The 55,487-nt window shown below is 65.6% G+C and carries 54 protein-coding genes, 1 tRNA gene and 1 pseudogene (1 of these 56 running past the window's edge); 20 read left to right on the forward strand and 36 right to left on the reverse strand.

Going from position 1 to position 55,487, the window contains the following annotated elements:
- Window positions 1-181: 181 nt before the first annotated feature.
- The 9 genes from rplT to BQ7355_RS00045 form a co-directional block, all read right to left on the reverse strand.
- Window positions 182-541: a 50S ribosomal protein L20 gene (rplT, locus tag BQ7355_RS00005; RefSeq protein ID WP_072414329.1), complete on the reverse strand. Its 360-nt coding sequence runs from the start codon at window positions 539-541 to the stop codon at window positions 182-184.
- Window positions 542-588: 47 nt separating this feature from the next.
- Window positions 589-786 carry a 50S ribosomal protein L35 gene (gene rpmI / locus BQ7355_RS00010; RefSeq protein WP_072414330.1) on the reverse strand — a complete coding sequence of 66 codons (198 nt, stop codon included), beginning with the start codon at window positions 784-786 and terminating at the stop codon, window positions 589-591.
- A 28-nt stretch (window positions 787-814) separates the two neighbouring features.
- Window positions 815-1,402 (reverse strand): translation initiation factor IF-3, encoded by a 588-nt coding sequence (gene infC, locus BQ7355_RS00015; protein ID WP_205407532.1) that lies wholly within the window; start codon window positions 1,400-1,402, stop codon window positions 815-817.
- Between the two features lie 281 nt (window positions 1,403-1,683).
- The gene (locus BQ7355_RS00020) at window positions 1,684-1,878 is read right to left on the reverse strand and encodes a type II toxin-antitoxin system antitoxin (RefSeq protein WP_072414331.1); all 195 of its coding nucleotides are present in this window, start codon (window positions 1,876-1,878) and stop codon (window positions 1,684-1,686) included.
- Window positions 1,879-2,035: 157 nt separating this feature from the next.
- Window positions 2,036-3,055, reverse strand: a complete 1,020-nt coding sequence (locus BQ7355_RS00025; RefSeq protein ID WP_072414332.1) for an SPFH domain-containing protein — start codon at window positions 3,053-3,055, stop codon at window positions 2,036-2,038.
- Between the two features lie 444 nt (window positions 3,056-3,499).
- Window positions 3,500-3,586: transfer RNA gene (locus BQ7355_RS00030), tRNA-Leu, on the reverse strand.
- Between the two features lie 44 nt (window positions 3,587-3,630).
- Entirely contained in the window at window positions 3,631-5,055 is a 1,425-nt protein-coding gene (locus BQ7355_RS00035) for a transglutaminase-like domain-containing protein (RefSeq protein WP_072414333.1), read from the reverse strand.
- 332 nt (window positions 5,056-5,387) lie between these two features.
- On the reverse strand, window positions 5,388-6,254 hold the full coding sequence (gene fba / locus BQ7355_RS00040) for a class II fructose-1,6-bisphosphate aldolase (protein WP_072414334.1): 867 nt from the start codon (window positions 6,252-6,254) through the stop codon (window positions 5,388-5,390).
- Between the two features lie 140 nt (window positions 6,255-6,394).
- Entirely contained in the window at window positions 6,395-7,102 is a 708-nt protein-coding gene (locus BQ7355_RS00045) for an MBL fold metallo-hydrolase (RefSeq protein ID WP_072414335.1), read from the reverse strand.
- A 130-nt stretch (window positions 7,103-7,232) separates the two neighbouring features.
- Here BQ7355_RS00045 and BQ7355_RS00050 point away from each other — a divergent pair, with 130 nt between their 5' ends.
- Complete coding sequence (locus tag BQ7355_RS00050; RefSeq protein WP_072414336.1) at window positions 7,233-9,383, forward strand: Tex family protein; 2,151 nt, start codon at window positions 7,233-7,235, stop codon at window positions 9,381-9,383.
- A 136-nt stretch (window positions 9,384-9,519) separates the two neighbouring features.
- Here BQ7355_RS00050 and BQ7355_RS00055 read toward each other — a convergent pair whose 3' ends face one another.
- Window positions 9,520-11,907, reverse strand: a complete 2,388-nt coding sequence (locus tag BQ7355_RS00055) for a RelA/SpoT family protein (protein WP_072414337.1) — start codon at window positions 11,905-11,907, stop codon at window positions 9,520-9,522.
- A gap of 14 nt (window positions 11,908-11,921) precedes the next feature.
- The gene (gene recJ / locus BQ7355_RS00060; RefSeq protein ID WP_072414457.1) at window positions 11,922-15,239 is read right to left on the reverse strand and encodes a single-stranded-DNA-specific exonuclease RecJ; all 3,318 of its coding nucleotides are present in this window, start codon (window positions 15,237-15,239) and stop codon (window positions 11,922-11,924) included.
- Window positions 15,240-15,649: 410 nt separating this feature from the next.
- Here recJ and BQ7355_RS00065 point away from each other — a divergent pair, with 410 nt between their 5' ends.
- Window positions 15,650-16,657, forward strand: a complete 1,008-nt coding sequence (locus BQ7355_RS00065; protein WP_072414338.1) for a bile acid:sodium symporter family protein — start codon at window positions 15,650-15,652, stop codon at window positions 16,655-16,657.
- 34 nt (window positions 16,658-16,691) lie between these two features.
- Here BQ7355_RS00065 and BQ7355_RS00070 read toward each other — a convergent pair whose 3' ends face one another.
- The 7 genes from BQ7355_RS00070 to BQ7355_RS00100 form a co-directional block, all read right to left on the reverse strand.
- Entirely contained in the window at window positions 16,692-17,471 is a 780-nt protein-coding gene (locus BQ7355_RS00070) for a copper homeostasis protein CutC (RefSeq protein ID WP_072414339.1), read from the reverse strand.
- A gap of 166 nt (window positions 17,472-17,637) precedes the next feature.
- Window positions 17,638-18,849, reverse strand: coding sequence for a MalY/PatB family protein (locus BQ7355_RS00075; protein ID WP_072414340.1), 1,212 nt, complete (start codon window positions 18,847-18,849; stop codon window positions 17,638-17,640).
- Between the two features lie 218 nt (window positions 18,850-19,067).
- Window positions 19,068-19,781 carry an ABC transporter ATP-binding protein gene (locus BQ7355_RS00080; RefSeq protein WP_205407533.1) on the reverse strand — a complete coding sequence of 238 codons (714 nt, stop codon included), beginning with the start codon at window positions 19,779-19,781 and terminating at the stop codon, window positions 19,068-19,070.
- 5 nt (window positions 19,782-19,786) lie between these two features.
- Window positions 19,787-20,638, reverse strand: coding sequence for an ABC transporter ATP-binding protein (locus BQ7355_RS00085; protein ID WP_072414341.1), 852 nt, complete (start codon window positions 20,636-20,638; stop codon window positions 19,787-19,789).
- The gene (locus BQ7355_RS00090; protein ID WP_072414342.1) at window positions 20,631-21,713 is read right to left on the reverse strand and encodes a branched-chain amino acid ABC transporter permease; all 1,083 of its coding nucleotides are present in this window, start codon (window positions 21,711-21,713) and stop codon (window positions 20,631-20,633) included. The genes BQ7355_RS00085 and BQ7355_RS00090 overlap by 8 nt, the downstream gene beginning before the upstream one ends.
- Window positions 21,714-21,717: 4 nt before the next feature.
- Window positions 21,718-22,599: a branched-chain amino acid ABC transporter permease gene (locus BQ7355_RS00095; RefSeq protein ID WP_072414343.1), complete on the reverse strand. Its 882-nt coding sequence runs from the start codon at window positions 22,597-22,599 to the stop codon at window positions 21,718-21,720.
- Window positions 22,600-22,734: 135 nt separating this feature from the next.
- Window positions 22,735-23,925 carry an ABC transporter substrate-binding protein gene (locus BQ7355_RS00100; RefSeq protein ID WP_072414344.1) on the reverse strand — a complete coding sequence of 397 codons (1,191 nt, stop codon included), beginning with the start codon at window positions 23,923-23,925 and terminating at the stop codon, window positions 22,735-22,737.
- A 350-nt stretch (window positions 23,926-24,275) separates the two neighbouring features.
- Here BQ7355_RS00100 and BQ7355_RS00105 point away from each other — a divergent pair, with 350 nt between their 5' ends.
- Complete coding sequence (locus BQ7355_RS00105) at window positions 24,276-25,610, forward strand: homoserine dehydrogenase (RefSeq protein ID WP_072414345.1); 1,335 nt, start codon at window positions 24,276-24,278, stop codon at window positions 25,608-25,610.
- A 265-nt stretch (window positions 25,611-25,875) separates the two neighbouring features.
- Here BQ7355_RS00105 and BQ7355_RS00110 read toward each other — a convergent pair whose 3' ends face one another.
- Window positions 25,876-26,832, reverse strand: coding sequence for a 2-keto-3-deoxygluconate permease (locus BQ7355_RS00110; RefSeq protein WP_072414346.1), 957 nt, complete (start codon window positions 26,830-26,832; stop codon window positions 25,876-25,878).
- Window positions 26,833-27,126: 294 nt separating this feature from the next.
- Between BQ7355_RS00110 and BQ7355_RS00115 the strand changes: the two genes are divergently transcribed.
- The 5 genes from BQ7355_RS00115 (at window position 27,127) to BQ7355_RS00135 (ending at window position 30,854) form a co-directional block, all read left to right on the forward strand.
- Entirely contained in the window at window positions 27,127-27,603 is a 477-nt protein-coding gene (locus BQ7355_RS00115) for a hypothetical protein (protein WP_072414347.1), read from the forward strand.
- Between the two features lie 38 nt (window positions 27,604-27,641).
- Window positions 27,642-28,175, forward strand: coding sequence for a flavin reductase family protein (locus tag BQ7355_RS00120; protein ID WP_072414348.1), 534 nt, complete (start codon window positions 27,642-27,644; stop codon window positions 28,173-28,175).
- Window positions 28,172-29,086, forward strand: a complete 915-nt coding sequence (locus tag BQ7355_RS00125; protein WP_072414349.1) for a LysR family transcriptional regulator — start codon at window positions 28,172-28,174, stop codon at window positions 29,084-29,086. The genes BQ7355_RS00120 and BQ7355_RS00125 overlap by 4 nt, the downstream gene beginning before the upstream one ends.
- 102 nt (window positions 29,087-29,188) lie before the next feature.
- The gene (locus tag BQ7355_RS00130; protein ID WP_072414350.1) at window positions 29,189-30,307 is read left to right on the forward strand and encodes a 5-methyltetrahydropteroyltriglutamate--homocysteine S-methyltransferase; all 1,119 of its coding nucleotides are present in this window, start codon (window positions 29,189-29,191) and stop codon (window positions 30,305-30,307) included.
- A 214-nt stretch (window positions 30,308-30,521) separates the two neighbouring features.
- Window positions 30,522-30,854 carry an MGMT family protein gene (locus BQ7355_RS00135; protein ID WP_072414351.1) on the forward strand — a complete coding sequence of 111 codons (333 nt, stop codon included), beginning with the start codon at window positions 30,522-30,524 and terminating at the stop codon, window positions 30,852-30,854.
- 167 nt (window positions 30,855-31,021) lie between these two features.
- On the opposite strand, the gene BQ7355_RS00140 is transcribed toward BQ7355_RS00135, so the two are convergent.
- From BQ7355_RS00140 to BQ7355_RS00150, 3 genes are all read right to left on the reverse strand, one after another.
- Window positions 31,022-33,289 carry an ABC transporter ATP-binding protein gene (locus BQ7355_RS00140; protein ID WP_072414352.1) on the reverse strand — a complete coding sequence of 756 codons (2,268 nt, stop codon included), beginning with the start codon at window positions 33,287-33,289 and terminating at the stop codon, window positions 31,022-31,024.
- Window positions 33,290-35,050, reverse strand: coding sequence for an ABC transporter ATP-binding protein (locus BQ7355_RS00145; protein ID WP_240307268.1), 1,761 nt, complete (start codon window positions 35,048-35,050; stop codon window positions 33,290-33,292).
- Between the two features lie 136 nt (window positions 35,051-35,186).
- Entirely contained in the window at window positions 35,187-35,630 is a 444-nt protein-coding gene (locus BQ7355_RS00150) for a MarR family winged helix-turn-helix transcriptional regulator (protein WP_072414353.1), read from the reverse strand.
- Window positions 35,631-35,856: 226 nt separating this feature from the next.
- Between BQ7355_RS00150 and BQ7355_RS00155 the strand changes: the two genes are divergently transcribed.
- Window positions 35,857-36,333, forward strand: a complete 477-nt coding sequence (locus BQ7355_RS00155; protein WP_072414354.1) for a GNAT family N-acetyltransferase — start codon at window positions 35,857-35,859, stop codon at window positions 36,331-36,333.
- Between the two features lie 41 nt (window positions 36,334-36,374).
- On the opposite strand, the gene BQ7355_RS00160 is transcribed toward BQ7355_RS00155, so the two are convergent.
- A complete protein-coding gene (locus tag BQ7355_RS00160) occupies window positions 36,375-37,469 on the reverse strand; it encodes a hypothetical protein (protein WP_072414355.1) in 1,095 nt (364 codons plus the stop codon).
- A 257-nt stretch (window positions 37,470-37,726) separates the two neighbouring features.
- Window positions 37,727-38,977 carry an MFS transporter gene (locus tag BQ7355_RS00165; RefSeq protein WP_072414356.1) on the reverse strand — a complete coding sequence of 417 codons (1,251 nt, stop codon included), beginning with the start codon at window positions 38,975-38,977 and terminating at the stop codon, window positions 37,727-37,729.
- A 393-nt stretch (window positions 38,978-39,370) separates the two neighbouring features.
- On the opposite strand from BQ7355_RS00165, the gene BQ7355_RS00170 reads away from it, so the two are divergent.
- The 4 genes from BQ7355_RS00170 (at window position 39,371) to BQ7355_RS00185 (ending at window position 42,209) form a co-directional block, all read left to right on the forward strand.
- Window positions 39,371-40,402 carry an SPFH domain-containing protein gene (locus BQ7355_RS00170; protein WP_072414357.1) on the forward strand — a complete coding sequence of 344 codons (1,032 nt, stop codon included), beginning with the start codon at window positions 39,371-39,373 and terminating at the stop codon, window positions 40,400-40,402.
- 81 nt (window positions 40,403-40,483) lie between these two features.
- Window positions 40,484-40,663: a type II toxin-antitoxin system antitoxin gene (locus BQ7355_RS00175; protein ID WP_072414358.1), complete on the forward strand. Its 180-nt coding sequence runs from the start codon at window positions 40,484-40,486 to the stop codon at window positions 40,661-40,663.
- 173 nt (window positions 40,664-40,836) lie between these two features.
- Complete coding sequence (locus tag BQ7355_RS00180; RefSeq protein ID WP_072414359.1) at window positions 40,837-41,196, forward strand: hypothetical protein; 360 nt, start codon at window positions 40,837-40,839, stop codon at window positions 41,194-41,196.
- 392 nt (window positions 41,197-41,588) lie between these two features.
- Window positions 41,589-42,209, forward strand: coding sequence for a helix-turn-helix transcriptional regulator (locus tag BQ7355_RS00185; protein ID WP_072414360.1), 621 nt, complete (start codon window positions 41,589-41,591; stop codon window positions 42,207-42,209).
- A 222-nt stretch (window positions 42,210-42,431) separates the two neighbouring features.
- Here BQ7355_RS00185 and BQ7355_RS09280 read toward each other — a convergent pair whose 3' ends face one another.
- Entirely contained in the window at window positions 42,432-43,583 is a 1,152-nt protein-coding gene (locus tag BQ7355_RS09280; protein WP_072414361.1) for a helix-turn-helix transcriptional regulator, read from the reverse strand.
- A gap of 958 nt (window positions 43,584-44,541) precedes the next feature.
- On the opposite strand from BQ7355_RS09280, the gene BQ7355_RS00195 reads away from it, so the two are divergent.
- Both BQ7355_RS00195 and BQ7355_RS00200 read left to right on the forward strand, forming a co-directional pair.
- On the forward strand, window positions 44,542-45,051 hold the full coding sequence (locus BQ7355_RS00195; protein WP_072414362.1) for a helix-turn-helix domain-containing protein: 510 nt from the start codon (window positions 44,542-44,544) through the stop codon (window positions 45,049-45,051).
- Between the two features lie 132 nt (window positions 45,052-45,183).
- On the forward strand, window positions 45,184-45,633 hold the full coding sequence (locus BQ7355_RS00200; RefSeq protein ID WP_083581333.1) for a zinc ribbon domain-containing protein: 450 nt from the start codon (window positions 45,184-45,186) through the stop codon (window positions 45,631-45,633).
- A gap of 67 nt (window positions 45,634-45,700) precedes the next feature.
- On the opposite strand, the gene BQ7355_RS00205 is transcribed toward BQ7355_RS00200, so the two are convergent.
- From BQ7355_RS00205 to BQ7355_RS00215, 3 genes are all read right to left on the reverse strand, one after another.
- Window positions 45,701-47,152 carry an MFS transporter gene (locus BQ7355_RS00205; protein ID WP_240307269.1) on the reverse strand — a complete coding sequence of 484 codons (1,452 nt, stop codon included), beginning with the start codon at window positions 47,150-47,152 and terminating at the stop codon, window positions 45,701-45,703.
- Complete coding sequence (locus tag BQ7355_RS00210) at window positions 47,149-48,039, reverse strand: AraC family transcriptional regulator (protein ID WP_072414363.1); 891 nt, start codon at window positions 48,037-48,039, stop codon at window positions 47,149-47,151. The genes BQ7355_RS00205 and BQ7355_RS00210 overlap by 4 nt, the downstream gene beginning before the upstream one ends.
- Before the next feature lie 163 nt (window positions 48,040-48,202).
- Window positions 48,203-48,634, reverse strand: a complete 432-nt coding sequence (locus BQ7355_RS00215) for a YjdF family protein (protein WP_072414364.1) — start codon at window positions 48,632-48,634, stop codon at window positions 48,203-48,205.
- A gap of 857 nt (window positions 48,635-49,491) precedes the next feature.
- On the opposite strand from BQ7355_RS00215, the gene BQ7355_RS00220 reads away from it, so the two are divergent.
- The 4 genes and pseudogenes from BQ7355_RS00220 (at window position 49,492) to BQ7355_RS00235 (ending at window position 50,957) form a co-directional block, all read left to right on the forward strand.
- Window positions 49,492-49,986 carry a helix-turn-helix domain-containing protein gene (locus BQ7355_RS00220; RefSeq protein ID WP_275886583.1) on the forward strand — a complete coding sequence of 165 codons (495 nt, stop codon included), beginning with the start codon at window positions 49,492-49,494 and terminating at the stop codon, window positions 49,984-49,986.
- Window positions 49,987-50,068: 82 nt separating this feature from the next.
- Window positions 50,069-50,149, forward strand: a pseudogene (locus tag BQ7355_RS09285) (zinc ribbon domain-containing protein); the annotation flags it as partial.
- 24 nt (window positions 50,150-50,173) lie between these two features.
- A complete protein-coding gene (locus BQ7355_RS09290) occupies window positions 50,174-50,743 on the forward strand; it encodes a DUF6442 family protein (protein WP_240307273.1) in 570 nt (189 codons plus the stop codon).
- A gap of 7 nt (window positions 50,744-50,750) precedes the next feature.
- Window positions 50,751-50,957: a helix-turn-helix transcriptional regulator gene (locus tag BQ7355_RS00235; RefSeq protein WP_072414367.1), complete on the forward strand. Its 207-nt coding sequence runs from the start codon at window positions 50,751-50,753 to the stop codon at window positions 50,955-50,957.
- Window positions 50,958-51,077: 120 nt separating this feature from the next.
- Here BQ7355_RS00235 and BQ7355_RS00240 read toward each other — a convergent pair whose 3' ends face one another.
- The 4 genes from BQ7355_RS00240 to BQ7355_RS00255 all read right to left on the reverse strand — a co-directional run bounded on the left by BQ7355_RS00240 (window position 51,078) and on the right by BQ7355_RS00255 (window position 53,215).
- The gene (locus BQ7355_RS00240; protein WP_072414368.1) at window positions 51,078-51,383 is read right to left on the reverse strand and encodes a type II toxin-antitoxin system RelE/ParE family toxin; all 306 of its coding nucleotides are present in this window, start codon (window positions 51,381-51,383) and stop codon (window positions 51,078-51,080) included.
- Entirely contained in the window at window positions 51,373-51,639 is a 267-nt protein-coding gene (locus BQ7355_RS09130) for a hypothetical protein (RefSeq protein ID WP_072414369.1), read from the reverse strand. The genes BQ7355_RS00240 and BQ7355_RS09130 overlap by 11 nt, the downstream gene beginning before the upstream one ends.
- Window positions 51,640-51,716: 77 nt before the next feature.
- Window positions 51,717-52,349 carry a GyrI-like domain-containing protein gene (locus BQ7355_RS00250; protein WP_072414370.1) on the reverse strand — a complete coding sequence of 211 codons (633 nt, stop codon included), beginning with the start codon at window positions 52,347-52,349 and terminating at the stop codon, window positions 51,717-51,719.
- Window positions 52,350-52,423: 74 nt separating this feature from the next.
- Complete coding sequence (locus tag BQ7355_RS00255) at window positions 52,424-53,215, reverse strand: class I SAM-dependent methyltransferase (protein WP_072414371.1); 792 nt, start codon at window positions 53,213-53,215, stop codon at window positions 52,424-52,426.
- A gap of 183 nt (window positions 53,216-53,398) precedes the next feature.
- Here BQ7355_RS00255 and BQ7355_RS00260 point away from each other — a divergent pair, with 183 nt between their 5' ends.
- Entirely contained in the window at window positions 53,399-53,833 is a 435-nt protein-coding gene (locus BQ7355_RS00260; RefSeq protein ID WP_072414372.1) for a hypothetical protein, read from the forward strand.
- A 34-nt stretch (window positions 53,834-53,867) separates the two neighbouring features.
- Here the strand turns inward: BQ7355_RS00260 and BQ7355_RS00265 are convergent, their stop codons facing one another.
- The 4 genes in view from BQ7355_RS00265 to BQ7355_RS00280 are tightly spaced (at most 25 nt apart) and all read right to left on the reverse strand, a layout consistent with a single transcriptional unit that may run on beyond the window.
- Window positions 53,868-54,188 carry a hypothetical protein gene (locus BQ7355_RS00265; RefSeq protein ID WP_072414373.1) on the reverse strand — a complete coding sequence of 107 codons (321 nt, stop codon included), beginning with the start codon at window positions 54,186-54,188 and terminating at the stop codon, window positions 53,868-53,870.
- Window positions 54,185-54,499 (reverse strand): TfoX/Sxy family protein, encoded by a 315-nt coding sequence (locus BQ7355_RS00270; protein ID WP_072414374.1) that lies wholly within the window; start codon window positions 54,497-54,499, stop codon window positions 54,185-54,187. Before BQ7355_RS00270 ends, BQ7355_RS00265 begins: the two co-directional genes overlap by 4 nt.
- A 25-nt stretch (window positions 54,500-54,524) precedes the next feature.
- Complete coding sequence (locus tag BQ7355_RS00275; protein ID WP_072414375.1) at window positions 54,525-54,995, reverse strand: hypothetical protein; 471 nt, start codon at window positions 54,993-54,995, stop codon at window positions 54,525-54,527.
- Window positions 54,995-55,487, reverse strand: partial view of a hypothetical protein gene (locus BQ7355_RS00280; RefSeq protein ID WP_240307271.1) — the 3' portion only. The gene runs 413 nt beyond the window's last position; only the last 493 of its 906 coding nucleotides appear in the window; the start codon falls outside the window, past its right edge; the stop codon is at window positions 54,995-54,997. Before BQ7355_RS00280 ends, BQ7355_RS00275 begins: the two co-directional genes overlap by 1 nt.

A 55,487-nucleotide genomic window follows, 5' to 3' on the forward strand; every position in this document is an offset into this window, starting at 1 on the left:
CGTGCGTCGAGCAGACACGCCCTCAAGCGGCGCGGCCACCGGGTGAAGATAGATGGACCCTGCCCTCCGCGGTAGCTCCGCGGAGGGCAGGGCCTTTTTGCCACTTGACAATGTTCAACTCATATTAGAAAAAGGGGCGCCGATGGCACCCCTATTTGAAGACACGATATGTGTTCGATCTTTAAGCCTCGAGCGCCTTCTTGGCGATGGCGGCGAGCTCGTTGAAGGACTCGATGTCCTCGTAAGCCATCTCGGCCAGGACCTTGCGGTCGAGCTCGATGCCAGCGACCTTCAGACCGTGCATGAACTGAGAATAGGAGATGTCGTTCAGGCGGGCGGCGGCGTTGATACGGGTGATCCAGAGGCTGCGGATCTCACGCTTCTTGTTGCGACGATCGCGGTACTGGTACTGCAGGGAGTGCTGGACCTGCTCTTTAGCATGCTTGTACGTACGCGAAGCGGCACCGTAGTAACCCTTCGCACGATTCATGACGGTACGGCGCTTCTTCTTTGCGTTCACAGCGCGCTTAACACGTGCCATAGCTAATCAACTCCTAGTAAAAACGAAACGAAACGAGCGTGACCGGATTAGCGGCCGGCGAGACGGGCGTTGACGACCTTGGCGTCGGCAGCGGCGATCTCGGTCTCCTGACGGAAGTTGCGCTTGCGCTTGGTGCTCTTCTTGGTGAGGATGTGGCTCTTGAAGGCCTTGGCACGCATGAGCTTGCCGGTACCGGTGCGGCGGAAACGCTTCTTGGTGCCGCTGTGGGACTTCATCTTAGGCATGAACTTCTCCTTAATCGGTTGCTACTGACTACTTCTCGGGCGCTGCGTCTTCGGCTTCAACCTTGTCGAAGGCTCCCTTGATCGGAGCGAGGACCATCAGCATGTTGCGGCCCTCGAGTTTGGGTGCGGAATCGACCGTGGCGTACGGCTTCAGGTCCTCGGCCAGACGGTCCAGCACGTTCAGGCCCTGCTCGGGGTGGGCCATCTCGCGGCCACGGAACATGATGGTGACCTTGACGCGCGCACCCTTCTTGAGGAAGCGCAGCACGTGACCCTTCTTGGTCTCGTAATCGCCCTTGTCGATCTTAGGCCGGAACTTCATCTCCTTGACCTCGACGCGCGACTGGTTCTTACGAGCCTGCTTGGCCTTGATGGCCTGCTGGTACTTGAACTTGCCGTAATCCATGACCCTGCACACCGGCGGCTCCGCGTTAGGCGCGATCTCCACCAGGTCAAGGCCCTGCTCATCGGCAACGCGCTGTGCGTCGCGAATGCCGAACAGGCCGAGCTGCGAACCATCTACGCCGATAAGACGGCACGTGGTCGCGGTAATGTCCCCGTTGATGCGGGTGTCATCAGACCTAGCTATTGTCCCAACCTCCTTCTTGCGAGACAAAACAAAACCCAGATGCCAACAAGCAGCATCTGGGCACAACGTAGAAAACGGTCCGAAACCGGTACATCTTCGTTTGTTGGACCAGACAGCTACCCATATGGCGCCGAAAGGTGGGGGCCTTGCCCCTCTTTCACATAAAGCTGCTAAAAGCAGCACCGTTGAATATTAGCATACCGGACAGCAACTTCACACTTTCATCACGAGCGGTTTGCTCGCCGGCCATCACCCGCCGGCCATCACCGCGCCCCGATGCACCCGACGCCGGAATCCGCGACGCGACCTCACTCCCCTCGTGCCTCCCCCCGCTCGCGGGAAGCGGGATCCTCGCGACGAGGCAGCCTCCCGGCCCGCTTGAGGGCGTCGCGCAAGATCCACTCGACTTGGCCGTTTGCGCTGCGCATCTCGTCGTCCGCCCAACGCTGGACCGCCTCCCATACGACAGGGTCTATGCGGAGAGGATACTGCTTGCGTGCCATGGCGTGCCTTCTTATCGGGATGGACCTTGGGTGGTGGGCCATCTTCCAGCGTATCAAATACGGCGAGCGGGCGGTGTCGACTGGAGCACCGGTACGGAGAGCCTGCGTTCAGCGCCGCAGGACCTCGATTTAGGGACCGTCCCTACATCGAGATGGGCTAGTAGAGGGAGCCGGCGTTGACGATGGGGTGCGTCTCGGACTCGCCGCAGAGAACCACCATGAGGTTGCTGGCCATGTTTGCCTTGCGCTCGTCATCCAGCTCGATGGTTCCGCCGGCGGCCATCTCCTTCACGGCCATGTCGACCATGGAGACGGCGCCCTCGACGATCTTCTTGCGCGCGGCGATGACGGCCTCGGCCTGCTGGCGGCGCAGCATCGCCTGGGCGATCTCGGGAGAGTAGGCGAGGTGGGTGAGGCGGGCGTCGTCCACCTCGACGCCGGCGGGCGCGAGACGCATCGCGAGCTCGCGGCGCAGGGCCTCGGAGACCTCCTCGACGTTGGCGCGCAGCGTGATGGCGCCCGCGGCGTCGGACTCGTCCTCAAGGTGGTCGTAGGCGTACACGCTGGCCACGTGGCGCAGCGCCGTCTCGGCCTGCATGGCCACGTAGCTCTGGTAGTCGTCGACGTCGAACAGGGCCTTGGCGGTGTCGGCCACGTGCCACACCACGACGGTGGCGATCTCGATGGGGTTGCCCATCTTGTCGTTGACCTTCAGGCGCTCGCCGTTCAGGGTGCGCACGCGAGTGGAGATGGTGCAGGGGTTGCCCTTGACGGCCTTCTGGGCGGCGGCCTTGGCGGCCTTCGAATCGCTCATCTCGAGCTCGAGCATCTCGCCGATGCCGGCGGAGCCGCCCATGCTCTTGCTGTAGAACGGGTTCGCCCAGAAGAAGCCCTCGTCGCGCACGGTGCCCACGTACTTGCCGAAGAGGATGCACACGCGCGCCTGGCCGGGCTGCAGGGAGAAGAAGCCGTTCAGCGGCAGGAACCAGGAGCAGAAGGCAACGATGCTTGCGCCCAGCCCCAAGCCGTAGGCGGCCGGCGCGTCGACGCCGTCGGGCGTGCCGGCGATGCCGGCAACGCTCCATATGAAGAGGCCGACGATGGCGACGAGCGCCACGATGACGACGGCGAGCATGCCGTAGCCCGACTTGGCCTTGAGTTGCTTTTCCACGCTCATGTGAGTTCCTTTCACGACTGCACCGGCGTTTGCGTGACAGCCCCGGCGCCACCCCCAGATTGCGATGGGGAGGGGGCGAGTCCCCGAGCAGTCCGTGCGGCTGCTGATTGCATTGTGATATCACATTGAGACCATGTCAAGGGAATTGGCATTCCGAGGCCGAACGACAACAGACGGCGCATGTATGAGGGCCGGCATGAGAGGGCGGACAGGCAGACCGGTCGTGCCGCGATTTCGGAAGCGCGCACCGCCGCTGCCGATTCGCCGCCCGAACGCCTCGACTGAGGAAGCAGACGCCGGATTGAGGTGGATGCACGACACGAAGCCCCGTCGAGCGGCCGAGACCCCGCTCAATTTGGCGCCTGTCCCCGATTTAGGCGTTTGACCCGGGACGCAGAGACCGTAAACGAAAAGGACCCCTGACGGGGTCCTCTCGCATGCATATGGTGCCCGAGGCGAGGGTCGAACTCGCACGATGTCGCCATCGGCGGATTTTGAGTCCGCTGCGTCTGCCAATTCCGCCACTCGGGCACGCGTCTGCACATGGTACCACAACCGAGGAGGTGCGCACCCGATCAGACTTCCGCCATCTCGAGCAGCTCCACCGTGCGAATCATCTCGCAGGCATCGAGTCCGCGCCCGTCGACGGCGGCCTCCCCCATCTGGTTGTCGTAGGGGTCCGAGCGCACCTCGTCGAACGAGGGGACGAGATCCGCTTGAAAGCGGCTGTTCGCCACCATGCGCCAGGGATCGAGGTTGCCGAAATGGTGCCTGCGGCGCACCTCGTCGCCTGCGCGACGCGCCGACGACCCGAACGAGCAGTCCGCCCAGAGCCAGCCGTATTCCTCGGTGTAGAACATCGCCCAGTCGTGGGGCCCGATGTAGTCGCAGGCGACATACAGGCCGCTCTGCCAGCGCGCGGGAACTCCCGCGATGCGGCACATGGTGATGAAGAGCAGCGCCATGACGCCGCAGTCGCCTCGGAGCGACTTGGCGCACGCGTCCGCAATCGCATCGAGCTGCGCATATTCGGGCTGGTAGCGGTAATCCACGTTGCGCGTCACGTAGTCGTAGATCGCACGCGCGCGATCCACGGGACGCTCGATGCCGCCCACGACCCGGGCGGTCAGGGCGCGCAGGTAGGGCGTGAACAGGATATGGGGCCGCTCCTCAGCGAGGTCAGCCGGCGACACCGCGCCGTCCGCAACCGCGTGGCGGGCGGGAGCGGGACGCTCGGTGTCGACATACGGCGCGCGGATGCGATACCTGTAGACGACCTCGAAGGTGCGCAGCGCGTCCGACTCCCAGAACACGGTGCGGGCCGAGGCGTCCTCCGGTGCGAACAGGGCGCCTTCGGTTGCGGAGAGCATCTCGATATCGCTTTGCTGGGGCGAGGCGGCAGGGACCGGTAGCCAGGCCCGAACCGTCTGGCCCGCGCGGGCGCCGGGCACCTCGATCCGTGCCCGCACGGTCACGAGCCGCTCGGAGAAGCCGCGGTCCCGCATGTCGGCGAGCATGGCGTCGCGGGTCGCCGTGTCGGAGGGGGCATCGGGAGCAAGGCCGGGGACCTCGGCGGGGTACACGCGGAGCGAATCGAGGAAATCGGCGAGGAAGCGCTGCTCCCCGTCGACCATGCGCCAATCGATGCGCCCGCGCTCGACGAGCTCGTCCAGCTGTCCTTCGGTGAATTCCGGCCATTCGACGCGTATGAGCTCGAGGGCGCGCTCGCGGCTCACGCAGAACTGCCGCGCGAGCCGACCCATGCGATGGCGCTCGATTCGCAGGCATGCGGCGAGCTCGGGCTCGACCCCGCCTGCTTCGAGCATCGCCGTACAAGCCGCGCACGCTGCGTCCAGCCTGCCGATCGCCTTCAGCCGAGCGATCTCGGCAGGAAGGCCGACGTCCAGGAAGCGGTAATCGCCGTTGCGCGCGCCGTCGACGGCACCCAGCGGCCCCTCGGCGACGACTCCGTCCGCCGGACACACAGTCCTGACACCCATGATTACCTCCGCTTACCGTAGACATGATCATTAGAAGTGTATCCGAACGCCGCGGTTCGGAGAGGCGGCGGGGCCTGCGCGGCGGCGAGCGCGGAGCACGGCGTCGCGGGAGCATCCGACCGGAACGGCGCACGGGGCCCGCGGGGCATCGCGATCTGACCGGGCTGGCGGGAGCGACCGGACCCTCATGCCGGCACCCCGCGATTTCGCCGCGCGAAAACGACCGCCGCGCGCACTGCCCCCATGCCGGCGCGGCGCGTCCCGCATACGAGAACGGGCGGCACCGCAGGGGTGCCACCCGTCGCACGACGCAATGCATTGCAGAGCGAGCGCTACGCCTTGTTGACGGAGCCGAACTCCTCCATGAGCTCCTTGGTGCGCGCGACGATCGCCTCGCGACCGGGCTTGAGAAGCTTGCGGGGATCGTAGCCCTTGCCCTGCTGGTCGAGACCGGCCTCGATGTACTCGCGGGTGCCGCGGGCGAAGACGAGCTGCAGGTCGGTGTTGACGTTGATCTTGGAGACGCCAAGGGAGATGGCCTTCTGGATCTGGTCAACCGGGATGCCGGTGCCGCCGTGCAGAACGAGCGGCAGGTCGCCGACCTCGGCCTTGATCTCGCCAAGGCGCTCGAAGGACAGGCCAGCCCAGTCCGCAGGGTACACGCCGTGGATGTTGCCGATACCGCAGGCGAGGAAATCGACCCCGAGATCGGCGATCTGCTTGCACTCGGCAGGGTCGGCGAGCTCGCCGTTGGAAGCGACGCCGTCCTCGACGCCACCGATTCCGCCGACCTCGGCCTCGATGGACATGCCCCTCTCGTGGGCGAGCTTGACGAGCTCGGCGGTGCGATCGAGGTTGAGCTGGAAGGTCTCCTCATGGGAACCGTCGTACATGATCGAGGTGAAGCCGGCCTCGACGCACTTGAAGCAGTCCTCGTAGGAGCCGTGATCGAGATGCAAGGCGACCGGGACGGTGATGTTCAGGGCTTCGACCGCGGCCTTGACCATATCGGCGCAGACCTTGTAGCCGCCCATCCACTTGGCGGCGCCGCCGGTGCACTGGATGATCAGCGGGGACTTTGCCTCTTCGGCGGCCTGCAGGATGGACAGCGTCCACTCCAGGTTGTTGGTGTTGAACGCACCGAGCGCGTAATGACCGGCCTCGGCCTGCTTCAGCATGTCTGTTGCGTTAACGAGCATGGAAACCCCCTGTTGTCTCGTTGTCGAAATGACGCATATAGGATACCACGGGCCCTATATGAAAGGTTTTTTCACAAATAAAGAAACAGTGGTCATAAAACTTTCATCCATGAACGGGCGGTTCTAGGCGCCGAACGGCGTCAGGATGCGTGGGCGCGCAGGGCCTCGCGGACGAACGGGTTGGCGCAGAGCTCCTGGGAGACCGTCGTGGTCCCGTTGTGGCCGATCAGGCAGAGCGTGTCCTCGGGCAGCATCGCGAACAGGCGCGCCAAGGTGCGCATGATCGTCGCGTCGTCACCGCCCTCGAGATCGGTGCGCCCGTGCCCGCCCGGGAAGAGCGTGTCGCCCGTGAAGGCGATGTCGCCCTCCTCCGTCGCGGCGAACAGGACGATGCCGCCCGGCGTGTGCCCGGGAGCGTCGAGCACCTGGAGCTCGACATCGCCGAACGCGAGAGTATCGCCCTCGGCGAGCGAGCGGTCGGGCGCCGGGGGCTCCTCGGTATCGAGGCCGTAGAACCCGCGGAGATGGCGAATCGCTCCGGGAACGATGGGGATATCCGCTTCCGACATGAGAAAGGGGACGTCCTCGCCCAGCACGCGGCGCATGCCCGCGACCCCGCCGACGTGGTCGGCGTGCCCATGGGTGCACGCGATCGCGACGATGCGGACACCGGGATGTCCATCGATGAAATCGCGCGCCAGGCGCTCGCCCTCGGACGCCGGATCGATCACCACGGCCTCGTCGCCCGAGATCGCAAAATAGGTATTCGTCTGAATGGGCCCGTTCACCACGCACTCGACCCGCATCGTCCCGCGCGGAACGCAATCGAGCTCTGTCTCGGCCTGCATCGCGGCCTCCCTTCCGCCCCGTGGGGCGCACTCGTTGGACAAGGGGATTGTAACGGGTAATTCCATGTGCACGCCGATATGACCCTACAATACCTACACCTAGCACGAAACCGAGACGGATTGGAGCCGGATGCTGGATATCGAACAGCGCATCGCCGATGAGCTCGGCGTCGCCAAGGAGCATGTCGAGGCGGTCATCAAACTCATCGACGAAGGGAACACCATCCCGTTCATCGCACGGTACCGCAAGGAGGCCACCGGCGGCATGGGCGACGAGAAGCTGCGCGACCTGGACGCGCGCCTCTCCTACCTGCGCGGGCTCGAGGAGCGCAAGCAAGAGGTGCTGCGCGCCATCGAGGAGCAGGGCAAGCTCACCGAGGAGCTCCGCGGCGAGATCGAGGCGGCGGACATGCTGCGCCGCGTCGAGGACCTCTACAAACCCTATCGAAAGAAGCGCGCGACCCGCGCCTCCAAGGCACGCGCGGCGGGGCTCGAACCGCTCGCCAACCTCATCATGCTGCAAGCCGATGCCCCGCAAGGGGCCCTCGGGGCGGCGGCGCGCTATGTAAACGGAGACGCAGGCTACGCCACACCCGAGGCCGCCCTCAAGGGCGCCGAGGACATCGTCGCGGAGACCATCGCGGACGACGCGGAGAACACCGAGGCGCTGCGCTCCTACACGGCGCAGACCGGCGCGGTGAGCGTCGAGGCCGTCGACGCGGGCGAGAAGACCGTCTACGAGCCGTACTACGACTTCTCCGAGGCGGCGGCGCGCATCCCCAACCACCGCGTGCTCGCCATCAACCGCGGCGAGGCGGAAGGCAAGCTCAGCGTCCGCGTGCGCACCGATGCCGACGCCGCGATCGGCCTTCTGGGCAGGCGCTATCCCCGCCGTCGCGGCGCGTTCGCGGACGCCTTCGACGCCGCGCTGGCAGACGGCTACAAGCGCCTCATGGCCCCCTCGCTTGAGCGCGAGGTCCGAAGCGCGCTCACCGAGCGGGCGCAGACCGACGCCATCGCGGTGTTCGCCAAGAACACCGAGGCCCTCCTCTCGGCCCGCCCCGTGCGCGGGGCGCGGGTGATCGCGCTCGACCCGGGCTTCCGAACCGGCTGCAAGGTCGCCGTGCTCGACGAGTTCGGCAAGCTGCTCGACTACGCCACGGTCTACCCCACGCCGCCGCGGAGCGACGTGGCAGGGACCAAGCGCAAGCTCGCCGAGCTCATCGGTCGCTACCGGATCAACACCATCGCGATCGGCAACGGCACCGCGAGCCGCGAGACCGAGCAGGTGGTCTCCGATTTCATCGCCGAGTCCGGGGCGGACGTCCGCTACACCATCGTCAACGAGGCGGGCGCCTCGGTGTACTCCGCCTCCGAGCTCGCCAGCGAGGAGTATCCCGACCTCGACGTGACGACCCGCGGCGCGATGAGCCTGGGCCGCCGACTGCAGGACCCGCTCGCCGAGCTGGTGAAGATTCCTCCGCAGTCCATCGGAGTCGGCCAGTACCAGCACGACCTCAACCAGGTCGAGCTGGGGCGCGCGCTCGGCGACGTGGTCGAGCGCGTCGTCAATCGCGTGGGCGTCGACCTCAACACAGCGAGCGCGAGCCTGCTCTCCTACGTTTCGGGCATCACGCCGCGCATCGCGAAGAACATCGTCGCCTACCGCGAGGAGCACGGGGCGTTCACCGACCGGCGCCAGCTCAAGAAGGTGCCCATGCTGGGACCCAAGGCGTACCTCAACTGCGCGGGCTTCCTGCGCATCACCGGGGGCGCGAACCCGCTCGACGCCACGAGCGTCCACCCCGAGAGCTACCCCGTGGCGACCGCGGTGCTCGAGCGCGCCGGCGTGGACGCCGCGGCGCTCGCCGCGGGCGGCGTCGCCGACATCGCCCGGCGCGTAGGCAATGCCGGCGAGCTCGCGACCGAGCTCGGCTGCGGCGTCCCCACCCTTCGCGACATCATCTCCGAGCTGGAGAAGCCCGGCCGCGACCCGCGCGACGACGCGCCTGAGGTCGTGTTCAGCCGCTCCGTCACGAGCCTCGCCGACCTCGAGGTGGGCATGAAGCTCACCGGAACGGTGCGCAACGTGGTGGACTTCGGCGCCTTCGTGGACATCGGCGTCCATCAGGACGGCCTGGTGCACATCTCCAAGCTCGCGAAGCGCTTCGTCAAGCACCCGAGCGACGTGGTGTCGGTGGGCGACACCGTCGACGTGTGGATCTGCGGCATCGACCGCGACCGCGGCAAGATCTCCCTCACGATGGTCGAGGGGAAGTAGCCGCATCGCCCGGACGCGGGCGCGGACGGCGATGCGCGGCGCGCCCCAAACGGGCCTCAAGACACCGAACCGCCCTCAAACCACGAGCCGGGCCCCTTCGGACCCGGCTCGTTTTCATTCGCATGTCCCGGCGCGCTCAGCGGCGGCGCTTCATCTGCGCGCCGCCCTCGCCCGGCATGAGGCGCCGCGCGTCGTAGACGCTCTCGACCGAGGAGATGGCGGTGAGCAGCGGGTCGAGACCGCTCGCGTCGGAGATCTCCACGAGGAAGCGCAGCGTCGCCACGCCCTCGCGGTCGGTGGCGGTGGCGGCGGACAGGATGTTGCCGCCCGCGTCGCCGATGGCGATGGTGACGTCCTTGAGCAGGCCCATGCGGTCCAGGCACTCGACGACGATCTCGACCTGGAAGAGCGCGTCGGCGGCACCGTCCCAGTCGACCTCGATCATGCGCTCGGGATGCTCCATGAGGCCCTTCACGTTCGGGCAGTTGGCGCGGTGCACCGAGACGCCGCGGCCGCGCGTGATGAAGCCGACGATCTCGTCGCCCGCCACGGGGTTGCAGCAGTGCGCGAGGCGCACGAGCAGCGCGTCGGCGCTCTCCCCCTTCACCACGACGCCCGAACTGGCCTTGCCGCGCTTCTGCGGCTTGCGGTTCGAGCCGCGCGCGGGCTGGCGCGCGATCCCGGCGATCGCCTCGGCCTTGCTCGTCGCGCCCTCGGGCTTGGGGTCGAGGATCTGGGCGACTTTGTTGCCCACCATGCGCACCGCGACCTTGCCGGAGCCGATGGCGGCGAACACGTCCTCGAGCTGCTTGTAGTTGAGCTGGTCGGCCACGGCGTTGAGCGCACGCGTCGTGCGCGGCGTCGAGATGCCGTATCCGCGCCGGCGCAGGTCGCGCGCGAGCTGCTCGCGCCCCGCCGTGGCGTCCTCGTCCTTGGTCGCGGCGGCGAAATAGCGGCGCAGCTTGGACTTCGCACTCGGGGTGCGGACCAGGTTGAGCCAGTCGCGGGAGGGACGGGCGCTCTTGTTGGTGAGGATCTCGATGCGGTCCCCCATCGCGAGCTCATGCGAGAGCGGCGCCACCGCGCCGTTGACCTTGGCGCCGACGCAGTGGTTGCCCACCTCGGTGTGGACCGCGTAGGCGAAATCGAGCGGCGTCGAGCCGGCGCGGAGGCTCATGACCTCGCCCTTGGGCGTGAAGACGAAGATCTCCTGGTCGAACAGGTCGACCTTGAGCGAGTGCAGGAACTCCTTGGGATCGCCGATCTCGTCGTCGACCGCCCAGTCGAGCGAGCGGCGCAGCCAGTTGATCTGGTCATCGAGACGCTGGGCATCGCTGGACTTGGAGGCGGTCGACCCGCCGGAGCGCTTGTACAGCCAGTGCGCGGCGATGCCGTACTCCGCCTGCTCGTGCATCTCGTAGGTGCGGATCTGGATCTCGAGCGGACGCGCCGTGGGGCCGATGACCGTGGTGTGCAGGCTCTGGTAGTTGTTGAACTTGGGCATGGCGATATAGTCCTTGAAGCGCCCGGGCATGGGATGCCAAAGCGAATGGACCGCGCCGAGCGCCGAATAGCAGTCGCCCACGGTGTTGGTGATGACGCGCAGGGCGACGAGGTCGTAGATCTCGGAGAACTCCTTGCCCTTGCGGCGCATCTTCTGGTAGATGGACCAGTAGTGCTTGGAGCGCCCCTTGATGGAGAAGCCGGTGAGGCCGACGCGCCTGAGCTCCTCGTCGAGCGTCTTGATGGTCTCGGCCAGGTAGCGCTCGCGCACCTCGCGGCTCTCCGCGACCATGCGCGCGATGCGCTGGTAGGCCTCGGGCTCGAGGTAGAAGAACGAAAGGTCCTCCAGCTCCCACTTGATGGAGCTCATGCCCAGGCGATCGGCGAGCGGGGCGTAGACGTCCATGGTCTCGCGCGCCTTGAACAGGCGGCGGTCCTCGCGCAGGGCCGCCAGGGTGCGCATGTTGTGCAGGCGGTCCGCCAGCTTGACGATGACGACGCGGATGTCGCGGCTCATGGCGAGGAACATCTTGCGCAGGTTGAGCGCCTGCTTCTCGTCCATGCTGTCGACCTCGATGTTGGTGAGCTTCGTGACGCCGTCCACGAGCTCGGCGACCGTCTCGCCGAAGATGCCGGCCACGTCGGCAAGCGACGTCTCGGTGTCCTCCACGGTGTCGTGGAGCAGGGCGGCGCAGACGACGTCGCAGTCCATCTTGAGCTCCGCCAGGATGATGGCGACCTCGACCGGATGGTTGATGTAGAGCTCGCCGCTCCGACGCTTCTGGTCGCGGTGCTTCTCGGCGGCGAAGCAGTACGCGCGCTCGGCCTTCTCGCGATCCGCCTCGCTCATGTACTTGCCGATGAGCTCCGAGAGGCGGTCGTAGTTGTCCGCCATGATCTGGTAGGGCAGGTCATCGGCGTGCGCGTAGTGCACGAGCTCGGAGGTGGGACGGAGCGTGCCCTCGAGGTTGGTGTGCTTGCTGCGACTGCGCGCGGCGTCTGGGCTGGTCGGGGTGTTCATACAGGGCTCCTTGGCTACAGCGAGCGGGGCGTGATGGGTCGGTTGATACGCGAAAGCATATCAGAAGCGGGGGCGGTGAGCGCCCAGTCGCGGAAGTCGGAGAACTCCAGGCGTGCACGGAGCCCCTCGAGATAGCGAATCGAGCGCGAGAGCTCGACGCGACCGGGCCGATCGGCCATGCGGATCCTCCTGCCGTCCCGCACGCGCTCGACCTCGGCGAACCCGAGCTCCTCGAAGACGGCGAGGCCGCAGGATACCGAGCGCTCCTCCACCGGGCTGCGCGCGTCGATGGCGAGGCACATCTGGGCGATATCGAGATCGGTCGCGTCGATGTCGCCCTCCCCCGTCCTGCCGCGGTTCGCGCGCCACATCGTCTGGAGCGCGCGGTACAGCGTGACGAGCTCCTCCCGCCCCGGCGCCGCGGCGTCGAGCAGGCGCTCGTTGATGCGGGCGTCGCGGGCGGAGTAGAGCAGATGCACCTGGGCGGTCTGACCGTCGCGCCCGGCGCGGCCGCTCATCTGGTTGAACTCTATCGAACCGAACGGCATGTGGTAGAGCACGACGTGGCGCACGTCGGGAAGGTTCACGCCCTCTCCGAACGCGGAGGTGGACACGATGCAGGCGAGCGACCCGTCGCGGAACGCCCCCTCGACGCGGGCGCGGTCCTCGCGCGCGAGCCCGGCATGGTAGAACGCGATGGAGCCGGCCGCCTCGGGGACCCGGCGGCGCAGCGTGCGCGTGAGCGCCTGCGCCTGGTCGCGCGAATTCACGTAGACGATGCACTTCTCGCCCGTCGCGACGATGGAGACGAGCCGGTTTTCGCGATTCGCGACGTCGCGCGCGTCATCGACCATCAGGTTGTCGCGCACGTGCTCGTCGACGACGACGCGGTCGATGCGGGCGAGATCGCGGATCTCGTCCACGATGGGCGACGACGCCGTCGCGGTGGTCGCCAGGACCGTCGGGCGACCAAGCGCGTCGAGGATGCGGGGCAGGTCCAGATAGCTCTCGCGGGCGCCGCCGCGCGCCACCCCGGCGTGATGGGCCTCGTCGACGACGAGGAACCCCACGCGTCCGGGGCGCGCGAAACGGTCGGTATGGATGGCCAGGAACTCCGGCGTGGTGAGGACGATGTCGACGCGCCCGGAGGAGAGGCCGCCGAACGCGGCGTCACGGGCGGCGATCGGGGTCTCGCCCGTCAGGACCGCCACGCGCACGCCCATGGCGCCGAGCCGCTCGGCGAGGTGGAAGGCCTGGTCGGAGACGAGGGCCCGCAACGGGTACACGAAGATGCTCGCGCGCCCGTTCAAGATCGCCTCGCGCGCGGCGTGGACCTGGAAGATCAGGGACTTGCCGCGCCCGGTGCCCATGAGCGCCAGCACGCTCTCGCGCGCGGCGAGGGCATCGAGCGCCTCGACCTGCGCGGGATGCGGGGACGACGAGCCGATCAGGCCGTGGATGAGGGAGCGCGTCAGCTCGTCGTAGGAGAGGTTCGCGAGCATCGCGCGGCGGGCGCGGTCGCAGGCCGGCTCCGGATCGCGCGCGGAGGCGGGCGCGGGGGCGAGGGACTCCGGCCCGCACGGCCGCGCGGCGCCGTCCGCCGAGCCGCCGGTGCCGTCATCGCAGGTACGGCACAGGATGTCGCGCACCATGAGCTTGGACTTCACGCGGCCCTGCCAGCGCTCGGCCACGGCTTCGAACACCAGGTCGACCACCGTGTCGCAGCACACGCGCTCGGCGATATCGGGGACGCGGAACATGATTGCCGGAACGCTCGCAGCGCCGTCGGTGGCGACGAAGCGCATGTGCTCGCCCGTCTTGCCCACGACCGCGCGGTCGCACATCGTGACGCCCGTGGCCGCGAGCAGCGGGACCTTGTTGCCCTGCCCGAACGGCTCGAGCACCGAGATGCGCTCGACCGTCTCGACGTCGAGCTCGGAGAGCGATACGACCGCGGCGACCTCGTCGGTGTCCTCGAAGTCCTCGGCCGGGACCTCGGCCAGCACCTCCTCGAGGCGGGTACGAAGCGCATCGAGGTCCTCGGCGCGGCAGGTGACGCCCACGGCGCCGGCGTGCCCGCCGAAGCGGATCAGCAGGTCCGAGCACCGCTCGACCGCATCGAAGAGGTTGACCGACCCCACGGACCTGCCCGACCCGCGGGCGATGCCGTCGGAGATGGAGAAGAGCAGGGCGGGAACGTGGTAACGGTTGGTGATGCGCGTCGCCACGATGCCCTTCACGCCCTCGTGCCAGCCCTCGCCGCCCACGACGACGACGCGCCCGCCGTCGTAGGTGCTCTCGACGAGCGCCAGCGCCTCCTCGGCGAGCGCGGCCTCGATCTCGCGGCGCTCGCGGTTGACCTCCTCGAGCTCGGCGGCGAGGCGGCCCGCCTCGGCGGCGTCGCGGGCGAGAAGCACCTTGAGGGCCAGGGCCGGATCGGCCATGCGGCCCGCGGAGTTGAGCCGCGGGATGAGCGAGAAGGAGAGCGAATCCGCGGTGATGGTCGAAAGGTCCGTGCGCGCGAGCGCCGCGAGGGCGATGTACCCCGGGCGCGTCGTGGCGCGCATCTGCGCGATGCCGTCCGCCACGAGCGCGCGGTTCTCGCGCGTGAGCTGCATCATGTCCGAGACCGTGCCCAGCGCGGCGACCTCCGTGTAGCGGCGCCAGAGGTCCGGATTCCCGAGGCGCTCGCCCAGAAGCTGCACGAGCTTGAGGGCGACGCCGGCCCCGGCGAGCTCCCGGCTCGGGCTCGCGTCAGCGAGCTTGGGGTCCGCGACCGGAATGCCGGTGGGGACAAGGTCGGCGGGCTCGTGATGGTCCGTCACCACGATATCGATGCCGCGCGCGGTGAGCGCCGCGACCTCCTCGCGCGCGGCGATACCGTTGTCCACCGTCACGATGAGCGACGGGGCGCACTCCTCCACCACGCGATCGAGCGCCGCCGCCGACAGGCCGTACCCTTCCTCGAAACGATGCGGAATGAACGGGTGGACGCAGCCGCCGAGCGCCCGAAGCGCCTCGGTGAGCAGGCAGGTCGACGTGATGCCGTCGACGTCGAAGTCGCCGAACACCGCGATGGACTCGCCCGCCGCGAGGGCCGACGCGACGCGATCGGCCACCTCAACGAGGCCGGGGATGATGGACGGGTCCTCCCAGTCGCGCTCGAGCGAGGGGGTGAGGAACAGGCGGCCCTCCTCGGGATCGGTGATGCCGCGCGCGACCATGATGCGCGCGACGAGCGCGGGGACTCCCAGGGCGTCCGCCAGGCGGCGCTCGGCGGCGACATCGTTGTTCGCGACGACCCAGCGGTGCGTGGTCTTAAGCGAAGACACGGCGGACCACCCCCAGCGGGAAAGCCGTACGGGATGGGACACGGAGCGCGGCGAAAAGGCCGCGCGCATAGGCATTGCGCTGCATAGGCGGCAACTTTCTGGATGGGCCCGCTGCGGCGGACCGAGCTGTTGAACGCTTTCCATTATACGCGCCGCCCGGACAGCCGCCGAAGGCAAACGGGGGAACGGTCGCGAAGGCGGGAGCGGGACGAAGCCCGCGCGGCATGCACGCGCCACGCGGGTGATCTGCGCCCCGGTCGCCCCGGGCCGCCCGCCCGTTCGGCTCGCCCCCACGGCACGGCCCAGTGCGCACGGACCTCAGGAAGAACACGGACCGCAACCCTTCCGTAACATGGGCGCGCTATCATCCCGTGCGACGGCGAACGCGCGACGGCACACGGAGGATGCGCATGGCGGAGGCTTGGAAGCGATTGGGAGACGCGATCGGCTCCCACATGATCTTTATCGTCCCCTGCTGCGTGGCGGCCGGCGTGCTCGCCCCCGACGTCTTCGGCCCCATCGAGCGCATCGTTCCCTACCTGTTCGCCTTCATGACCTTCCAAGGCGCGCTCAACAACACGCTCCACCAGCTCATCGAGGTGTTTCGTCGTCCCGGGAAGCTCATCGCGATCCTGATCGTGCTCCTCGTCGCCATGCCGCTTGCCGCCTTCGGGCTCGCGAGCCTCCTGTTCGGCGGGAACCCCCAGATCGTATGCGGCATCACGCTCGAGTACTGCGTCCCCGTGGGCATCGTGAGCTTCATGTGGGTCGGCATGTTCGCCGGCAACGGATCGCTGTCACTCGCCGCGATCCTCGTCTCGACCGTCATCTCGCCGTTCTCCATACCCGCGACGCTCTCGCTCCTCCTTGGCGCCAGCGTGCCCATGGACCCCGTTGGAATGATGGTCAACATGGCGTTCATGATCGCACTGCCCGCCGTCGCGGGCATGGCGGTCAACGACCTCACGCGCGGCTGGGGCCACGAGAGGCTCTCGCCCGCCATCGGCCCGCTCTGCCGCATCTTCATGGTGACGGTGATCACCGCGAACTCCACCAAGATGAGCGACTACATCCTCAACCTGACCTGGGAACGTGCGAGCGCGGCGCTGTTCATCCTCGTCTTCGCCACGCTCGGGTTCATCGTGGGCATCGCGCTCGCGCGCGCCCTCAGCGCCGCCTTCCCCGACCTCGTCACCATCTGCTTCTCCTGCGGACTGCGCAACATCTCCTCGGGCGCCGTCATCGCGACGCAGTACTTCCCGGGCGAGGCGGTGTTCCCCGTCATGTGCGGCACGATCTTCCAGCAACTGCTCGCCGCGCTGTTCGGCCACGTGATGGAGCGCATGACCGAGCGCGAACGGGCGTCGCAGCGCAAGATGGTCGCGGCGGGCAGGGCGGCATCTCGCCGGAAGGCCTGATGCCGCCCCTTGCCCCGCATGTGCGCAGACGGGCTTAAGCCACGGGCCGGGAGAGCTCCACGATGCGGGTTCCGTGCAGCTCCCACGCCCCCGTCGAACGCGCCACGGCGTCGGCGTTCCCATGGGTGATGCCCGCCCCCGGTAGCACCGTGAGGCCATCCGGCGCCCGCTCGATGAGGGCGCGCAGGCGGTCGAGGTTGTCCTCGATGCGGGTGCCGGCAGCCCCGCCATGGGAGAGAACGCGCGTCACGCCGAACGTGGGCAGCAGCTCGAGCGCCTCGTCTTGAGCCTCGTCGGGCAGCGCATCGAACGCCATGTGGAACGTGATATCGAGGGCGTTCTGACGTCCCGACGCTGCCGCACGGGCCGCGGAGCACAGCCGGTCGAGCGCGGCGTAGTCGATCGCGAAGCCGCCCGCATAGCCCGCGCCCGGCAGGTCGCCGGCCGCGATCGCAACCTCCCGGGACGCGGCGTAGGACTCCGCATCGCACGGGGCGAGACAGCCCAGGACGATGCCATCGACACCCAGGTCGAGCGCCACCGAGATATCGGCCTCCATGGCCTGCAGCTCATCCAGGTCGTAGCAGAAATCTCCACCGCGGGGCCGCACCATGCACATCACGCGCGCGCCCTCGGCGTGCGCCGCCTCGCATGCTTTCCAGATGACGCCCGCCGACGGGGTCGTCCCCCCGACGGCGAGGTTGTCGCAGAGCTCGATGCGCTCGGCGCCCGCCGCCAGGGCGGCCCCGACGTGCGCCAGGTTCTCGGCGCAGAACTCGCGCAAAACGGGCACGGGGATCTCGATATCGTCCATGGGCATTCCTTTCGTCTCTTGGACCTCAAAAAGGGGACAGGCACCGAATTGAGGCGCACGCGGTCGGGCCGCGGCGGTCCAGCCGGGCCCGCCGCGGACGCCCGCTTCGTGCCGGCCCACCCAAGATTGCCGCCCATCCCCCCCTTGAGGCGGACCGGCGCGGAGGCTACCGGGGGTTGAAGACGTACCGGTCGAGACGGTCGAGCGCCTCCTCGAGGCGCGCGGCGGGAAGCGCGAGGTTCATGCGGATGTTGAACGCACCGTGGAACGGGCGGCCGTCTTGCCAACCCACGCCCACGTCCCAGCCCGCGGCGAGCAGCTCGTCGAGCGTCTTTCCATGGCGCGCGCACCAGGCGCTGCAATCGGGGAAGATCATGTAGGTGCCCTGCGGCCGGACGACATCGACGCCGTCGAAGCGCTCGTCGATGACGTCGCAGGCGAGATCGACGTTTTCGGCGATGACCGCGCGCAGCTCATCGGCCCATGCCCTCCCCTCTTCGGAATACGCGCCCATGAGCGCGTGCATGGAAAGCACGTTCATCATGTTGTAATGGCTCTTGGACGCGCACGCGTCGACGCGGTCGCGCAGATAGTCGTCGTAGATGATGTGGTAGCTGCCCACCAGCCCCGCCAAGCTGAAGGTCTTCGACGGCGCATAGAGCGCCACGGTGCGCCGGCGGGCGTCGTCGGAGACGGACTGCGTCGGCGTGTGGACGAGACCGGGGCGGATGATGTCGGACCAGATCTCGTCGGAGATGACCATCACGTCGTGGGCGGCGTAGACCTCCATCGCGCGCTCGATCTCGGCGCGCTCCCACACGCGCCCGCACGGGTTGTGGGGCGAGCAGAACACGGCGACGTGCGCACGGCTCTCGACGAGCCTGCGCTCCATGTCGTCGAAGTCCATGCGCCACATCCCCTCCTCGTCCAAGACGAGCGGGGAGCTCACGATGCGGTAGCCGGCGTTCGAGATGCTCTTGGTGAAGCCGATGTAGGTGGGGCTGTGCACGAGGACGGAATCCCCCGGGGAGGCCAGGGCCGCCAGCGCGCTCACGAGCCCGCCGAGCACCCCGTTCTCATAGCCGACATGCCGCGGCTCGAGGCCCGTCACGCCGTTGCGGTCGCACTGCCAGGAGAGAATCGCCGAGAGGTACTCCTCGCGCGGCTCGAAGTACCCGAAATGCGGCTGGGCCAGGCGCCGGCCGATCGCCTCGGTCACCGCGGGGCACGTCTTGAAGGCCATGTCGGCCACCCACATGGGAATGGCGTCGAAACCCGCGCGCGGCGCGGCGGGAGCCGTTGGGTCCATGCCGATCGAATCGATCGCGAGCGCGTCGTGGCCCCTGCGGTCGGGAGCCGTCGTGAAATCAAACTGCATGTATCGTCCCTTCCGACGATGCGTACGGATATGCCAATTGTACCGTCGGGACGAGCGCGGCATGCCCCGCGGGGCCGCCGGCATGCGGCGCACGCGCGCCGCCGGGCTTCGGCGGCCCGGGCGGGCAGCGCGCCAGAAGGGCGCCCCCTCGGCACGGCCCTTCCGCGCAAAAAGGGGCCGCGTCGCCGCGGCCCCGCGCAAATCCGTTTGCGCCGGCCCTATCCTCCCAGATACGCCTTGCGCACATCGTCGTTCTCGAGCAGCTCGCGCCCGGTACCGGACAGCGTGACGCGCCCGGTCTCCATGACGTAGCCGCGCGTGGCGATGGAGAGCGCCATCTGGGCGTTCTGCTCGACCAGCAAGATCGTGGTCCCCGCCTCGTGCAGCTCGCGCACGATGTCGAAGATCTGCTCGATCAGGATGGGGGCGAGGCCCATGGAAGGCTCGTCGAGCATGAGGAGCTTCGGCGAGCTCATGAGCGCACGGCCCATGGCGAGCATCTGCTGCTCGCCGCCCGACAGGGTTCCGGACACCTGGCGGCGACGCTCCTTCAGGCGCGGGAAATGCGCGTAGACGCGCTCGAGGCCGGGAGCGATCTCGGAGCCGGGCCGGGTGTAGGCACCCATCTCGAGGTTCTCCTCGACGGTCATCTGCTGGAAGACGCGCCGGCCCTCGGGCACGTGCGCCAGGCCCTTCGCCACGAGTCTGTCGGGCTGCGCGTGCATGATGCTCTCGCCCATGAACTCGATCGCGCCCGTGGCGGAGCGCAAGAGTCCGGAGAGCGTCTTGAGCGTCGTGGACTTGCCGGCGCCGTTCGCGCCGATCAGGGCCACGATCTCGCCCTCGGACACCTCGAAGGAGACGTCCTTGATGGCATGGATCGCGCCGTAGTAGACGTTGATGTCCTCGACGTGCAGGATGCGGTCGCCCATACGCCTTACGCCTCCTTCTGCTTGCCGAGATACGCCTCGATGACGGTCTCGTTGTTCTGGATCTCCTCGGCCGTGCCCTTCGCGATGACCTTGCCGAAGTTGAGCACGCAGATGCCCTCGCAGATATTCATGACGAGGTTCATGTCATGCTCGATGAGCATGATCGCGATGTTGAACGTATCGCGGATCTTGACGATGTTCTCCATGAGCTCGGCGGTCTCGGACGGGTTCATGCCCGCGGCGGGCTCGTCGAGCAGCAGCAGGCTGGGATTGGTCGCGAGCGCGCGCACGATCTCGAGGCGGCGCTGCGCGCCGTAGGGCAGGCTTCCGGCCTGATGGTTGGCAAGATCCTGCATGTCGAAGATGGACAGCAGCTCGAGGGCGCGGTCGTGCGCCTCGGCCTCGCGGCGCCAGTAGGACGGCGCGCGCAGGATACCCGAAAGCGTCGAATACGCCTTGGTGTTGTGGAGGCCCACCTTGACGTTCTCCTCCACCGTCATGGTGTTGAACAGGCGGATATTCTGGAACGTGCGGGCGATGCCCATGCGGTTGACCTGGCTGACCGTCTTGCCGCTCGTGTCGTTGCCGTTCAGCAGGATCGTGCCGCGCGTGGGCGCGTAGACCTTGGTGAGCAGGTTGAAGACCGTCGTCTTGCCCGCGCCGTTGGGCCCGATGAGGCCGGCGATCTCGGTCTTGCCGATGGTGAGGTTGAAGTCGTCGACCGCCTTCAGGCCGCCGAAGTCTATCCCCAGGTGCAGGGCCTCGAGCACGGGTGCGGAGTCGACGTCGCGCTCGGGGACGATGGAATGGCTGGGAACCGGCACCATCTTGCCGCGTTCGAACTCGAACTTAGGCATCGGCGCTCACCTCCTCCTCGTTCGAACGGCGTCGCGGCAGGACGCGCGCGACGAATCCCTTGATCGTGGGGTTGTTGGAGCAGATCATCACGAGGATGAGCACGATCGCGTAGACGAGCATGCGGTAATCGGAGAACTGTCGCAGGGCCTCGGGAAGAATGGTGAGCACCGTGGCGGCGACGATGGAGCCGCGCATGTTGCCCAGTCCGCCGAGGACGACGAAGACCAGGATGAGGATCGAGGTGTTGAAGTCGAACTTGGTCGCGGACAGTTGGGAGAAGCCGTTGCCGAACAGCGCTCCCGCCGCGCCCGCGAGGGCGGCGGACACCACGAAGGCGATCATGCGGTACTTGGTGGTGGAGATGCCCACGGACTCGGCGGCGATGCGGTTGTCGCGGACAGCGAGGATCGCGCGGCCGGCGCGGCTGCGCACGAGGTTGAGGACGATCACGAGGGCGACCATGACGAGCAGGAAACCCGCGAAAAACGTCGAGATCGTCTCGGTGCCCGAGGCGCCCTGGGCGCCCTTGATGATGGCCGCGCCGCCCTCGGCGAGCCCGAGGTCGTCCACGGTCAGCTTGCCCGTGAGGTTGAACAGCACGTGCAGGCCGCGCTCGTCGACGCCCACGATCAGGCAGGTGACGATCTCCTTGATGATCTCGCCGAACGCGAGCGTCACGATGGCCAGGTAGTCGCCGGACAGGCGCAGGACCGGGATGCCGACGAGAAATCCCGCAAGCGCCGCAGAGGCGGCGCCGGCGAGCAGGGCGATCACGAGGCGGACGGCATCGTTGGGAACGGCCTCGGCGAGGCTCGTCGCCGCGACGATGCCCGTGTAGGCGCCGACGCTCATGAATCCCGCGTGCCCGAGCGAGAGGTCGCCCGCGACGCCCACGACGAGGTTGAGCGAGATGGCCATCACGATGTAGGCGCAGATGGGCACGAGCTGCCCCACGATCATGCGCGGGATCATGTGGTTCGCCTGCATGAGGCTCACGGCGACGAACGCCAGGACCACCAGGCCGTACGTCACGAAATCGCGACGGGTCTTCTTGTTCTTGAGGAAATTCGGCATGACGCTACACCTTCTCCGGGACGTACCTGCCGAACAGACCGGCCGGCTTGACGAGAAGCACCACGATGAGCACGGCGAACACGATGGAGTTCGCGAGGCTCGTGGAGATGTAGGCCTGCGCCATGGCCTCGATGATGCCGAGCAGGATGCCTCCGACGAAGGCGCCCGGAATCGAGCCGATGCCACCGAAGACCGCCGCGGTGAAGGCCTTGATGCCGGGCATCGAGCCCGTGGTGGGCTGCAGCACCGGCGAATAGGAGCACAGCAGCACGCCGGCGATGGCGGCGAGGGCGGATCCGATGGCGAACGTCATCGAGATGGTGCGGTTGACGTTGATGCCCATGAGCTGAGCGGCAGCCTTGTCCTCGGAGACCGCGCGCATGGCCTTGCCCATCTTGGTCTTGCCCGTGAACCACATGAGCCCCGCCATGATGACCAGGCAGGCGACGACGGTCACGAGCGAGACCGCGGAGACGTTGTAGGCGCGCAGGAAATCGGGCACCGGGAAGCTCACGATGGAGGTGAAGTTCTTCGGCGTGGCACCCCAGATGAGCTGCGCGGCGTTCTGCAGGAAATAGGACACGCCGATGGCGGTGATGAGCACCGCGAGCGGACCTGCCTGACGCAGCGGCTTGTAGGCGAAGCCCTCGATGAGGATGCCGAGCGCCGTGCAGACCGCGACCGCAGCCACGACCGACACGATCGCCGGAAGCCCCAGATACGAGGTGACGCAGAACGAGATGTACGCGCCGATCATGATGACGTCGCCGTGGGCGAAGTTGAGCATCTTCGCGATGCCGTACACCATGGTGTAACCGAGCGCGATGATGGCGTACACGCTGCCCATCGACAGGCCGTTCACGAGATACTGGAGAAAGACCGTCATGCGCAATCCCCCCTTTCATGATCGCGGGCACGCAGCAGGTTGCCCGCTTGAGTCGAAAAAGGGGACGAACCTTGGTCCACCAAGGCCCGTCCCCGGAATTACCGTATGCGTGTCAGGCGTTCAGGACGGGCGACGCTAGGCCGCTACGTACTTTCCGCCCTGGATGACGTAGACCATCGGGTCCTTCTCGACCTCGCCCTTGTCGTTCCACGTCAGCGTGCCGGTGAGGCCCTCGACCGTGATCGCGGTCATGGCCGCGGGCAGCTGGTCGGCGATGTCGGCCGGATCGGCGTCGGCGGCGAGGCCGGCCTCCTCCATGGCCATGACGACGGCGTGGACCGCGTCGTAGGCGTCGGCGGCGAACTGGTCGGGCGTCTCGCCGTACGCGTCCTTGTAGGCGCCCACGAAGTCGGCGTTCTTGTCCTCGTCGGCGGAGAACGGGGTCATGAGGTACAGGCCCTCGGCGAGCGAGGTGTCGAAGCCCTCGACGCCCAGGATGCCGTCCATGCCGTCGCAGCCCATCATCTTGACGTCGTAGCCCATCTCCTTGGCGTTGGTGAGCAGCACCGACGCGGGCGTGTAGTAGATGGGGGCGAAGATCATCGTGGCGCCGGCATCCTTGGCCTTGGTGAGCTGGTTGGTAAAGCTGGTCTGGGAGTCGTCCTTGAAGGACTCCTCGTCGACGACCTCGAGCTTGAGCTCGGCGGCCTTGGCCACGAAGGCGTCGCGGATGCCCGCGGAGTAGGGGTCACCGGAGTTGTAGAACACGACGTACTTCTCGTTCGGGAACATCTCGGCGAGCTTCACGGCGGCGTTGGCACCCTGGTTGGGGTCGTTGAAGCACGCCTGGAAGACGCAGGTCTTGTCAGCGGTGACATCCGGGCTCGACGCGGACGGGGTGATCATGAAGACCTTGGGATCGGAGTTGGCGACCTCGGCGACGGCGATGGAGGCGCCGGTGGTGGTGGGGCCGACGAGCACCTGCATGCCCCAGTCGGCAAGGCTGTTGAAGGCGTTGACGGACTTCTCGCCGTCGGCGACGTCGTCCTCGGCCTTGGACGCGAGCGGGAGCGCATCGGTGGCGAAATCCTTGCAGGCGAGCTCCACGCCGTGGGCGACGGAGTTGCCGTACGAGGCGGCGGGGCCGGTCAGCGGGCCGATGGTGCCCACCTTGAACGCACCGGCGGAGGATGCAGAGGAGCCGCCGCCCGAGCCGCCGTCGGAGCAACCGGCTAGAATGCTTGCCGCCCCCAGACCTGCTACGCCCGCGATAACGCTCCTGCGATTCACGACAGGATTGAATGACTTACCGGTGAGGCACGACATACGGCTCTCCTCTCACATGCGGCCGGCCGGACGGCTCGGCGATTTGAAGGTCCCCTCCCGGGATTGTCTCCCGGTCGGTTGCACCAGCTTACATGCTTTACTTGAGAAAAGTAAGGTCCTTCTTCCACGGCCGACGCCCCCGTTCCGCACGGCGGCATCCATACGCTTTTGACCAGCGATTATTCAGGTCTGATTCGGGAATTTGCCATGTTACATCTTTATTACGCAGGGCGTATGCGCAAAGGAGCCGGCAAGCTATCATGTGCCCCATGCTATAGATATGCAAAACGGCCCCGAGCCCCAGGGCGACGGGGAATCCGCGCGCACGCGCTTTCGAGATTGGAGCCCCCATGCAGCAGAGCACCAGGACCGTGGAGATCGGCGTCATCGGACTCGGCACGGTGGGCGGCGGCGTCGTCCGCCTGATCGCCAAGCACCATGACGACTACCTCGCGGCCTACGGCATCGACGTGCGCGTGCGGAAAGCCTGCGCGCGCCACCCGGAGCGCGCAGACGCCCTGGGGCTTGCGGCGGACGCCTTCACCACCGATTGGCGCGAGGTCACCGCCGACCCCGCCATCGATATCGTGGTCGAGCTCATCGGCGGCGACCATCCCGCGACCGAGATCTTCGAGGACGCCATCGCGCACCGCAAGCACGTCGTCTCCGCCAACAAGGCGCTCCTCGGGCGCCACGTCGCCTCGCTCGCGGGGCAGGCGGCGCGCGCCGGCGTCCAGATCCGCTGCGAGGCCGCCTGCGCCGGCGGCATCCCCATCGTCAACGCGCTCGAGCACGCGCTCATCGGCAACGACGCCCTCACCATCGCCGGCATCATGAACGGGACCACGAACTACATCCTTTCGCGCATGGACGCGGAGGGCCTGGGCTTCGAGGAGGTGCTCGCCGACGCGCAGCGCCTGGGCTACGCCGAGGCCGACCCCACCGCCGACGTCGACGGCCACGATGCGGCCGCCAAGCTCGCCATCCTCTCCTCCATCGCCTTCCACACGCGCGTCACCACCGACGACGTGTACCGCCAGGGCATCCGCAACGTCTCGGCGGCCGACATCGAGCAGGCGCGCGAGCTGGGCATGAAGGTCAAGCTCCTCGCCGTCGGGCGCAAGACCGCCGAAGGCGTCGAGGCGCGCGTGCACCCCGCCATGATTCCGGCGACCCATCAGCTCGCCGCCGTGGACGGCGCGATGAACGCGGTGTTCGCCGTGGGCGACGCCGTGGGCGAGACGATGTTCTACGGAGCCGGCGCCGGCGCGTTCCCCACCGCGAGCGCCGTCGTGGGAGATATCCTCGAGCTCGCCGGCCCCATCGCCCGCGGCGTCGCCCTGCCCGCCGAGAGCGAGCCCTTCGAGCGCGTGCTCCCCGTCCGCTCCATCGAAGACCTCACCGGGCGCTTCTACATCCGCCTGTCGGTCGAGGACCGCGTGGGCACGCTCGCGCCCGTGGTCGCCGCCTTCGCCGAGGCGGGCATCTCCATCTCCCAGATCAACCAGCTCGCGGACGGCAACGGCACGACCTGCTCGGTCGCCTTCATCACCCATCGCGCGCTCGAGCGCGACGTCATGGCCGCATGCGACGCCCTCGGCGCGCTGCCGGAGGTCGCCGCGGTGGCGAGCGTCATCCGCATCGAGGACGTCGAGGCGTGGAGCGACGGCGTCGAGGAGAACTAGCGCCCGCGCCCGCACCGGCCGACACGCGGCGAGACGAGGCCCCGCGCCGCCCAAGACGGGCCGTGCGGGGCCTCGCGTCGTCTGCAGCCTGCCTGCGCCCGGGCGCACGACGGACGCCGGGGCCCGCCCCGTCTTGACGACACCGCGCCGGCGAGATGCGGCCAAGCCGGACCGCCGCGAAGATGCCACCCGCCGACGCGGCGCGCAGGAAAAACGCCGCGAGGCCTCCTCGTGGCGTCATCGCCTCGACCCTTTGCGTCCCCGCCTACTTGGCGCAGAAGCGCTTGTCGTACCAGCCCGTGAGAATCGGGGCGAGCAGGGCGGTGACGATCACCGCCGTGGCGATCTGCGCGTAGGCGACCGGCGCGATCGCGGCATACTGCGGCGCGACCTCCACGAGCGCGGCAGGCGTGGTCATGGCCGTGCCGGCGATCGTGGAGCAGGCTATGGCGGCCTTGCCCGTGCCGCCGCACAGGCGCTCGAACAGACAGGTGACGGGGCCCACGACGAACACCGTCACGAGCCCGAGCAGGATGCCGGACAGGCCGCCGGTCACGAAGCTCGCGAGGCTCATCGAGCAGCCGAGCTGAAATCCCAGCACGGCGATCGCGGGGTTGGCGCCCGGCTTGAGCAGGTCGCGCACGAACGGGAAGCAGTTGCCCAGCACCATGCCGACGACGAGGGGCAGGACCGATCCGACGACGGTTCCCAGCGGGATGCTCGCCAGCCCCGACACGCCCAGGATGACCATGGCCACCGTGGGCCCCGCGGTGAGGAACAGGATGCCCACGGCGCCCTGCTCCGCCTCGTCGCCGTACTCGCTCATGATGCCCGTGTAGAGCGCCATGTTGCAAAACGAGATGCCGCCGATGATGGAGACGGACGACAGGCCGAAGAGGTCGTCGTCGAAGAACCATGCGACGGCAAGGCCCATCGCCGCGGCGAGCGCAAGCTTGGGGATGAGCACGGCGACGCCCGTCTTGACCGCGCCCGGCGTCGCCTTGAACGAGATGCCGGCGCCGACGAACAGCAGGATCGCCGCCACCACCGCGTTGGCGCCGCCGCGCGTGGCGGCCGTGAAGAACCCGCCGATCTCCAGCGCCTGCGGGCAGAAGGTGTTCATGAGCAGGCCCGCGATCATGGGGTAGATCATGATGTCGCCCGGAAGGCGCGGAACCTTGAACGCCCGCGCCGGACGGGTGCTCGTGTCGTCAGTCGCCATATGCATGTCCTCCGTCTTTCCGTGTTGCGCTTTCTTACGATAAAGTGCTGACATGCTAGCAGATGGAGCGTGACCGCGAGCCGCGACGGCCCAGGGGGGCCGAATATGTCGAATCCGTTTCGGGGCCGGGTGGGACCCGGCGCATCGGCTGGAGCCTGAACCTTGCGCGCGGGCAGGGAGGGGACCCGGGCGCGCCCCTGCCGTATAGCCCCTGCGCCCAACGGGCATATAGAGCCAAGCCGCGCTCCGCCCGACGGGCGGGGGGGGCGCATCGGAACGGAAGGGAGGTCGCCCGTGAGACTCATCAGGGGCATCATGATCGGTGCGGCGGCGGTCGCCGCGGTCGGAGGAGCCGTCGCGCTGGGCGGCGGACGCATCGGCGGCCTCGCGCTCCACGACTTCGCGCACGGTGCCCGGCAGAGTCTCACCGAGGCGGCGCTCAACGCCGCGCTCGACGCGTCGGGCGCCAAATCGGCGATCGACGCCGCACTGCGCAGCCAGACCCCGCGCATCGCGGAAGCGACCGGCCGCAGCCAAGAAGAAGTCGCGCGTGCGATCGACGGCCTCGACATACCCTCGTGGGGCATCGTCACCCTGCCCGCCGGAGCCGTCGAGCAGCACAGCGTAAAGACGAGCCACCAAGGCCTCGACGCCGTCATCACGACCTATGTCGATCCCGGCTACATCACCCTCGAGGCCGGAGGGCAGCGGCTCACGCTCTCGGTCCCCGAGGGCGCACGGGACTACGTCGCCCACCTCGGGGCCCTGTAGGCAGCGGGCCAGCCCAAGCGAACCGAAAGGAAGCCATCATGCCGTTCAAACCCGTAGACACGCACCTGCCCGCCTTCAACCCGTTCGAGAAGTTCGGCAGCGAGTGGGCCCTGCTCACCGCCGGCGATTCGAGGGGCGTCAACACCATGACCGTCAGCTGGGGCTGCCTCGGGGTGCTCTGGAACCGCGACGTCGCCACCGTCTACGTCCGCCCCCAGCGCTACACCAAGGAGTTCATCGACCGCACGGGGCGCTTCACCCTCTCCTTCTACGCACCCGAGCACAAGGCGGCGCTCGGCGTGCTCGGGCGCGTGAGCGGGCGCGATGAGGACAAGATCGCGCGCGTGGGCCTCACCCCGATCGAGCTCGGCGGCGACTTCGCGTTCGAGGAGGCCGAGCTCGTGCTCGCCTGCCGCGTGCTCTACGCCGACGAGATCGACCCGAAGCTGTTCTGGGACGCCTCCTGCGACGAGCGGAACTACCCCGAGCATGACTACCACACCGCCTACGTCGCCGAGGTCGAGCGGGCCTATGTCCGCACGCAGGGCGCAGCGCAGGAAGGAGCCCTGTGAAGCTTCAGCAACTCAGATACATCGTCGAGGTGGCCTCGTGCGGCAGCGTCACCGAGGCGGCGCGGCGGCTTTTCGTATCGCAACCGAGCGTGACCGCCGCCGTGCGCGATTTGGAACGCGAGATGGGCATCACGGTGTTCGAGCGGACGAGCAAGGGCATGGTGACCACCACCGAGGGCCAGACCTTCCTCGGCTACGCCCGCCAGGTGCTCGAGCAGGCCGACCTGCTCGAGGAGCGCTACAAGCGCGACACCGAGCCCGTGCCGCGCTTCGCCGTCTCGTGCCAGCACTACTCCTTCGCCGTGAACGCCTTCGTGGACGTGATCCGCGCGTTCGACGCCGCCCGGTACGAATTCACGTTGCGCGAGGAGCAGACGCACGAGATCATCGAGGACGTCGCCCATATGAAGAGCGAGCTCGGCGTGCTCTACCTCTCGGACGCAAACCGCGACGTGATCGGCCGCATGCTCCGCGCGGAGGAGCTCGAGTTCCGCCCACTCTTCTCCTGTGCGACCCACGTCTTCCTCTCGTCGTCCCATCCCCTCGCGGGACGGGCGTCGGTCGCGCTCGACGACCTCGCCGGATACCCGTACCTCTCCTACGAGCAGGGGGATTTCAACTCGTTCTACTTCTCCGAGGAGCCGCTGTCCACGCTCGGCCGCTCCAAGAACATCCGCGTGCGCGACCGCGCGACCCTCTTCAACCTGCTCATAGGCCTCGACGGCTACACCGTGTGCTCGGGCGTGATCTCGCACGAGCTCAACGGCGAAACCATCGTCGCCGTCCCGCTCGACGTCGACGACCGCATGGAGGTCGGCATCGCCACGCGCCGCGACACGCATCTTTCCCGCTATGGCGAGGCGTTCGTCGAGGCCATCCGGTCGCATATTCCCCAGGGCCCTCCGTCATAGGTTTTTCCTATCGACTTCAGATCACTTTAAGTATTTCCCAATCGTCTGCACGGCGTGCATACTCCTTTCATCAGATACCGCATCCAACGAAAGGAACCCATCATGCCCGCTCTCGCACCCACCCGATTCGACGTCGTCGGCAGCTTCCTGCGCCCGGCGGCGCTCAAGGAGGCCCGAGCCGCACACGCCGCGGGGACGCTCGACGACGCCGGGCTCGCCCGCGTCGAGGACGCCTGCATCACCGAGCTCGTCGCCAAGCAGAAGGAAGCCGGCCTGCCGCTGCTCACCGACGGCGAGTTCCGCCGCTCCTACTGGCACCTCGACTTCATGTGGGGGCTCGGCGGGATCGAGCACGTGGAGCTCGACCACGGCTACTTCTTCGTGGGCGAGGAGACCACTCACGGCTCGGCCGTCCTCACGGGCAAGATCACCGGCGAGCATCACCCCTTCGTCGAGCACTTCACGTTCGTGCAGGCGCTCGAGGAGCCGGGGCACGCGGCCAAGCAGACCATCCCCGCCCCCGCCCAGCTCCTGCTCGAGCTCTACCGCGACGAGGCGGCCGCCGAGCGCACGCGCAGCTTCTACCCGAACGAGGACGAGCTGCTCGAGGACATCGGCGCGGCGTACCGCACCGTGATCGCCGAGCTCTACGCCGCGGGCTGCCGCAACCTGCAGCTCGACGACTGCACCTGGGGCGCGCTCGTGGACGAGGGCTTCCAGGCGGGCGTCCGCGCCGCCGGCTCCACGCCCGAGGCCGAGGCCGAGAAGTACCTGCGCGTGAACAACCTCGCGCTCGAGGGGCGCCCCGCCGACATGGCCGTCACCACGCACGTGTGCCGCGGCAACTACCACTCCGCCTATGCATCGAGCGGCCCGTACGACCTGGTGGCCCCCGTCCTGTTCGCCCGCGAGAACGTCGACGCCTTCTACCTGGAGTTCGACGACGAGCGCTCCGGCGGCTTCGAGCCGCTCGCGCACGTGGCGCCGGGCAAGAAGGTCGTCCTCGGCCTGGTGACCACCAAGCGCCCCGAGCTTGAGGACCGCGACGCCGTGATCGCGCGCATCCACGAGGCCGCGCGCTACGTCCCGCTCGAGGACCTCTGCCTCTCCCCGCAGTGCGGGTTCGCCAGCTGCGAGATCGGCAACAAGCTCACCGAGGACGAGCAGTGGGCCAAGATCGCGCTCGTGCGCAGCATCGCCGAGGAGGTCTGGGGCGCGTAGCCCCACCCCTGCCCCTCGAAATGGGGACAGGCACCGATTTGAGCAGACGGGCCGCGCTGAAATGCAATGCGGCCCCGACCTCGATGCAGCGCCTGCCCTCGACCTGAGATCCAAGCGCCCCGCATGCGCCGCGCCAATCCCGGCGCGCATGCGGGGCGCTCTCACGTCGAGTACACTTTTGCTGTCTATCGATGAGGCGGAGAGGGGCGGGCACATGGAAGCGGATGCATCCGAAGGGTTCTTCGAGCGCGTATACGGGATGGTCGAGCAGGTGCCCCGCGGCATGGTGGCGACCTACGGGCAGATCGCCAAGCTGATAGGCGAGCCGCGCAGAGCGCGTTACGTAGGCTACGCGCTCCACGTCAACCCGCGCCCCGGCGAGATCCCCTGCCACCGCATCGTGTTCGCCGACGGCCGCCTCGCCGCGGGATTCGCGTTCGGAGGCCCCGAGGCGCAGCGAGCGATGCTCGAGGCGGAAGGCGTCGCGTTCCTCCCAGACGGCCGCGTCGACCTCGCCGCCTGCCGCTGGCCCGCCGGCGTAGCGTAACGACTCTCAGGCGGTAACCTCAAAAAAGGGACAGGCACCAAATTGAGAGCGACGGCGAGCGATCGATACGCCGGTGAGGGTCTCAAATAAGTGCCTGTCCCCTTTTTGAGCGAGGCTTGGTGCGAAAGGGGCGCCGACCCGAAGATCGACGCCCCTGCACGGTGGTTCTACTCGGCGAACTGCGAGTTGTAGAGGTCGGCGTAGAAGCCGCCGGCCGCGAGCAGCTCGTCGTGCGTGCCGCTCTCGATGATGTCGCCTTCCTTCATCACCAGGATGAGGTCGGCGTTTCGGATGGTCGAGAGGCGGTGCGCGATGACGAAGCTCGTGCGGCCGCGCATGAGCTCGTCCATCGCCTGCTGGATCTTGAGCTCGGTGCGCGTGTCAACGTTGGAGGTCGCCTCGTCCAAGATGAGCATCGGCTTGTCGGCGATCATCGCGCGCGCGATCGTCATCTGCTGCTTCTGCCCCTGCGAGAGGTTGACCTGGTCGTTCAGCACCGTGTCGTAGCCGTGCGGCAGCGAGCGGATGAAGTGGTCGAGGCCCACAGCCCGGCAGGCGCGCTGCATGTCCTCGTCCGTCGCGGCGTCGTCGCAGTAGACGAGGTTCTCGCGCACCGTGCCCTCGAACAGCCAAGTGTCCTGCAACACCATGCAGAACAGCGCGTGGACGTCCTCGCGATGCATCTCGCTGGTCGGCACGCCGTCGATGCGGATCTGCCCGCCGTCGATCTCGAAGAACCGCATGAGCAGGTTGACCATGGTGGTCTTGCCCGCGCCCGTGGGGCCCACGATGGCGACCTTCTGCCCGGGCAGGGCATGGGCCGAGAAGTCCTTGATGACGGGCTTGTCCGAGCCGGGGTACGTGAAGCGCACGTGGTCGAACTCCACCTCGCCGCGCACGTCGCGCGCGCGGCGCGCCGGCTTGGCGGACTCGTCGGCCATCTCGGGGGCCTCGAGGAACTCGAAGACGCGCGTGCCCGCGGCGCCCGCCGACTGCAGCGCCTGCACGCCCTGGGCGATCTGCGAGAGCGGCTGCGTGAAGTAGCGCACGTACAGCATGAAGGCGACGATCACGCCGAAGCCGATCTGGCCGTCGAGCGCCAGCGCCCCGCCCACCACGCACACGGCGACGTAGCCGAAGTTGCCGATGAACATCATGATGGGCATCATGAGGCCCGACAGGCACTGGGCGCGGAAGCCCGCGCTCACCAGCTCGCCGTTCATGCGGTCGAACTCGGCCCGCACGCGGTCCTCGGCGTTGTACGCCGCGATGACGGAATGGCCGGTGTAGGACTCCTCGATATGGCCCGACAGCGCGCCCAGCGCGGACTGCTGGCGCAGGAAGTACTTCTGGCTGCGGCCCATGATACCCATCATGAGCGCGAAGCCCAGCAGGCTGGCGCCCACGGCGGCCAGCGTCATCCAGCCGTTGGTGGTGACCATCATGAACAGGCTGCCGAAGAACAGGACCACCGCGGAGAGCAACGTGCCGACGCTTTGGTTGAGCGACTGGCCGAGCATGTCCACGTCGTTGGTGATGCGCGAGAGGATGTCGCCCTTGGGCACCTCGTTGAAGTACGACATGGGCAGACGGTTGATCTTCGCCGAGATGTCGGCGCGCATGCTGCGGCCGATGCGCTGCGTGACCGTCGTCATGATCCAGCCCTGCACGACCGTGAGCACGTAACTCGCGACGTAAAAGCCCACGAGCATGAGCGCGATGCGGGCCACGAGGTCCATGTCGATGCCGGGCTCCACCAGGCCCTTGACGGAAGCGGGCAGCTCGTCGAGCGCCGCCATGGCAGCCTCGGTGTCGCTCATGTCGAGATCAGCGAAGATGTCGAGCAGCTTCTGCTGATCGTCCCTGGTGATAGTCACGCCGTCGACCTCGACGTCGGTGAATAGCGCATCGCGCGTCTCGGCGGACATACTCGCGAGGTCGTCCATCGAGGGGACGGCGGCCGTCGCGTCGGAAGGTGCGGCGCCCGCCGCGGCGCCGGAACCGGTGGCGGCAGCGGCGCCCATCCCCGCCGGCGGCATCGCAGCTCCGCCGCCCGCGCCCTCCGTTGCGCCGGCGGCGGCCATCGCGGCGGCCTGCTGGCGCGCCATCGCCTCGGCGTTCGCCTCGATATTGCCCGCGACGGCCTCGACGACCTGCTCGAGCTTCTCGGTATCGGGCGCGATGCCGTCCTGCACCGCATCGGTGATGTCGGAGAGCATGTTGGGACCGAGCAGCGTGAGCACCGTGCCGATCATCGCGCAGACGAGCGCGACGGCCACCGCGGGGACGAACCGGCGGCAGTACCTGAGCAGCTTGCCCCAGGTCCCGCGATCGATATGCTGCCCCGCGGCGCCGCGCGCGCCGTGGCCCATCGGCCCGTGGCCGCCGTGGCCCATAGGTCCGCGCGGCGCAGGCGAAGCATGCATGGCTGCCATCTACATCAACTCCTCTTCACTCAGCTGGGACAGGGCGATCTGCCGATAGGTCTCGCAATCGCGCATGAGCTCGGCATGGGTGCCCTGCCCCACCACGCGACCGTCCTCGAGCACGATGATGCGGTCCGCATCGCGGATGGTGCCGATGCGCTGCGCCACGATGATGCGCGTGGCGTCGGCGCACTCACGGGCGAGCGCGTCGCGCAAGACGCGGTCGGTCTTGTAGTCGAGCGCCGAGAAGCTGTCGTCGAAGATCAGGATCTCGGGCTTGCGCGCGATCGCGCGCGCGATGGACAGGCGCTGGCGCTGACCGCCGGACAGGTTCGCGCCGCCCTGGGCGACCTGGGCGTGGTAGGCGCCCTCCATCTTCTGGACGAACTCGGCCGCCTGCGCGGTGTCGATGGCGTCCGCCACGTCGGCCTCGCTCACCGGGCCGCGGCCGTTGTCGCCGTACGCCACGTTGGTGCTGACCGTCCCGCCGAACAGCGTCGCCTTCTGCGAGACGTAGCCGATCTTGTTGCGCAGCGCGCGCACGGAGTAGTCGCGCACGTCGACGCCATCGACCAGCACCTGGCCCCAGGTGGCGTCGTAGAAGCGCGGGATGAGGTTGATGACCGTCGACTTGCCCGATCCCGTGGATCCGATGAGAGCGACCGTCTCGCCACGGTGCGCGGCGAAGGAGACATGTCGCAGCATGCTGCCCTCGGCGTCCGGGTAGCGGAAGGTGACGTCGCGGAACTCGACCTCTCCACGCATGCCGGGCTCGCCCTCGGCGCGCTCGCCACCCGTGATGGAGGGCTCGGTGTCGAGCACCTCGCGGATGCGGCCGGCCGCGACCTGGGCGCGCGGCAGGATCATGAAGATCATCACGAGCATCATGAACGCCATGACCACCTGGATGGCGTACTGGGAGAACACCATCATGTCAGAGAACAGCGCGATCTTGCCCGCCATCGCCGACGCGTTGATGAGCACCGCGCCGATCCAGTAGATGGCCAGCGACAGCCCGCTCATCGTTGCCTGGATGGTGGGCATGAGGAAGACCATGGTGCGGTATCCCACGAGCTGGTTGTTGGTGAGCGTGTCGTTCACCTCGCCGAAGCGGCGCTCCTGGTAGCCCTCGGCGTTGTACGCGCGGATGACCGAGAGGCCGGAGAGGTTCTCGCGCGACACGCGGTTGAGGTCGTCGGTCAGGCGCTGCATGCGGCGGAACCGCGGCGTCGCGATGACGAGGCACACGGCGACCACGAGGAGAAGCACCACGATGGACACGGCCGTCGCAGCCGTCCACTCCCAACGCTTGCCCGCGATCTTGGTGATGGCCCACGCGGCGGTGATGGGCGCCTTGATGAGCATCTGCAGGCCCATGACGATGAGCATCTGGACCTGCATGACGTCGTTGGTGGAGCGCGTGATCAGGCTCGGCGTCGAGAACCGCCCGATCTCCTCCATGGAGAAGGACTGGACCTTGCCGAACAGCTTCGCGCGCATGGTTCCGCCGAAGCCCGCCGCGATCCGCGCCGAGCAGACCGCCGTCGCGACCGCCGCGAGGAGGCTGCCGAGCGAGCAGGCGAGCATCTTGCCGCCCGCGGCGAGGATCTGGGGCATGGTCGAGCCCTCGACCTGCACCAGGCGCGTGATCTCGGCCATGTACTCGGGCGACTTGAGGTCGAGCCAGACCTGGCAGACGATGAACGCGAGCGCTGTGGCGGCGAGCCCCCATTCCCGTTTCGTCAGGTTTCGGAATAACTTGAGCAACATCTTCTCCTTATCTAACCCCATGAGATATACATGCGCGCCGAACCGGGCCCCGTCGGGCGCCCGCTCGGTCCATGGCGGCAGGACGCACAATGGATGCGAGGACCCGTCGGAGACCCGTACGCGCAGCGCGGGCGTCCTACATATGCATCGTGGGAGGACGAAGCCGCGCGCGGATCTCGGAAGCCGTGATGAAGAACGCGCGCAGACGATCCTCGCCCAGCTCGTCGACAAGCATCGCGACCTGCGCGCGCACCTCCTCGCGAAACGCCTGCACGCGGGCCGCCCCCTCATCGGTGAGCACGACCTCGGTGACGCGGGCGTCCGCCTGGCTCCGGCGGCGGGCGATGAGCCCCTTGGATTCCAGGCGCTTGAGCAGCGCCGCCACACGCGCCGTGGTCACGCCGAGCTTCTCCGCGATGTCGCCCGCGGTGACCACGGTCCCGGCCCCGCGAGCCTCGGCAAGCATGCGCATCGTTCCGCCGATGCCCGCGTTCGCCTCGTCCATGCAACGAAACGCATCGGACGAATGCACGCGCTCGGCAAGCCGTATGATCTCGTCGACCTGCTCCTGCGTAGCCATGGCGCTCCCCCTTCTCGACAGATGGCGACCGCGCCGAATCGCGGCCGTCGTGCGTGCCATTATTACCTCATAGGGTTAGAAGTTTCATCGGAAACCCGCGTCCGCCCCATCTCCATCTTCTCGCCAAACGCGGGAATCGACCGCCGCCCGGCGGTGCCGACGCATCCTGCGCCCGAATGAACGCGCTATCATGTCATTTCATCCAGCGAACACACGAGGAGCGCCCATGATCATCCGCGCAATCGAACCCCGCGACGACGCCGCGATGGCGGCGATCGTGCGCCGCAGCCTCGAGGCCCATGGGCTCAACGTGCCCGGCACGGCGTACTTCGACCCCGAGCTCGACCACCTCAGCGCGCACTACGGCGCCGCGACCAACCGGACCTACTTCGTGGCGGAGAGGGACGGCGAGGTGGTCGGTGGAGCGGGATGCTCCCCCGTGCCCGGCGCGGACGGCGTCGCCGAGCTGCAGAAGCTCTATGTTGCGGCCGCATGGCGGCATCGAGGCATCGCGCGCGGCCTCACCGCCGCGGTCGAGGAATTTGCACGAACGGCCGGTTTCTCGACGCTCTACCTCGAGACGCACCACGACCTCGTCGCCGCTGTCGCGCTCTACCGCGCGCTCGGTTACCGCGAAAGCGGCGAGCCGCTTCCGAGCAGCCTGCACACCGCCATGGACGTGTTCTTCGAGAAGTCACTGTAGGGGCCTTCGAGCGAGAACGGCCCGGGACCCCCTCCGAAAACCTATCCGATCGTCTCCAGGGCCGCTCCGGCACGGCCCACCGCATCCCTCTTCCCCGCGCCGTTCTTGAACCAGCCGCGCAGGTCCTCGAGGGTGCTCCCGGCAGCGTAGACCTTGAACTTGCGGCCGTCCACGGCCGTGACCGCGCAACGGTCACCGCTCTCGCTGTCCTCGTGCGCCGAGACCTTCTTGAGGTAATCGCGGCGGAACGCCACGACGCGGGCGTTGCTGATCTCGATGAACCAATCGTCGTCGACAAGCGAAGTGCCCGTGGCACCTCGACTTGCCATCTCCTCGGCGAAGGAGAAACCGAGCTCGCGTTCCTGCCTGCCGATCTCGTAGATGCCACGGAGGGGCATGCTGAGCATGAGCAGGGGCAGGAGTCCCCCTATGAACAGGAAGAGGAACGGGACGAGCAAGAGCAGACGAGCACCGGCATCGGTGAAAACAGCCATGAAGGCGATCACGAGCGAGAAGACGAGTGCCATGCCGTTGAAAACAATCGTCAACGGCTTGATGGCAGACCAACACAGGCCCGCCTTGGTCATGGGGCCGTCGACAGCGTCCGAGATCTCGATGCCCTCCTCCTCCAGACGGGCAAGGAGATTGAGCGAGCACACCCCCTCGAGGCTTATCGAGCAGAACTTTCGATCGCCCTCGAACAGGTCGATCCTCATCATCTGCGTGTGAAGCGTTGCGCGAGTGATGTTGCCAAACGTCGACTCCCTGCGGATGCCGAAGACGTTGCGCGAGAGAATGCGCTCACCATCCACGTCGATACGCGGGATGCTCAACAGCGCCCAAATGGCCATGCCTGCGAGCGCCACGGCGTGGCCGAACCACACGAGCTCGTGGTCCCACTCGCCCAGCGAGACGCCCTGCCAGACGTAAACACCCAACATGAGCAGCTCGAACGCGACAGCGCAACATGCCATGATCGTGCGAATGGCAGCGGGCATGCGCACCGTGAAGCGATCGAGGCTTTCCGTCGCCTCACTGCGCTCGCGCGCGCCGCGGCGGGCGACCCATGCAGTGAGCGGGCCAACGATGAACACGGTCATACCGACGCGCAGAATGGATTCGAGCAGATTACTCATAGGGGCCACCGCCTCGGGCTCTGGAGATTAACTGCAGGAAACGCTACCAGAACGATGGGATGCGCACAACGTAAGGGGCCGCGCATCGGCAAGCGGCGGCATCGCAATCGCCCGGCGAACAGATGATGATCGGCGCCGGGCCAGACGAATTAAACAAAAGGGCGGCCGACTGCGCCCTCGCAGGCGCACCGTCGACCACCCTTCACGTCGCAGCGACCCTACGAGCCGTCCGACACGAAACGCGCTCCGCCAGAGCGCTACCCAATCTTGCGGATGCTCGGGATCGCCCAGGTGATTCCCGAGAGAATCACCATCGCCGCACCGATGAGCACGAAGCACGCGCTTACGCCGATGGCGTCCGCGAACAAGGTCGACGCGACGAGCCCCACGGGCATGGCCCAGCTGCAGACCGCTCCGTACAGGCCGAAGACGCGGCCCATGCACTCGGGATCGACGCGCTCCTGCATGAGCGCCATCTGCGGCGCGCTGTACAGCGGACTCGAGACCCCCATCGCGAACGTAAGCCCCAGAAACACAACGAGCGCGGAAGGGGGTACGAGGCCGCCCGCGAGCGTGACCGCTCCGAAGAGGCCGATGGCCAGCGTGCACGAGAGCGCACGGTTCTTAAGGCCGCCCGTCGCCCCGATCCAGCCGCTCGCCGCGATCATGCCGACCGAGAACGCGATCTCCGCGATGGCCGACTGCGTAGTGGTGCCCCCAAAATGATCGAACACCATGAGCGGGAACAGCGCGGATATGGGCGAGAACAGGACCGAGAAGGCGAAACCGATCCAGAGCATGGCGAACAGACCGTGATGACGTTTGAGCTCGCGGCACCCGTCGGCCGTCTCCAATAGGAAGGCCCGCACCGCGTGGTGCGACGCCTCGGCGTTCTCCTCGGGCGTATGGCGCTCGGGCGCCGGCGTCTTGATGCCGGAGGTCGCCACCGCGATGCTCGCGAGCACCGCGCCGGCGACATCGAGCGCGATCATGAAGGTCAGGCCAAACGCCGGGTAGACCACCGCGGCGATGGCGTTGCCGATAATGTAGCTACCAGACTGCATGAACTGCAGCATGCCCGCCAGCTTGCCGAGCGCCTCGGGCGGGGCGATGAGCGGCGTGAGCGCGTTGAAGGCGGGCGCATGGAGCGTGCTGCCCAGCGCACGGACGAACAGCACCGCCGCCACGACGGCGACAGAGAGGTCGCCCCGAAGCGAGCCGAAGACAAGCGTGAGACTCACGGCCGCGATGAAGAGATCGGCGCCGATCATGAGACGCTTGATGGACGTGCGGTCCACGATGGTGCCCGCGAAGGCGCCGAGGAGCGCCATGGGCAAGAAGGCCGCCAGGCTCACGAACGACAAGGCGCTCGCGGAGCCAGTGGTGAGGGTGACGTGCCAGATGAGACCCATCTGCAGAATGGAGCTCGTGAGCACGGAGAAGAACTCGCCGATCCAGACGATGGCGAGCGAACGCTTCCAAGAAGCGCGGGGATTCGGTTGTGTCATGGAATAATCCTTTGATGCGATCGGTGATATGCAGCGAAGTACCGGTCGCTCACGCGACCGTGGCTAGAGCCAAATCCTCATGGAAGCAAGCATGGTGCAGCTCCCCTTTCCAAATCTCGAGGTAAACCTTCAGTCGTGAGTGGGGGATATTATAGGGACTTGCGAGCCGAGATGCAACAGGGCGACCTCTACGGAGCGTAGATGCCGGGCGCCCCGAACCACTTATGCCATGCGAGACGGCATCCGATTATTCTTGACATGGTCTCAATGTGATATCACAATGCAATCAGCAGTCGCACGGACTGCCCGGGGATTCGCCTCCTCCCCATCGCAATCTGGAGGCGGCGCCGGGGCCGTCACGCAAACGCCGGCGCAGTCGTGAAAGGAACTCACATGAGCGTGGAAAAGCAACTCAAGGCCACGTCGGGCTATGGCATGCTCGCCACCGTCATCGCGGCGCTGCTCGCCATCGTCGGCCTCTTCACCTGGAGCCTCGCCGGCATCGCCGGAACGCCGGACGGCGTCGACGCGCCTGCCGTCTACGGCTGGGGCCTAGGGTTCAGCATCGTCGCCTTTTGTTTTTGGTTTTTGCCGCTGAACGGCTTCTTCTCGCTTCAGCCCGGCCAAGCCCGCGTGTGCATCCTCTTTGGCAAGTACGTGGGCACCGTGCGCGACGAGGGCTTTTTCTGGGCAAACCCGTTCTTTAGCAGGAGCATGGGCGTGAGCGGTGCCTCCGAGGACGCCATGGCCGCAGCCGCCGCAAAGGCAAGTCTTTCCCTGAGCGAGAGCGTCAAGGCGGCGGGGAACGCCGCCAAGGGTCTGTCCACCACCATCTCCACCCGTGTGCGCACCCTGAACGGCGAGCGCCTGAAGGTCAACGACAAGATGGGCAACCCCATCGAGATCGCCACCGTCGTGGTGTGGCACGTGGCCGACACCGCCAAGGCCCTGTTCGACGTGGACGACTACCAGAGCTACGTGGCCATGCAGGCCGAGACGGCGCTGCGTCACGTAGCCAGCGTGTATGCCTACGACCACCTGGAGGACGAGTCCGACGCCGCCGGCGCCATCACGCTGCGCGCCAACGTCGAGGAGGTCTCCGAGGCCCTGCGCCGCGAACTCGCCTCACGTCTGGCCCCCGCCGGCGTGGAGGTGGACGACGCCCGCCTCACGCACCTCGCCTACTCCCCCGAGATCGCCCAGGCGATGCTGCGTCGCCAGCAGGCCGAGGCCGTCATCGCCGCACGCAAGAAAATCGTCGAGGGTGCCGTCTCCATGGTCGACATGGCCGTTAAGGAGATGGCCGCGGGTGGCACCATCGAGCTGGACGACGAGCGCAAGGCGCAGATGGCCAGCAACCTCATGGTGGTGCTCTGCGGTGAATCCGAGGCGCACCCGGTCCTGAACGCAGGTTCTCTGTACTAACCACCCAACCTCAGTTTAGGGACAGTCCCTAAACTGAGGTTTTCCAGCCACACGCACCTCAGCTCGATAAGAAAGCACGTCATGGCACGCAAGCAATACCCCCTTCGCATAGACCCCGCCATATGGGAGGCCGTCCAACGCTGGGCGGACGATGAGATGCGCAGCGCCAACGGCCAGGCAGAGTGGATCTTGCGCGACGCCCTCAAGCGCGCGGGAAGGCTGCCAAAGAAGGAGGAACGCTCCAAAGGGGACGAGAAATAACCCCATTCGGAGAATGCCGAACACCCGAGTCTCCGCTCCGAGCACGTATCTCAGCTGCCGAAGCCATTATGATCGACCGCTGACCAGGCATTTTCAGGCCCACTTGCCGACATAATCGCCCCCATTCTCGCCCCTCGTGGCAGAATGGGGGCGATTCTCATTGAGGAGGCCCCATGAACGCAACCGCGCGCGCATCGCTCATCGCCGTAGCCGCCATCGCCGCCGCATGCTGGGTGGTCCCCACCCTCCTGGTCGGCGCCGTCCCACCCGATGCGGGGATGTTCTCCATGATGGCGCCCCTCTACGCCCTTCTCCCGATCGCCGCGGTTGCCCTCGGCCTGCTCGCCGCGGGCTCCGCGCGAACGCTCTTCTGGGTGCCCGCGGTGCTCGGGGCCGCCTTCGCCCTCCTATTTCCCCTCGCGGTCGAGGGCAGCCGGGACATCGCGTTCTACGGTATCGCCTATGCCGCGATCGGATACGTCGCCATGGGGCTGCACGTCAGCATGGCCAAGCGGTGTCGCCCACCACGTTGAACCAGATGTCCATAACCAGATGTCCATAAAGGGCCGTACGGGGCGGCGCTTTCGGTGCGCCTACCGGATCGTCAGTGCGCGTATCGGATCTTCGGTGCACATATCTGATCTTCGGTGCAGCTGCCGGATCTTCGGTGCACCCGTGAACCATTTTCCATGCGGTATATGGTTCACAGGTGCACCGAACTTTTCAAAGCGCCCCGAAGTTGAAAGCGGATACTCGCCGGTCGCCCAACGCTCCAATCGCGCCATAACCCATGAATCTCCCAGCTCACAAGCATGTACAACAGATTTTGCAGAGGCCGGCGGTCCTTGCCGCGTAAGATGTACAACAGATTCGATAGCGCCCGCGGCGCATTCGCGGGACGCTCCTTCACGACCGGGAGGTGACGATGGACATCAGCAACCAGATCAAGACTCGGCGCGAGGCGATGGGCCTTTCGCAAGAGCAACTCGCCGAAAAGCTTTACGTATCGCGTCAGACGATCTCCAACTGGGAACGAGACAAGACGTATCCAGACGTACAAAGCCTGCTCATGCTGAGCGTCCTGTTCGACACCTCCATAGACACGCTCGTGAAGGGAGACGTGACCGTTATGGAAGAGGCTGTCGAGAGGGGCCGCAAGCGCCTGGGAACGCGGATGCTGTGGCTTGCCGTACTGATGCTCGCACTGTTGGTGCTGGCATTCGCGCTGATACTATCGCCGGCGTTTGCCTGGATGGAGGGAGCCTGGGGCATCGGCATCGCCACCGCCACGGCGTTCCTGCCAGCCATAGCGGCGCTTGTCGTCGCAACGGTCCTGGAGCGCATCAAACGCGAGAACGACCTGGTGACCTACCGCGAGATCCTTGCCTTCATGAACGGTGAGACGGATATCAAGCGCGACCCGCGCGCACTCCCCCGCCGCTCGTGGCCGACGAAGCATCGGCTGGCGTATGACCTGCTGACCTTCATCGCCGCGGCGCTCATCGGCGGCGCGCTCGGCTTTGCCGTATGGGGGTTGCTGAACTAACCAGCCTGCCGTCGGGCCAGGCATCCGTCGATTGCCTATGGCTTCTCCGAAATTACCTATGAGCTCTTGCGGTGTCCCCGCGGCTTCCCCGAAATGTCTATGGGCCCCTTGCGATTGCCTATGTTGTTCAGCCGATTCAAGGGGCCCAATCGGAAGGAAGTCATAGGCAATCTTCCGGGCGTCAATGCCGGGCCTCGATTAGCGCTTGCCCTCACATTGAAGTTAGGGGTCATCATCGTCAATCACGATCAAGGCGATTCCGCTGCCAAGGCTGCCGACGACCCAGGGAAGCCAGAACAAGCCGGAGACGCCCTCGGACGCGCCCATGACGGACGCGGCGAAAAGCCATACCAGCGCCACCATCGTGGCGACGAGCATGATCACCATGCAGGCCTTCCCCTTGCGATCGGTGACGCCGCGACGCCTGGGGTTGTTAGCGCGCAGGTACGCTTCGCGACTCTGCTGGTCGAGCTGCGCCAACTCGTCGTCGCTCAGCTCGACGGTCTCGAGCCACTCCTTGTTGTAGTCCGCAAGGTCCGTGCGCCCCCAGAGCATGCCCCAGTGGACGATCATCCCCACGCCGAGCGCGGCCAGCACCATCATCAGCGAATTGCCGTATACCTGCACGTTGGACTCAACTTCGAACAAACCTGCCACGGCAACCCCGAGCAGAATCACCGCGATGCCGGCCACGATTGCGATCGAGGCGCGGCGCCGAGCAGTCGCCTTCTCATCCGCCGTATAGAAATCAGCGACGTAGGGATGCGCCTTGACAAATGCGGCGTGGTCGATTCCCGCGGGAATGGTAAATGCGAGGCCGGCGGCGACGAACGCGAACGCCGCGAGGAGGACGATGCCGTCCGAATGCATGACCTCATCGGTGAAGATGGCGGCCGCCGCACCGAGGATAAAAAGCACGACGCCGATCGCGATTTTGCGCGCGAAGGTAACCATGTGCTCGTCGTAACCACATACATCCGTAGCTGGACCGGCGGGAATCGTGGGGGTGCCGCTGACGGGAAATGAGCGCACGGGGATAACGGGCGTGTCGAGCTGAGCACCCCATGACGCGACTGCCATCGGCGCGGCGGGCTCCTCACCAATGATGCTCCCCGACGGGGCGCGCACCGGCGAGTAGCCGCCCAGATCATCCCGTGCGGGGACGCCGTGGCGGGATACATCCCCGGTCACCAAATCGTCCAGCGAGCACTCGAAGATCTGGCACATCTTGATGAGCTTGTCCATCTCCGGGTAGGACCCCTCGGCCTTCCATTTGGTGACGGATTGGCGGGACACCCCGAGCAACATAGCGAGTTGCTCCTGGGTCATGTGGCGCTCTGCGCGCAGATATTGCAGGTTGGTGCGGAAGCTCATGATGGGTCCTCTCGTTGGCTGGGGAACGGCGGCTCGAGTGATGCAATGCCAACGCATTGCGACGGCTCGCCCCGACATCCCAGCGTTCGATGTTTTCCTGCCGGCGACTTACACACTACGGTTGCCGCGAGGCGATGACCACCAACCTGAGGCTTCATTTTACGCAACTTGCAGGCACCCTGCGGTTGCAAACCGCAGGTAGATTGACCGGAACGTCAAATCAGTAGGAACTTGCACCCCAATTCTCCAAGGAGATAAGACGCAGCAAAAACGCAATGCGGAATCGTACCGCCCAACGCCGTCAAGACGGGCAATCACTTACCAACTAGAACATATGTTCTCATTTCATGGTATACTAGACCTAGCGACATGGGCGGTGCCCTCCGAGTCCTTGCAGGGGGTTAGGAGGGTTCCCTTGGCGAAAATCACCGCGCTGCTTATTGCGGCATCAGTGCTCGTTCTATCGATCGTGCTGTTCTTCCTTATCGCTCGCTAGCGATATAGGGGTGAAACTCGCCATATAAGGGAACAGCCGCCCTGTGCCGGAGCGGCTGTCCGTGCGGGTTTTGCCCCACTTACATCCAAACCAGGAGGGCGTACGCCTCCCAAGTCGCTACTAGTATACCCGCTTTCAGGCGCCCCTGCACACCACTCGCGGGTTTCTAGGCGGCACCGGGCCTCGCGATCCTGGTGCCGTTTTTCAGCGATACCATCATTATGAGACAAGCGCCGAAGAAACCGCAGGGCTCATCTTTGCTCACTCGCAATGATGACAAAACGGGCTCCAAATCGAAAACGCCTACCCTTTCCTGCTTTCGCAAGCTGTGCCCTCATCAGCGCACGCCCTCAAGCAATCGCGCTGCTACGGCCCGCTGTTACATCCCGTTGCTTGCGGCAACGGACCATCTGCGGACAGCATTGCGGTAACGTAGGAACCGGACGAGAGAAAGGGCTCCTTATGCTAAACGAGAACATCCGCGAACTCAGGAAATCGAAAGGCCTGTCCCAAGAGGAGCTCGCACTCAAGCTGAACGTGGTGAGGCAGACGGTCTCGAAGTGGGAACGCGGGCTCTCGGTGCCCGACGCTGAGATGCTCGTCGCCATCGGAGAGGTACTCGACACCCCGGTGAGCACGCCGATGGGCGAGACCGTACCCGCATCCGAACCCGAGGGCCTGCAAGCGCTCTCCGAAAAGCTCGAAGTGCTGAACGACCAGTTCGCACGAGCACAGGAATCCAAGCGCCGTGCGCTGCACGCCCTTTGCATCGCAATCGCCGCCATCACGGCACTTGTCCTTATCGCACTGGCGGCGATCGGCGGCTCGTATCTCGAATGTGATTTCTCCAATCCGGAATACGCGGTGGCAGGAACGATGCTCCATGGATTCGAATGGGTCTTTGTGCGGATCGCACCCGTCGTCCTGCTCGTCGCCATCGTAGGGGCTGGCGCCACGAGAAGGAAGGCATAGCACGAGCATTGAGCCGCGCCTCCTTCCAAGCAACAGCCCGTTGCTCGACCAGCGCGCCGCATCGCAGGATAATCGCAGGCAAGCGGCGGGATCAAACCCCGCCGTCTACGCCCCAATCAAAGGAGACCCGCCATGATCCTGCTCAAAGACGCCCTGGTTCAAGCCCGCCGCGAACGCGGCCTCACCCAAGAGGAACTCGCCGCACGCCTCTACATCACGCGCCAGGCGGTCAGCCGTTGGGAGACCGGAGCGACCGAGCCCGGCATCGACATGATCAAGCTCATCGCGCACGAGCTCGACGTCCCCGTGACGCGCCTGCTCGACATACCCGAGCACTACTGCCAAAGCTGCGGCATGATGTTCACCGGGCCCGACCAGCACGGACACGAGGCGGACGGCACCGAGACCGACGATTTCTGCCGCTGGTGCTACGACGAAGGCGCGTACACCTACGAGACCACCATGGAGGAGATGATCGAGGACTGCGCACCGCGCATGGCCCAGAACATGGACTGGTCCGTGGACGAGTGTGCTTCGCTATTGGGGGCGATCTTGCCCAATCTGCGCAGATGGAGCAAATAGAGCAACGCCGAAACTCTACCAATAATGCCGCACCTAGGCGCTGATGCAAGCATCACCTTGAAATCATTTAGGACGAAATTCTCCTTGCAATAGGAATCGACACCGCAAGGCCCACCGCTGCAGACACAAGCACGGCACAAAACACCCAAGTGGTACCGGCAGGGGATGCAGCGGGGGCAAGCATTCCGCATACAGCAGTGGATACGGTTCCGCCAAATCCCCTAAAGAACATCGCCGAGGACGTTGCCCTGCCGGCGTCGCGAGCGTCCGCCCCCGTCTGCGCCGATAGATTGGAAACCGGCATACCCACGCCGACGCCCAATCCAAGCGCCGCCGCGAGCAATGTAACCAGAGGTGCGGTCAGGCTTTGCCCCCTAACAATAAACGCTGCAGCCGCAGTTAAGATCACGAACGAAGATGTCACCGCAAGCGCACGAAGCCTGCCATTCTTCCTGAACAGGGCACCCGACACATTACTTCCAAGCATGAGGGCAAGCGTCATGGGAATGAGCGCCGCACCCGATGAGGCGGCGGCGATACCCATCGATTCCTGCAAAAGCCTCGGCAGATACGTCACGCCCGCCATGAGCGCAAACTGCACGCAGAAGCCCGAGATGAATCCTGCGACGACCCTAGGGCGGCCGAACAGTCCCATGGGAATCACGGGAGCACTCGCAGCAGCCTCAATCCTGTACAGGACAAACGTAAGGATAACAAATAGCACTATAAGAGCGGCTGCCTGGGGCGACGCCAAGGGGAACGCGTCACCCGCCAAACTGAACACGGCAACGAGGCTCAATACGCTCAACGATGCTAGCACGCTTCCCGCCACATCGAATTGCGCCGAACGGTGCCCATCGCCCCTACCCGGCAGGCTCCCCGACGATAGCGCAAACGCGACAATCGCGATCGGAACGTTCACAACGAATATGACATGCCAGGACAGCCCTTGGGCAACGGCCCCTCCAATCACGGGTCCTATTACGCTCGCCACACCGTACATGGCGGACGCCGCCCCAAGATAGGGACCTCTATCGCGCGGTGGCAGCATCACGGCGGCGGCTATGAAGACGCCGGCTTCCAGCAAGCCGCCGCCAATTCCCTGAAGCAAACGAAGCGCAGCTAGCACCTCGATGGTAGGCGCCGCGGCACACAGCGCAGACGCTGCGGCAAAGAGAGTCAGGCCGAACGCATACGTTCGCTTCAAACCGAAATGAAACGCAAGGCCGCCGCATAGGAGTGTGGACACAGTGCTTGAAGCAAGATATGCAGTCATAGGCCAGGCATAATGCGCGGCCCCGCCCAAGGCGGCCGAAATCGTTGGCAGCGCCGTTGCCACCACGGTGGAATCAAGCGCAGCGATAAACAACGCGAGCATGAGTCCGGCCGTCATCAGCCCGCTAACAGGTTGACGAGCTCCACTGGTGCAGGGTTCTTTCATGTTGTATTCCTCCTTCTCCTCGTCCTCATGGACGAACCATGCGGCAAACCCGCAGCGGACAGAAGGAAGGATGGTCATGCACCGAACCGCTTCGAGATGGGCATCCATATCTCGCTGCGATATGACGCGGACGAGAAATCTCCTTGCGGATACACCTCGATGCTCACGTCTCCCGATAGCTTGTATCCTGACGAGGGCAACCACTCGGAGTAGATCCTGCGATAGCACTCCGCCGTCGCCGTGTCGCAAGGGCCCATACAATCGAACACGGCCCAAAGACCGGATGGAACATGCATCTCATCCGCCCATACCGGCGCCTCACGTGACGACGCGACGGCTATCTGGTAGCTTTGGCCATCGTCGTCCTTGCACACGTTGACGCCGAGGATTCCTTGAGGCCCCGACCCATCCGCCAGCGCGACAAGCCGTTCGATAACCCCATCTTGCGAAGCTCTCTTCCAAAGATTGCTCAAGCTCTCTCTGCCTGAAGAGGACATTTGAACCAGCGGCTTACCTTGAGCAGTTCCGCAGGATGCGGATATTCCCACGAGGTGCATCCCCTGCTGGGTCACAACCCTCCACGGCAAGGGCTCCGCACCCGTAACGGTAAGGGCGAACGTGCATCGCGGGAAGACGAGAAGAGGGGCGCCGAGGCACCTCGCCTCACTGGGAGACATGCCTAAGACCTCTTGAAATGCTCGATTGAACGCCGTTGGCGAAGAGTAGCCATACCGCACTGCCACATCGAGCACGCGCTCGCCCCTTGACAGATCGAGCGCGGCGCACGACAAACGACGTTTGCGCACGTACTCCGCCAGTCCCATCCCCGCGAGATAAGAAAAGATCCTTCGGAACTGACCTTCGGTACAAGACGCAAAAGACGCCGCGCGCGCAATATCGACATCGCCATCAAGATGCTCCTCTATGTAGTCCACAGAGGCATTCAACCCTTCTATCCAGCCCATAGGGTCACCATCCTTCCGAAAACAAGCATGAGGCAATGTGATTTTTCAATCCTCGCATTAACAGAGCGAATTATGCGAGCTTACTCGAGAGTCCTGCCGGTGGCCCCACCTTCCACTCATCCAGGCAGACCAACCACGTCCCGCGGACGGAGACAGGGACCGTTTACTTCCCGCGGTGCCTGTGACGCCTCTTCTCGTGACGTTTTTCCCATCGAACACGCGCCTCTTCCCTTCCGCGCGCTGCACACTCGGATCGAGACTCCTCCTTCGAGCGCTCTCGCTCGCGAGCGAGCGCAAGTTGCGAAGCAGTCGATGGTCCATGCTGGCGCATCGCCTTCGCCGCCTCGCGGGCACGACGCTTGGGGTTGCCGGGCAGCCGCCCGACACGTGGTCCAACAGGCTCCGCCTCCGCGCTCAGACGCAGGCTCGACCAATGCCCAATCACCCACGTATAGACCTCTTCATTCGACGGCTCGGCGCCAAACACCATGCGCGCAACGCTCAGCATGCCGTCTTCGACATGCTCGACCACGCCCACCCAAAACTGACCGTCATGGTAGACCGTCAGAGTCGATGAGACTTCCCTCTTCCGCATAGCCGCGACCTCCTTCTATGTAGGGCTACGCGAAGAAGGGACAACCAAGGAGGCAGGTTACTGGCAGGCGGGTGCCCGCGGCCCGACTACCCGACGGGCGCTGTGTTTTTATCTTCGATGGATATTATTGTAACTCCGCGGTGACCTTGATTCCCCTGAAAACAACGGGCCACGCGCTCTGCTTTGTTACCGGACGATAATGACGGTGCTTCTGACAGGACCTTAGCAGCATACTAGAACATGTGTTCGTATAGTGTGCTACACTGGAACAAGCGACATGGGCGGTGCCCTCCGAGTCCTTGCAGGGGGGGTTAGGAGGGTTCCCATGGCGAAGTTCACCGCGTTGCTGCTTGCAGCTGCCGTGCTCGTTCTATCGATCGCGCTTCTTTATCTTGCCGTTTTCTAACGGCCAAGGGGTGAAACTCGCCAGTTAAGGGAACAGCCGCCCTGGCAGGAGCGGCTGTTCGTGCGGGTTTTACCCCACCTACTTCTCTCCAGGAGGGCGTACGCCTCCCTAGTCGCTACCAGTATACCCGCTTTTCCGGCGCCCCTGCACGCCGCCCGCGGGTTTCTGGGCGGTGCCGGGCTTCGCGAGCTCGGCACCGTTTTTGCCGCGCCGCCGTCAAAGCGGGTCAATCAATCTAAATAACGAAGAACCTAGCCCTGGTTTCGAAAACTGAGCGCAAGGGCAATCGACCATCTTCATATCGGGTCTCAGCAGCTTGCATCCCATGTGAACTCAAACAGTCCTCATCAATGTTGCAACCCGTTGCTCGCGACAACGGGCCATCTGCGGACAGCATTGCGGTAACGTAGGAATCGGGCATGAGAAGGGACACGTTATCCTGAACGAAAACATCCAGTTCCTCAGGAAATCGAAAGGCCTGTCCCAAGAGGAGCTCACGCTCAAGCTGAACATGGTGAGGCAGACGGTTTCCAAATGGGATCGCGGCCTCTCCGTGCCCGACGCTGAGATGCTCGTCGCCATCGGAGAGGTACTCGACACCCCGGTGAGCACACTGCCGGGCGAGACCGTACCCGCATCCGAGCCCGAGGGCCTGCAAGCGCTCTCCGAAAAGCTCGAGGTGCTGAACGACCAGTTCGCGCGAGCGCAGGAATCCAAGCGCCGTGCGCTGCACGCCCTTTGCATCGCAATTGCCGCCATCACGGCCCCTGTCCTCATCGCACTGGCGACAATCGGGAGCTCGTATCTCGAATGGGATTTCTCCAATCCGGAATACGCGGTAGCCGCAACGTTGCTCCACGGGCTCGAATGGGTCTTTGTACGGATCACGCCCATCGTCCTGCTCGTCACCATCGCAGGGACTCTCGGCACGAGAAGGAAGGCATAGCACGGGAATTGGACCCCGCCTCCTTCCAAGCAGCAACCCTTTGCCCGATATGCCCGGGAACTACCGCCAAAACTGCGACATGATGTTCACGAGACCGGGCCAGCATGGACATGAGGCGGATGGAACCGAGACGGACGATTTCTGCCGCTGGTGCTACGACGAGGGCGCGTATACCTACGAGACCGTCATGGAAGAGATGATCGAGGAGGCTGCGCGTCACGCATGGACCAAAACATGTACTGGACTGCGGACGAGTCCGCTTTGTTTCTTGGCACCATCCTGCCAACGCTCCGCAGGTGGAACGAAAGGGTTGACGCATGGCGACATCCTTCCCACCCATTCCCGTCGGCATTTGTCATGGCCTACCACGATCATTCTGCCAAGTTTTATTGTCGGTGATATCCTTTCGCTGACAATAAAACTTGGCAGAATTGAGGATGACATGGACAGAGATGAAATCCTTGCAAGAAATCGTATGGACAACCGACACCTTGATGAGCGGGATCACAGGCTAGCTGACGAGGCGAGCGCTTGGGGGGTGATAGCCTTAACGGCTGCCGTTGCCGTGATCTTTCTCATCCGATTGCTCACAAAGGGTGGGAATTCATACGACCTCGCCGCCATCCTGTTCGCATACCTCTCCGCAGGGAGCGCGTACAAATGGAGCAAAACAAGGTCGCGCTGGACGTTCTTGACATCCGCTCTATACACGGCCCTCGTCGTGACCTGGCTATGTGCCTACGCGTTGTTGGGCTGATGCCACTGTGAAGGAATCGCTGACACTTAAAAACTCACTGCGAGAGGCTCGAAAGCAACGTGGACTCTCGCAGACACAACTTGCCGAGTTGACGGGGGTATCCCTAAACACGATCAGCTCCATCGAAACGGGACAGTTCAATCCTACAGCCAAGCTTGCGCTCGTCCTCTGCATTGCGCTCGACAAGAAGTTTGAGGAACTGTTTTATTTCTAGGCGCCTGTGGAGCAGGTTATCCCCCCCGGCGCAAACGGCGATGTTTCCTGCGATGGAACCGAGCCGCTCACACCCCCTTTCACGCACCTCATTGACACGTTGCGAACATCTATAAAAGCACTATACGAGTCGAGCGTAATCTTGCGACCGATGGAAGATGTGGGCGATGGTCACGTCGTCACCGCGCACCGTATAGAGAAACGTATATCTCATCACGGAGGCGGACCGGTATCCCCTTGCAGCAAGCTCAGGCAGATGGCATAGGCTGAATGCTTCGGGATGGTTCCGAACGCTTTCCACCTTGGCATCGAACTCCATCATGAAATGACGGGCAGCCTGAGGACTCTTCACTACGTTGACAAGGTAGGAGACGATATCGCGGTACTCGCGCTGCGCCTCGCGAGCAATCGATAACCTATAGCCCATATTCTTCCCTGAGCTTCGACGCGAAGACGTCGTACTCATCCACCTCGCCGTTCTCGATTTCCTGCTCCGCGAGCAGAATCCGAGAAAACAGGCGCGCCTTCGCGACCTCATCGCGCTGAGCAGCCCACTCTTCTGCCGACAGACAATGAAATGCCTCGTAACCGTTACGCGTCACCGTAACATCACGCTCTCGACTGACAAGCGCGGTAAAAGCCGCGGTGTCCTTCATATCGCGAACCGGGACTGCGATAGCCATATGCACCCCTTTCAACTTGTGGCCTAACTATACCACGTTCATCAATAGAAGCAGCAGCGGCCAACGGCGGTACCCATCTACGCCCTGCGAACCGGATGCCTGATCACCGTCTTGAGCTTCTCGGGCGCGGTGCGCCGGGCGTCGTTGAGGTAGATCTCGTGATGGAGGCGCTCGTCGGAGAAATCCTCAACGTAGCCCTGCTCCTCGGCGAACGCGCGCATCGCCTCGACGGTCGTCGGCTCGTCATCATACGGCCCAACGTGCAGGCACTGAACGCACAGCCCCTCCTCGATAACGAGCAGCTCGACCATCGAAAAGTCCCGCTTCTTCTTGGCGGAAGCCTCCGCGACGGCCCATTCGAACTCCTCGCGCGTCACGAACTCGGGCACGCGGATGGCGGATATCCAGTTGAAGTCCTCCTTGCGCGCATAATCCACGCCCAGCACGCCGTCCTGCCACCAAAAACCCTCCAGAGGCGGCACGACGAAGTCGAAGTAGCCCTCGATGCGATGGTCGCCTTTCTTGGACATCTTGATGGTATACGCCACGCCGTAGAGCGCCTCGAGCGCACCCTTGTACGCCCCGCCCTCCTCGTTAGGGTCACCATGGCCGCGGACGGCGATGAACGTCATCGCAGGAACCTCGACGAGCATCGGCTTCTTGGGCGGAAGATAGAACTCCTTGTATTCCTTCTTGTAGTCGAACGCCATCGCAATCCCCTCTCCCGAGCAACGATAGACCTATGATAGGCGAACATATGTTCTTGTCAATGCGGTTCGGCAGATTATGTTGCGATTCGCCTAACGCCCTTCACGGCGTACGTCGCCCAGAAGGTCGGAATGTTCAAGTCGTGCAGCCTGCCTTCGCCATAGGTGTCCTCGTAGCAGTCGACCAGCTGGAAACCGGCTTGCAGCTGGCCTCGGATCTGCTCCTCCAGCGTATGCGAGAACTGGATGCCGTCCTCCACGGGGTCGAGCGCCTCCATGTGGTCGGGATTCTTCAACGGGTTGAACGGCAGGCTGTACACCGCCCGCTCCTCTTCGGGGTAGTCGAACACGTATCCAAAGCCGTTGTCCATGCCCGCCAACAGGCGACCACCAGGCTTCAGGATGCGATGGCACTCGCGCCAAAGCGGCTTGACCTCCTCTATGTAGCAGTTCGAGACGGGATGGAAGATAAGGTCGAACTCCCCGTCCGCAAAGGGAAGCGGACGAGACATGTCGCCTCGAACGATCTCGATCTCATACCCCTCGCGCTCGGCGACCATCCGCTCGGATTCCAGCTGGCTGGGCGTGTAATCGAACACGGTGCACCGCGCCCCGAGGGCGGCGAAGACGGGCATCTGCTGACCGCCGCCGCTGGCGAGACCGAGTACGCGCAGACTGGACAGGTCGCTCGGATACCATTCGCGCGGAACGGGTTTGGTGGGGGTCAGCAGCATGCGCCACTCGCCCTGCCGGGCCTCGAGGTATTCCTCATGGCTCAAAGGGGTGCCCCACTCCCAGCCCTGCGAGTTCCACCCGTCGATGGCGTGGGCGTTCACATCGGCGTAGGTATCTCTCGTTATTTCCGGCATACGCTGGGCCTCCTGTATTCAACTTGATTCAATCGCGTGCATCCAAGAGCCCCGCGGATTAAACCCCAAACGAGTCCGCGCGACTATCAACGCGAGCCAACCCCTCGCCCAACTATAATCTAGCCACAAGGTGCAACTGAGCCCGAAGCCCAATCTTTCGAACCATCGCTCACAGGAGGGTGCATGAACAGGAAGAAAGTCCTTATCGCAGCGGCAAGCGCACTTGTCGCCCTCGGCGTCCTCATGGCACTCCTCCTTCCATCTGGCGGGAACGTGCAATCAGCCAAGCACATCGCACACGCAACGGACCTTTACACCAAAGAGGACATCGAAGCCGCGTTCGACGCCATCGAGTCGGAGTTCGCATCGGGGTTCAAGGGCTGCACGCTCAAAGAACTCCGCTATGACGATGAGATTGAAGCTCAATATCTGGACGAAACTCCTGAGCACAAGCAGGAGGGCACTGGGGACCGCATCGTCGTGCTATCCGAATTCACGACCAACTGGCAGGCTTCCGACGAGGGATTCTCGCCAAACGACAGCTATGAAGACTGGCAATGGATACTCACCAGGCCCTCGCAACATTCGCCGTGGGAGGTCGTCGGCTGGGGCTATTAACGCGCCATCCGCGCCGCGAGGGACCGACCCGCATCTACTTGACCTCGACGCCCTCCATGCGCAGCAGGCCAAAGCGCACGAGCAGCGTCTCGCACACGCGGAACCAGTAGAGGCCTATGACGAGTGCAACGACGTACAGGACGATCGAATCCTGCAGAAGCGATCTCGCCATCCATATGAGCATGAAGAGCGGCGACATAAGAAGGACGAGCGCCGCTAGAACGGAGGCGACCCTCCCCGCCCCGCCAAACGGCGCCCATTCGAACTCGGCCCCGCAGACGCACCGCCTCGGCATGACGCCGAACTTGACCGGCACCCTCCGCCCGCAGTGGGCGCAGGCCATCTCCCCCATCATCGGCGGGTCTTCCGAACCGAGCCGTCGCGAAGCTCCGCACAGACGGCCCCTACCAACCGGGAGAGCGCATCGCCGTCATCTGAATCGACGAGCCACATCGGCCTCGCGCCCTCGTAGGGGACGGCGGTCGCGCCCAGCGCTGATGCGGACGCGGGGGTCTCCTTGATGAGCAACCGATCGTCGTAGACACCGCCGAACAGCGTGCCCTCCGAGTAGAGGAGGTACTCCCCCATCATCTTCCTCGTGGTCAAGCCCTCAACACCCGAGAGAAGGTCAAGGACATAATCGAGATAGCCTTGCGAAGACGCCATGACAGCCCCCTTTGCTTCGAATCCGTCAGCCCCGCTCGACGATCGCGCCGTAGCCCGTGTGCGGCAGGTACTCCACCGCGAGCCTCTCGCCGTCGTCGACGTAGCCGGAGAACACCGTGAGGTCGACGACCTCGCCGGTCTCGTCGTCGCGCACCGAGACGCCCCGGCGCTCGCTCGGAACGTCCGCCCCGCCGTGCGCGTGGCCGACGGCGACGCCCTCGACCCTGAGGTAACCCCCGCCCATGATCCGGGGCACGTCGAGGAGGGCGCTGAGGAGGAAGGCCGCCGTGGCGGCCGCCACGACCATCGGGACGATGTTCAGGACCCTCAGGAACAGGACGTCGTTCCTTCCGGTGAAGCTCTTCCTCACCTCGTCGGGGCTCCGGAAGACGGCGTCGATGAAATCCCTCTTGCGCACGAGGTGCGAGACGCAGAACGCGAACGCGACGATGAAGGCCAGCGACCGCATCGCGAGCCTGAAGACGGCGTATTCCATCACCCGCTCACCTCCAGCCCCGACAGGACCTCGGCGCGCAGGCGCTCCATGCGGGGCGTGAGCGGCTCGAGGGCAGTGTCGCTCGCAAGACGTGCCGCCTCATCGGCGGATCCGTGCAATAACTCGTATTCGGCGAGGTAGAGCTGCCAGTTCGCGCGCTGCTGGTGGCAGTCGGCCGCCGCCATGCGCTCGCGCATGCGGACGGCGTCGGCGGCGTCGCGCTCAGCGGGCGGGCGAACCAGGACGGCGAAGTCGGCGATCTGGGAATCGATGACGGCGCGGTTGCGCGAACCCTCCTTGAAGCTCGTGCGGAACGCCGAGAGCCTGGACAGCGTGTCGCGCGCGCCGTCGAGGTCACCGGTGTCGACGCGGCTCAGAAACTCGACCTGCATGACGCGGAACCACCTTGGATTGTCCGGCCGCTTGAAGGAGACGGACTCGAGGCGGCGCAGGGCGCCGGCGCTATCGAGCTCAAGGTAGTCGCAGTACGCG

Origin of the sequence: Collinsella phocaeensis (assembly GCF_900119895.1) — a bacterium.
GTDB classification, from domain to species: domain Bacteria; phylum Actinomycetota; class Coriobacteriia; order Coriobacteriales; family Coriobacteriaceae; genus Collinsella; species Collinsella phocaeensis.

What these genes read in the sequence shown, in the direction of transcription:
- rplT (WP_072414329.1), bottom strand. Translation starts at nt 541, where the DNA reads ATGGCACGTGTTAAGCGCGCTGTGAACGCAAAGAAGAAGCGCCGTACC.
- BQ7355_RS00070 (WP_072414339.1), bottom strand. Translation starts at nt 17,471, where the DNA reads ATGGACGATATCGAGATCCCCGTGCCCGTTTTGCGCGAGTTCTGCGCC.
- BQ7355_RS00135 (WP_072414351.1), top strand. Translation starts at nt 30,522, where the DNA reads ATGGAAGCGGATGCATCCGAAGGGTTCTTCGAGCGCGTATACGGGATG.
- BQ7355_RS00240 (WP_072414368.1), bottom strand. Translation starts at nt 51,383, where the DNA reads ATGGGCTATAGGTTATCGATTGCTCGCGAGGCGCAGCGCGAGTACCGC.
- BQ7355_RS00025 (WP_072414332.1), bottom strand. Translation starts at nt 3,055, where the DNA reads ATGAGCGTGGAAAAGCAACTCAAGGCCAAGTCGGGCTACGGCATGCTC.
- BQ7355_RS00110 (WP_072414346.1), bottom strand. Translation starts at nt 26,832, where the DNA reads ATGGCGACTGACGACACGAGCACCCGTCCGGCGCGGGCGTTCAAGGTT.
- BQ7355_RS00160 (WP_072414355.1), bottom strand. Translation starts at nt 37,469, where the DNA reads ATGAGTAATCTGCTCGAATCCATTCTGCGCGTCGGTATGACCGTGTTC.
- BQ7355_RS00020 (WP_072414331.1), bottom strand. Translation starts at nt 1,878, where the DNA reads ATGGCACGCAAGCAGTATCCTCTCCGCATAGACCCTGTCGTATGGGAG.
- BQ7355_RS00145 (WP_240307268.1), bottom strand. Translation starts at nt 35,050, where the DNA reads ATGTTGCTCAAGTTATTCCGAAACCTGACGAAACGGGAATGGGGGCTC.
- BQ7355_RS09290 (WP_240307273.1), top strand. Translation starts at nt 50,174, where the DNA reads ATGGAAGAGATGATCGAGGAGGCTGCGCGTCACGCATGGACCAAAACA.
- fba (WP_072414334.1), bottom strand. Translation starts at nt 6,254, where the DNA reads ATGCTCGTTAACGCAACAGACATGCTGAAGCAGGCCGAGGCCGGTCAT.
- BQ7355_RS00250 (WP_072414370.1), bottom strand. Translation starts at nt 52,349, where the DNA reads ATGGCGTTCGACTACAAGAAGGAATACAAGGAGTTCTATCTTCCGCCC.
- BQ7355_RS09130 (WP_072414369.1), bottom strand. Translation starts at nt 51,639, where the DNA reads ATGGCTATCGCAGTCCCGGTTCGCGATATGAAGGACACCGCGGCTTTT.
- BQ7355_RS00140 (WP_072414352.1), bottom strand. Translation starts at nt 33,289, where the DNA reads ATGGCAGCCATGCATGCTTCGCCTGCGCCGCGCGGACCTATGGGCCAC.
- BQ7355_RS00045 (WP_072414335.1), bottom strand. Translation starts at nt 7,102, where the DNA reads ATGCAGGCCGAGACAGAGCTCGATTGCGTTCCGCGCGGGACGATGCGG.
- BQ7355_RS00055 (WP_072414337.1), bottom strand. Translation starts at nt 11,907, where the DNA reads ATGAACACCCCGACCAGCCCAGACGCCGCGCGCAGTCGCAGCAAGCAC.
- BQ7355_RS00215 (WP_072414364.1), bottom strand. Translation starts at nt 48,634, where the DNA reads ATGCGGAAGAGGGAAGTCTCATCGACTCTGACGGTCTACCATGACGGT.
- BQ7355_RS00050 (WP_072414336.1), top strand. Translation starts at nt 7,233, where the DNA reads ATGCTGGATATCGAACAGCGCATCGCCGATGAGCTCGGCGTCGCCAAG.
- BQ7355_RS00065 (WP_072414338.1), top strand. Translation starts at nt 15,650, where the DNA reads ATGGCGGAGGCTTGGAAGCGATTGGGAGACGCGATCGGCTCCCACATG.
- BQ7355_RS00105 (WP_072414345.1), top strand. Translation starts at nt 24,276, where the DNA reads ATGCAGCAGAGCACCAGGACCGTGGAGATCGGCGTCATCGGACTCGGC.
- BQ7355_RS00200 (WP_083581333.1), top strand. Translation starts at nt 45,184, where the DNA reads ATGATCCTGCTCAAAGACGCCCTGGTTCAAGCCCGCCGCGAACGCGGC.
- BQ7355_RS00265 (WP_072414373.1), bottom strand. Translation starts at nt 54,188, where the DNA reads ATGATGGGGGAGATGGCCTGCGCCCACTGCGGGCGGAGGGTGCCGGTC.
- BQ7355_RS00165 (WP_072414356.1), bottom strand. Translation starts at nt 38,977, where the DNA reads ATGACACAACCGAATCCCCGCGCTTCTTGGAAGCGTTCGCTCGCCATC.
- BQ7355_RS00195 (WP_072414362.1), top strand. Translation starts at nt 44,542, where the DNA reads ATGCTAAACGAGAACATCCGCGAACTCAGGAAATCGAAAGGCCTGTCC.
- BQ7355_RS00210 (WP_072414363.1), bottom strand. Translation starts at nt 48,039, where the DNA reads ATGGGCTGGATAGAAGGGTTGAATGCCTCTGTGGACTACATAGAGGAG.
- BQ7355_RS00180 (WP_072414359.1), top strand. Translation starts at nt 40,837, where the DNA reads ATGAACGCAACCGCGCGCGCATCGCTCATCGCCGTAGCCGCCATCGCC.
- BQ7355_RS00185 (WP_072414360.1), top strand. Translation starts at nt 41,589, where the DNA reads ATGGACATCAGCAACCAGATCAAGACTCGGCGCGAGGCGATGGGCCTT.
- BQ7355_RS00080 (WP_205407533.1), bottom strand. Translation starts at nt 19,781, where the DNA reads ATGGGCGACCGCATCCTGCACGTCGAGGACATCAACGTCTACTACGGC.
- BQ7355_RS00155 (WP_072414354.1), top strand. Translation starts at nt 35,857, where the DNA reads ATGATCATCCGCGCAATCGAACCCCGCGACGACGCCGCGATGGCGGCG.
- BQ7355_RS00090 (WP_072414342.1), bottom strand. Translation starts at nt 21,713, where the DNA reads ATGCCGAATTTCCTCAAGAACAAGAAGACCCGTCGCGATTTCGTGACG.
- BQ7355_RS00035 (WP_072414333.1), bottom strand. Translation starts at nt 5,055, where the DNA reads ATGGGTGTCAGGACTGTGTGTCCGGCGGACGGAGTCGTCGCCGAGGGG.
- BQ7355_RS00075 (WP_072414340.1), bottom strand. Translation starts at nt 18,849, where the DNA reads ATGCAGTTTGATTTCACGACGGCTCCCGACCGCAGGGGCCACGACGCG.
- rpmI (WP_072414330.1), bottom strand. Translation starts at nt 786, where the DNA reads ATGCCTAAGATGAAGTCCCACAGCGGCACCAAGAAGCGTTTCCGCCGC.
- BQ7355_RS00130 (WP_072414350.1), top strand. Translation starts at nt 29,189, where the DNA reads ATGCCCGCTCTCGCACCCACCCGATTCGACGTCGTCGGCAGCTTCCTG.
- BQ7355_RS00170 (WP_072414357.1), top strand. Translation starts at nt 39,371, where the DNA reads ATGAGCGTGGAAAAGCAACTCAAGGCCACGTCGGGCTATGGCATGCTC.
- BQ7355_RS00120 (WP_072414348.1), top strand. Translation starts at nt 27,642, where the DNA reads ATGCCGTTCAAACCCGTAGACACGCACCTGCCCGCCTTCAACCCGTTC.
- BQ7355_RS00085 (WP_072414341.1), bottom strand. Translation starts at nt 20,638, where the DNA reads ATGCCTAAGTTCGAGTTCGAACGCGGCAAGATGGTGCCGGTTCCCAGC.
- BQ7355_RS00255 (WP_072414371.1), bottom strand. Translation starts at nt 53,215, where the DNA reads ATGCCGGAAATAACGAGAGATACCTACGCCGATGTGAACGCCCACGCC.
- BQ7355_RS00175 (WP_072414358.1), top strand. Translation starts at nt 40,484, where the DNA reads ATGGCACGCAAGCAATACCCCCTTCGCATAGACCCCGCCATATGGGAG.
- BQ7355_RS09280 (WP_072414361.1), bottom strand. Translation starts at nt 43,583, where the DNA reads ATGAGCTTCCGCACCAACCTGCAATATCTGCGCGCAGAGCGCCACATG.
- BQ7355_RS00095 (WP_072414343.1), bottom strand. Translation starts at nt 22,599, where the DNA reads ATGACGGTCTTTCTCCAGTATCTCGTGAACGGCCTGTCGATGGGCAGC.
- BQ7355_RS00100 (WP_072414344.1), bottom strand. Translation starts at nt 23,925, where the DNA reads ATGTCGTGCCTCACCGGTAAGTCATTCAATCCTGTCGTGAATCGCAGG.
- BQ7355_RS00275 (WP_072414375.1), bottom strand. Translation starts at nt 54,995, where the DNA reads ATGGAATACGCCGTCTTCAGGCTCGCGATGCGGTCGCTGGCCTTCATC.
- BQ7355_RS00150 (WP_072414353.1), bottom strand. Translation starts at nt 35,630, where the DNA reads ATGGCTACGCAGGAGCAGGTCGACGAGATCATACGGCTTGCCGAGCGC.
- BQ7355_RS00270 (WP_072414374.1), bottom strand. Translation starts at nt 54,499, where the DNA reads ATGGCGTCTTCGCAAGGCTATCTCGATTATGTCCTTGACCTTCTCTCG.
- BQ7355_RS00205 (WP_240307269.1), bottom strand. Translation starts at nt 47,152, where the DNA reads ATGACCATCCTTCCTTCTGTCCGCTGCGGGTTTGCCGCATGGTTCGTC.
- BQ7355_RS00260 (WP_072414372.1), top strand. Translation starts at nt 53,399, where the DNA reads ATGAACAGGAAGAAAGTCCTTATCGCAGCGGCAAGCGCACTTGTCGCC.